26 protein-coding genes and 1 pseudogene (1 of these 27 only partly in view) are annotated in these 57,671 nt (G+C 37.5%); 23 read left to right on the top strand and 4 right to left on the bottom strand.

The features are described 5' to 3' along the window. The first annotated feature begins 62 nt into the window (after positions 1-62). On the top strand, positions 63-2,639 hold the full coding sequence (locus MLOOGBEN_RS22650) for a helicase-related protein (RefSeq protein ID WP_179160549.1): 2,577 nt from the start codon (positions 63-65) through the stop codon (positions 2,637-2,639). A gap of 105 nt (positions 2,640-2,744) precedes the next feature. Here MLOOGBEN_RS22650 and MLOOGBEN_RS22645 read toward each other — a convergent pair whose 3' ends face one another. Continuing rightward, the gene (locus MLOOGBEN_RS22645; RefSeq protein WP_179160548.1) at positions 2,745-3,230 is read right to left on the bottom strand and encodes a hypothetical protein; all 486 of its coding nucleotides are present in this window, start codon (positions 3,228-3,230) and stop codon (positions 2,745-2,747) included. A gap of 575 nt (positions 3,231-3,805) precedes the next feature. Here MLOOGBEN_RS22645 and MLOOGBEN_RS22640 point away from each other — a divergent pair. The 11 genes from MLOOGBEN_RS22640 (at position 3,806) to MLOOGBEN_RS22590 (ending at position 18,345) form a co-directional block, all read left to right on the top strand. Next, on the top strand, positions 3,806-4,744 hold the full coding sequence (locus MLOOGBEN_RS22640; RefSeq protein WP_179160547.1) for an N-acetylglucosamine kinase: 939 nt from the start codon (positions 3,806-3,808) through the stop codon (positions 4,742-4,744). 18 nt (positions 4,745-4,762) lie between these two features. Continuing rightward, positions 4,763-5,890 carry a MupG family TIM beta-alpha barrel fold protein gene (locus MLOOGBEN_RS22635; RefSeq protein ID WP_179160546.1) on the top strand — a complete coding sequence of 376 codons (1,128 nt, stop codon included), beginning with the start codon at positions 4,763-4,765 and terminating at the stop codon, positions 5,888-5,890. Positions 5,891-5,959: 69 nt separating this feature from the next. Continuing rightward, positions 5,960-7,351: a nucleotidyltransferase family protein gene (locus tag MLOOGBEN_RS22630; RefSeq protein WP_218781293.1), complete on the top strand. Its 1,392-nt coding sequence runs from the start codon at positions 5,960-5,962 to the stop codon at positions 7,349-7,351. A gap of 69 nt (positions 7,352-7,420) precedes the next feature. Beyond that, positions 7,421-8,137, top strand: a complete 717-nt coding sequence (locus MLOOGBEN_RS22625; RefSeq protein ID WP_179160544.1) for an SIS domain-containing protein — start codon at positions 7,421-7,423, stop codon at positions 8,135-8,137. A 373-nt stretch (positions 8,138-8,510) separates the two neighbouring features. Then, a complete protein-coding gene (locus MLOOGBEN_RS22620) occupies positions 8,511-10,442 on the top strand; it encodes a BglG family transcription antiterminator (RefSeq protein WP_179160543.1) in 1,932 nt (643 codons plus the stop codon). 126 nt (positions 10,443-10,568) lie between these two features. Next, positions 10,569-14,201 carry a hypothetical protein gene (locus MLOOGBEN_RS22615; protein ID WP_179160542.1) on the top strand — a complete coding sequence of 1,211 codons (3,633 nt, stop codon included), beginning with the start codon at positions 10,569-10,571 and terminating at the stop codon, positions 14,199-14,201. A 75-nt stretch (positions 14,202-14,276) separates the two neighbouring features. Continuing rightward, positions 14,277-15,614 (top strand): PTS cellobiose transporter subunit IIC, encoded by a 1,338-nt coding sequence (celB, locus tag MLOOGBEN_RS22610; RefSeq protein ID WP_179160541.1) that lies wholly within the window; start codon positions 14,277-14,279, stop codon positions 15,612-15,614. A gap of 18 nt (positions 15,615-15,632) precedes the next feature. Further along, a complete protein-coding gene (locus MLOOGBEN_RS22605; protein WP_179160540.1) occupies positions 15,633-16,163 on the top strand; it encodes an RDD family protein in 531 nt (176 codons plus the stop codon). Between the two features lie 14 nt (positions 16,164-16,177). Further along, positions 16,178-16,486, top strand: a complete 309-nt coding sequence (locus tag MLOOGBEN_RS22600) for a PTS sugar transporter subunit IIB (protein ID WP_179160539.1) — start codon at positions 16,178-16,180, stop codon at positions 16,484-16,486. A 234-nt stretch (positions 16,487-16,720) separates the two neighbouring features. Continuing rightward, complete coding sequence (locus MLOOGBEN_RS22595) at positions 16,721-17,032, top strand: PTS lactose/cellobiose transporter subunit IIA (protein WP_179160538.1); 312 nt, start codon at positions 16,721-16,723, stop codon at positions 17,030-17,032. After that, positions 17,032-18,345 carry a 6-phospho-beta-glucosidase gene (locus MLOOGBEN_RS22590; protein ID WP_179160537.1) on the top strand — a complete coding sequence of 438 codons (1,314 nt, stop codon included), beginning with the start codon at positions 17,032-17,034 and terminating at the stop codon, positions 18,343-18,345. Before MLOOGBEN_RS22595 ends, MLOOGBEN_RS22590 begins: the two co-directional genes overlap by 1 nt. A 300-nt stretch (positions 18,346-18,645) precedes the next feature. On the opposite strand, the gene MLOOGBEN_RS22585 is transcribed toward MLOOGBEN_RS22590, so the two are convergent. Beyond that, complete coding sequence (locus MLOOGBEN_RS22585; protein WP_179160536.1) at positions 18,646-19,431, bottom strand: SDR family NAD(P)-dependent oxidoreductase; 786 nt, start codon at positions 19,429-19,431, stop codon at positions 18,646-18,648. Positions 19,432-19,691: 260 nt separating this feature from the next. Here MLOOGBEN_RS22585 and MLOOGBEN_RS22580 point away from each other — a divergent pair, with 260 nt between their 5' ends. The 4 genes from MLOOGBEN_RS22580 to MLOOGBEN_RS22565 all read left to right on the top strand — a co-directional run bounded on the left by MLOOGBEN_RS22580 (position 19,692) and on the right by MLOOGBEN_RS22565 (position 25,294). Then, a complete protein-coding gene (locus MLOOGBEN_RS22580; protein ID WP_179160535.1) occupies positions 19,692-20,462 on the top strand; it encodes a M15 family metallopeptidase in 771 nt (256 codons plus the stop codon). Positions 20,463-20,846: 384 nt separating this feature from the next. After that, positions 20,847-21,053 (top strand): phosphoheptose isomerase family protein, encoded by a 207-nt coding sequence (locus MLOOGBEN_RS22575; RefSeq protein WP_218781292.1) that lies wholly within the window; start codon positions 20,847-20,849, stop codon positions 21,051-21,053. After that, entirely contained in the window at positions 21,026-21,289 is a 264-nt protein-coding gene (locus tag MLOOGBEN_RS29755) for a PTS lactose/cellobiose transporter subunit IIA (protein ID WP_179160599.1), read from the top strand. The genes MLOOGBEN_RS22575 and MLOOGBEN_RS29755 overlap by 28 nt, the downstream gene beginning before the upstream one ends. Before the next feature lie 492 nt (positions 21,290-21,781). Further along, positions 21,782-25,294, top strand: a complete 3,513-nt coding sequence (locus tag MLOOGBEN_RS22565; protein WP_179160533.1) for a S8 family serine peptidase — start codon at positions 21,782-21,784, stop codon at positions 25,292-25,294. A gap of 633 nt (positions 25,295-25,927) precedes the next feature. On the opposite strand, the pseudogene MLOOGBEN_RS22560 reads toward MLOOGBEN_RS22565, so the two are convergent. Further along, positions 25,928-30,208: pseudogene (locus tag MLOOGBEN_RS22560) on the bottom strand (S8 family serine peptidase); the annotation flags it as partial. An 834-nt stretch (positions 30,209-31,042) separates the two neighbouring features. Between MLOOGBEN_RS22560 and MLOOGBEN_RS29625 the strand changes: the two are divergent. The 3 genes from MLOOGBEN_RS29625 (at position 31,043) to MLOOGBEN_RS22545 (ending at position 51,842) form a co-directional block, all read left to right on the top strand. Further along, positions 31,043-34,597, top strand: a complete 3,555-nt coding sequence (locus tag MLOOGBEN_RS29625; RefSeq protein ID WP_179160531.1) for a S8 family serine peptidase — start codon at positions 31,043-31,045, stop codon at positions 34,595-34,597. Between the two features lie 427 nt (positions 34,598-35,024). Beyond that, complete coding sequence (locus MLOOGBEN_RS22550; RefSeq protein ID WP_179160530.1) at positions 35,025-43,217, top strand: S8 family serine peptidase; 8,193 nt, start codon at positions 35,025-35,027, stop codon at positions 43,215-43,217. A 471-nt stretch (positions 43,218-43,688) separates the two neighbouring features. Next, on the top strand, positions 43,689-51,842 hold the full coding sequence (locus MLOOGBEN_RS22545) for a S8 family serine peptidase (RefSeq protein ID WP_179160529.1): 8,154 nt from the start codon (positions 43,689-43,691) through the stop codon (positions 51,840-51,842). Between the two features lie 101 nt (positions 51,843-51,943). Here MLOOGBEN_RS22545 and MLOOGBEN_RS22540 read toward each other — a convergent pair whose 3' ends face one another. Continuing rightward, positions 51,944-53,164, bottom strand: coding sequence for a helix-turn-helix domain-containing protein (locus tag MLOOGBEN_RS22540; RefSeq protein ID WP_179160528.1), 1,221 nt, complete (start codon positions 53,162-53,164; stop codon positions 51,944-51,946). Between the two features lie 255 nt (positions 53,165-53,419). Between MLOOGBEN_RS22540 and MLOOGBEN_RS22535 the strand changes: the two genes are divergently transcribed. The 4 genes from MLOOGBEN_RS22535 to MLOOGBEN_RS22520 form a co-directional block, all read left to right on the top strand. Further along, a complete protein-coding gene (locus MLOOGBEN_RS22535; protein ID WP_179160527.1) occupies positions 53,420-54,859 on the top strand; it encodes a spore germination protein in 1,440 nt (479 codons plus the stop codon). Continuing rightward, on the top strand, positions 54,856-55,956 hold the full coding sequence (locus MLOOGBEN_RS22530) for a GerAB/ArcD/ProY family transporter (RefSeq protein ID WP_179160526.1): 1,101 nt from the start codon (positions 54,856-54,858) through the stop codon (positions 55,954-55,956). Before MLOOGBEN_RS22535 ends, MLOOGBEN_RS22530 begins: the two co-directional genes overlap by 4 nt. Next, positions 55,953-57,062: a Ger(x)C family spore germination protein gene (locus tag MLOOGBEN_RS22525; protein ID WP_179160525.1), complete on the top strand. Its 1,110-nt coding sequence runs from the start codon at positions 55,953-55,955 to the stop codon at positions 57,060-57,062. Before MLOOGBEN_RS22530 ends, MLOOGBEN_RS22525 begins: the two co-directional genes overlap by 4 nt. A 176-nt stretch (positions 57,063-57,238) precedes the next feature. Next, positions 57,239-57,671: the 5' end (the start) of a LysR family transcriptional regulator gene (locus MLOOGBEN_RS22520; RefSeq protein ID WP_179160524.1), read on the top strand. It continues 482 nt past the right edge of the window; only the first 433 of its 915 coding nucleotides appear in the window; it begins with the start codon at positions 57,239-57,241; its stop codon lies off the right edge, out of view.

Genomic DNA, 57,671 nt, shown 5'->3' with positions numbered 1-57,671 from the left:
TCGTTCGGTTTCTTGTTTTTTGATATACTAGAATTACCAAAAATATGAAAGGGGGGTAAAATTTGAGTAAATTAACCGCTATTTACCCTCAAGCGATTGAACATACGAAGAATAAAGTAATGGAAGATATGAACTATTACTTAGAGACAAAAGAGAGTCTGCCTTCTTTTAGCCAATATTTAACCGATCGTGGGCATTATCTGGAGCAAATTTGGGTCAATGTCTGGTTGAATAAGGTCACCAATGATGTCCCAAAGAATGAGAAAAAAGAGTTTTTGCGGGAAAAAGGGTTTGAGGTACAGGGAGTGGACCGCAAGCTGATTAATAAACTTTTTCGGGATGAAATGAGAGATTATCAGCCTTTTCATGTATTGAAATGGACCAAGGAAACCTTTGCAGATAAAGAAGAGGAATGGGAACAACGATATCAGCAGGCAAAAGCTGATTTTATAAAAAGACAAGAAGTCACCCGTCTTGAGGAAGTGCGACATCGTATTCGAGCAATGATAGAAGAGACTGCGGGTGATATGCTTGAGAAGGATTATGCTCAAGTTTATCTATATGTTCGGCATTTTACGGCCAAGCAATTAGCTGCAGACATCAAGAACAATGTGAAATTTAAAAATGTTGATACCTTTGCGCTGGAAGAGAAATTGGAGGACGAAGGTCATTTTAACCCCGAATCATACACAACGGTCGCAAAGTTTTTTGAGGAACTGACAGGGGATATTCATAAAACTGTAAATTGGGGAAGAAGTTTATATGAATATCAAACCTACTTTTTTGTTTACGAAAGCTTAATTTCAGATTATCTGTCAGAACTGATTCCGGAAAGGGTTCTAGAGAATCTTCCAGATGGAATAAAGGAACAGTTCCAAGAAACATTTGGTGAAAAACTTACTCCCTCTTTCATTAAGGGTAGTTTGACACAGCTTCTTTATGAGGTTGAAGACTATTTTATTGAAGATATTCAAGACGAATACCTTTCTGACCTCTTGAAAATTCCTGATATACCATTTGACCTTTCACTTCATCAGCAAATTTTTGAAAAGGACTTTGCTGAAAGAGAACGTAAGAAGGCGGAGGAAGAGGCAGAATTACAACGAAAAAGACAAGAAGAAGAACGAATGATGGAGGATATCTTCGGCAAGGAATACAATCCATCGTTTGGAAAACGGGTTCGATATGTCCTTCATATTGGGGAAACAAATACCGGGAAAACACACCATGCCCTCGAGCGAATGAAAGAAGCACACAGTGGTTTATATCTAGCTCCACTTAGGCTATTAGCGCTGGAGGTTTATGATAAGTTAAATGCTGAAGGAACACCCTGCTCGTTAAAAACAGGCGAAGAAGAAAAAATCGTTCCTGGCGCGAACCATTTTTCATGTACGGTGGAGATGTTTCATGAAAAAGAAAACTATGATGTCGTCGTCATTGATGAAGCACAAATGATTACAGACAAGGATCGTGGTTTTTCGTGGTATAAGGCGATAACCAAAGCAAATGCAAGAGAAGTACATATTATCGGGAGCAGGAACTCGAAACCGATGCTTTTGCAGCTGTTAGGAGAATCGGATATTGTCATCCACGAATATAGCCGTGATATTCCTCTTGAAGTGGAATCAAAGGAATTCCATATTAAACATGTAAAAAAAGGGGATGCGCTGATTTGTTTTTCAAGAAGACGGGTGCTTGAAACAGCTTCTCGTCTCCAAAGTGACGGGCATACTGTCAGTATGATTTACGGCAGCATGCCACCTGAAACTAGGAAAAAACAAATTGAGCAATTTAACAGCGGCAAAACAAAGGTAATTGTTGCAACGGATGCAATTGGAATGGGCTTAAATTTACCGATTCGCCGGATTGTGTTTTTGGAAAATGAGAAATTTGATGGTACGAGAAGACGGCTGTTAACCTCCCAGGAGGTAAAGCAAATTGCCGGTCGTGCCGGCCGTAAAGGGATTTATGATGTTGGGAAGGTTGCTTTCACAAAAGACATTAGGATGATGAAGAAATTGCTTATTCAAGAGGATGAGCCTGTTCATACCTTTGCGATTGCACCAACTAACTCGGTGTTTGAGCGGTTCCAGCGATATTACCGGGATTTAGGAACATTCTTTGAGCTCTGGGGGAAATTCAACAGCCCGCCAGGAACGAAGAAAGCTTCATTAGCTGAGGAACGGTCACTTTACAACCTGATTGCCGGGACAGAAATTGAAGCACGCTTACCTTTGATGGACTTATATGGGTTTTTACATCTTCCTTTTTCGAAAAATGAACAGGCTTTAACAAGACAATGGGAAGATACGATGTATGCAATTATTCAAGGTACTCCTCTTCCGGAACCGCCATATAAGGAACGAAGCTTGGAGGATCTCGAGTTAGCGTATAAAGCGCTTGGTTTGCATCTGCTCTTTCTGTATCGGTTAGGAGAACGGACGGAGGCTATTTATTGGGAACGGCTTCGTGAGGAAATGAGCGACAAAGTTCAAGATAAATTAAAAACAGATATCAAAAATTTTGTAAAAAAATGCAAAAACTGTGGAAAAAACCTTGCTTGGGATCACTCGTTTCCAAACTGTGACGCCTGCCATAGTGCTAAATATAGAAGAACTCGATATGGTGATGATTTTTAACGATATGATTTTTCAATCATATCGTTTTTTACGCCTTAAATACCAAAATCTCCAAAGTTGGCGGTTTCATTTTTTTATTAGAAACATTTTTGTATTTCATTTTCTTTAAATATGTTTCCACTTTTTACAAAGTACTATATCGGAAACAGTAGGTCGTTTAATATTGTATTTTTCTGCTAATTCATACTGAGTTGCTGTTTTTTGCCTTCCTTGCTTTATAGCTTCTTCATACTCATTTCTTATGGCCATCACTGTTTGGTCGGTTAATTTTGCTCGTTTATTACCTTCGCCGCGATTTTTCAGCGAAATTTGTTTTTTCCATTCCTCTTTAAAACCACGAACTCTAATTTTGTTACGCAAATGATCTAATTGGATAGGGGTAAGTTTGGGATTACCGTATTTTTTCATTCTTAATTTTGCTGCTTCTTTAGGGTTTCGACTACCGTCTAAATTTTGGTTCAAAATTTTTAATGTCATCGTTTGTCCTATATTTAATCTTTGAGCGACTTCTTTGATACTTAACTTCTTGTCATAATAAAAGTAACCAACTTCTTTTATTAATTCAGGAGTTCTTTTTGTGCTTCTAGTCATAGGAGCCTCCTTGTTCTAATTTAAAATTTCCTTATATAAAAACAACTTGCATGCGAATTAGTAACTCCCATTAAAAAAAACAACTATAATCTGAACTGCCCGCTTGACAGTGAAAATTTTAACATGGTCTGGTACAGTAATTAAATTCCAGATATCTTAATAGGTTCTTAAGTATTCCTTAAAGCAATCAAATTTTGCATTGTATCATCAATTCGGTAAACAATCAGCATACCTAGACCGGTCCCTTTGGTATCTTTCGACGAAAAGTAAGGCTCTTTGAGCCGATTTTTCTGTTTTTCGGTCGTGTCGATCCCTTTCCCTTAAACTACTGGGTATATGACTAATAATATTTCAAAATAAGTTGGAAAAAATCCAACTGTTTAATGTATTGGGTGGTAAGTATACTTAAATAAACTAGAGTAGTATCTAGGTTTATTAGATGATTAACATAGTTGTGTTTTTTGATGTTCTAACTTTTTCAATTTTTTTGTTTAAATCTGACTATAACCATCAAGGCGCAAGATCTTGCTTTTAGAAAGAAATAAATTATTAATGAAAGGATGAATGGACAGGTAATGAGTAATAGATTGATTATTGGAATGGACGGCGGAGGGACAAAAACGAGAGTCATGGTCAAAGAACGACCAGATGGAGAAACGCTATTTGACCAAAATTTCGGGATGTCAAATTATAATAACATCGGCGTAGACGGACTTAGACCAGTATTTCACGAAATTTATGAAGCTTTATTCTCTTGTTTTCAAGAGCAACTGCATGATGCGATTCTCGTATTAGGTTCTGCAGGTGTAGATAGACCGAAGGATGTCGAAATCTATCTGACTGCATTAAAAGAAAGCGGATTCACTTGCCGACTAGAAGTAGTGAATGATGCAGAAATTGCACTTGTTGGTGGCAATGGAGATCGAAAAGATGCTTTGATGATTGCAGGAACAGGTTCCATTGTTGTGGGAATTGACTCAAAAGGAAAAATCGTACGCTCTGGTGGATGGGGCGGATTGATAAGTGATGAAGGAAGTGGTTTCCAAATTGGTCGACATGCGATTGCAGCCGTAATGCAAGAGTACGACAAAGTTATTGCACCTACATCCTTTACGGAAAAGTTGCTTGCTCATTTTCAGTTGAATTCTCCAGAAGATTTTATGGATTTATTATATTTGGAAGATACGCTGCCAGTTGACAAGGTAGCTTCAAGTACGCCAATTATTCTAGAAGCATGGGCAAATGGAGACGAAGCTGCTCGTACGATTGTTGAAGCAGAGCTAGAGAAATTAGTTCGTTTAGTCGTTGGAATCAGTCGACAAATGGGGTCAGAAAACTTCCGTCTCTCTGTTGCAGGCAGTTTGTTGACGAAATCAACAGATTATTTCGGCACGTTAAAAGAGAAGTTACATGTGGTTTTACCACAAGTAGAGATTTCTACACCACTTTATGATCCAGTATTCGGTGCCATCATTATTGGTGCGCAGGTACAAGTAAATACAAATATAGAATAGTAAGGAATGTGACGTAACATGCGAGAAATAGGAATTAGTGTGTATCCTAACTTTTATCCTTTAGATCAAATCAAAAATTATTTAGAAAAGGCCCATTCGTTTGGTTTTAAAAAAGTATTTGTTTCACTGATTTTAAATAATCATGGTTTTGAAGGTGCCGAGGATGTAAATGCGAACACTTGGAATAACATATTGAATTACTGTAAAGAACTTGGTATGACTGTATCAGCTGATATGAATGATGAAGTTTTCAATGAGTTGGGTTGTACATTGACCGATCTTACAGCGTTACAAAAGATGGGCATCACAAAACTCCGTATTGATGGAGGTTTTACGGGCGAAGAAATTGCACTTCTTTCAAAAAATCAGCAGGGGATTCAAATAGAAGTAAATGCTTCGATGTCTTCTTCTGATAATCAGAATGGAAACGCTTTGCGTGAATGTCGTGAATTTTTAGAAACGGTAGAAAAAGAAGGAAATATTGATCAACTAACGGCCTGTCACAATTTTTTCCCGCTCCCCGATACAGCATTGTCTCTTGAGAACATTCGTCCAATTAACAACTTGTTTGCATCATTCGGTGTGCCGGTCGGAGGGTTTGTTGCATCGCAACTTTCGCCAAAAGATTTGCACCACTTAGGTCATGGGGTTTGTACGATTGAAAAACACCGCTTTTTGCCTTGTCATATTGCAATGTCAGAGTTATTTGCAAATGGTTTTGATGATGTGCTAATTGGTGACTCGTTTGCGGATCTTTCAGAGCTTGCCGAAATGGCAAGATGTTACAAGCAAGATTATATAGAGATTCCAGTTGTATTTAATCCGTTTGTTCCTCAAAATACAAAAATGAAAATTCAAGAGTCCATCCTAATTTCAAGAGTTGATCAGCCTGCCAATCTCATTCGGGCGACGGATACGAGAGGAATGGAAGTGCCTCCTTGCTTTTGTGCACCAAGAGGAAAGTTTACAATCTCTGTATTAAATTATAGAAGTGCTCAATATGAAGGAGAATTACAAATCTCATTGAAAGATTTAGGACAATCTGTTGAACACAATGTGATTGGATTTGTTCATCCCTTTGCAAAAGATTTATTGCCTTATCTTTTAGCAGGCAGAAATAAATTTCGATTAGTAGAATATAAGTGAAAATATTTTATAGTAGATGAATGATTTTAGACTGTTATTTGATGTGTTTAAAAAACAAAGTTATAAAACGTGAATGAAACTAGAGGTGGTGGAATGGTGAAAAGCGCCATTATTCTTGCGGCAGGCAAAGGTACTAAAATGTTTCCTTTCAATGCGGTTCGCTCCAAAACGACAATAAAAATCGCAGGGAAGTCATTAATCCGCTATAACATTGAATCCATTGTGGCGATGGGAATAGAAGAAATTATTGTTGTTGTTAATGAGGAACATCAAAGAGAAATAGAAAATCTTTTATCAGATATAGAAAACGTTAAATTTGTGACTGATCAGACAAATTTAGGAAGTGCAGAAAGTCTGGTAAAAGGGGCTGAGAAACTCTCTGATACGAAGGACTTTATTGTTCTCTATGGGGATACCATCGTTGAAGAAAAGGATTTAGAGAGCTTAGTGAATTCTATAAAACCTGCTGTGTTGTTGAAGAATTTGGAGGAATCCTCAAGAAACTGGATTGGTGCGAGTATTGAAAATGGGTTTATTCAGTCGATTGGTGCCCACTATCGTGGGAACAGCATTACCCATCATTTTGCCGGCTTTCACTTTGATGATACACTTCTAGATTATGTGAAAAGAACTCCAAATTATTTTCCAGATGTAAAAGTAGGTGTAGGGGTACCAAAAGAGAGATATATTGAAGCGGGACTTCTGAAATCGCTTGATAAAGTAAAATTGAATGCGATCGAATGTAGTGGATTTTTCTTTGATATTGATAAGCCTTGGCATATGTTAGAAGCGAACCAATTTATGGTATATCATTTTTGTCATGCACTAGAAGAGAACCAACTAGCAGAAGGTGCGACGATTTCAGCAAATGCAACCATTCATGGCCATGTAAAACTTGGTAAGAACTCCTCAATTGGTGATCGAGTTGTCATTCACGGTAACCTGATTGTGGGTGACAATACAAACATTGATAATGGAGCCATTTTTAATGGCAATGCTGTGATTGGTGATCATACAAAAATTAGTAATTACTGCATCATTTACGATGGAGTATCGATAGGTTCGAATTGTATATTCGACCATTGTGCAGAGTTCCTTGGTGGAATGGTGATGGATAAGGTATATCTTTACCACTATGGCGAGTTTTATGGTGCAATTGGCAGTTATACGGATATCGGAGCAGCAACCGTATGCGGAACATTACGCTTTGATGACGGAGAAACGGAGCACGTTGTGAATGGACGAAAAGAAGTACCGTTGCATTTTTCAAATGCAGCTTTTCTTGGCGACTATTGCAGAACGGGCGTAAATACGATTATTATGCCTGGTTGTAAAATAGGTGCTTATAGTGTTCTCGGAGCTGGTGCAATCATCGATAAAGATATCGAAAAAAATAGTCTTGTTTTCGTGAAACAAGATCTAATTATAAAAAAATGGAGCGAAAGTAAGTACGGGTGGTAATAGATAGTTTAGAAGTTCCCGAAACCTATGACATGGGAATTCAAATCAATAAAAGAAGGAATAGTGATAATGGAGAATTATTATCAATATGTGACAGCAAATCTCGAAAAACTGCATACGACACAGAATGAAAAAATCGATGAAGCTGCCACATGCATATTTGAAGCACTTCAAAATGGAGGTCGCTTCCTAGTTACAGGTTCAGGTCACTCCCATATGTTTGCGGAAGAATTTTACGTAAGAGCGGGTGGATTTGCACAAGTCTCGCCTATTTTGCCAAATGAATTTTTATTACACGATCATCCTTTAAAAAGTACTGTGATTGAACGCTTAGAAGCCTATGCAAAAGTTATCTTTGATTTATATAAAATCAACTCAAAGGATGTACTTGTCATTGCTTCCAATTCTGGAAGAAATGGAATGACTGTGGAACTTGCAAAAATGGCACAGGAATGTGGTACAAAGGTCATTGCATTTACAAATCCGAATCATCCTACAGGTTCAAAATCAAGACACAGCAGCGGAAAATATCTATTTGACTTCAGTGATGTTGTTATTGATAGTTGTACTGGACCTGGGGATGCTCACTTTTATGTAGAAGAAGCAAACACTGGTATGGGGGCAACTTCTACTATGGCGGGAGCTTTTGTTGCTCAAACCATTTCTATTTTGTTAGCAAAAAAATACCAACAAGCTGGAATGAAACCGCCAGTGTTTAAGAGCTCTAATGTTGATGGCGGAGATGAATGGAATAAAGAACTTTTTGCGAAGTATTATGGTGTTTAATCAAGCCCTGATAAGTAACTAGTAAAGTGAATATGAGCTCAATGAGAAAAGCGTTTCCAAGACATGGGAACGCTTATTTGGCTTATATAAAATTTGCCATGTACTGGACATGGAGGAAAATTCAAGGGATATATAAGTTTTACTTAACATGTATGAAGTAATTCTAAATTTTTAAATGTGTAGATCTATGTTAAGATTCGTTCAGATTATTTTTTAAGTTGTAGATAGTGCTATTTAGCATCAAATTTATAAGCTAGACTATTAATTTGTTTCAAATTGCTAGGTATATTGGAAAAAATCAAACTGTTAAATGGATTTGGCGGGAAGTAAACTTAAACCAACTAGAAGAGTTTCTAGAGTGATGAGGTAATGTATGCGAAGAGATTTAATTTTACAATATTTGTATCAAAAAGGCAAAACACTTACATCCTATGAACTTGAATCAGAATTCGCCATTTCAAATCGGACATTACGAAATGAATTGAAGGAATTAAACGTTATTGGAGAAAAATCTGGATTTGTTATTCAGAAAAAACGTGGTGAAGGATATTTACTTCATGTAGAAAATCAAGAAATGGTTCAATCGTATTTAGAAGAAATTAAGGGTGCTTTAGCCCCGGATTTACCTCGTGTTCGTGTAATCAATATTATTATGCTATTGCTACAAACGACAGAGTTTCAAACCATTGATATGTTTGCTGATAGCCTATTGATCAGCAGATCGACCGTTCTTAGCGATATGGTTGATGTTGAAAGGCAAGTTAGGCTTTTTGATTTAAAAGTAGAAGCAAAATCACGTTACGGTGTTCGTTTACTAGGTGACGAAACAAATTTCAGAAGGGCGTTTTCCTATTTCTTAAGTCAAAAGGAAACAGGATTGTTAAAAAAATCTAATTATCTAAATTTTGAGAAAGCGTTTCCATTCGAAGAAATTAGAGCTGTTTTGAGTGAAGAGGTACAAATCAATCATTTGAAAGTAAGTTATTTTGCCCTTGAGAACATTTTAGTGCATATTCAAATACTCTCATTTCGAGTCACTCAACACAATTTTATATTGCCTAATCAAGAAAAGAAGTTAGATGTTTCCCTGATTAAGCCATCTTATATGAATATAGCCAAGAGAATTTGTGAAGTACTTTCTGAACTATATCATGTTGTACTTCCAGAGAGTGAAATGATCTATCTTGCTGCACATATAAGTGGTAAATCTAGTGTGGATGATATTGAGGAACAAGAAAAGAATGATTTGGAACAAAAACTAAAGAATTGTTTTAAAAAATTAGATCAAACTTTCTTGACACAGTTTACAGGTGATCAGCAACTTTTGGATATGCTTTTGATGCATATGTATCCGTTGTTAAGAAGAATCTATTTCAACCTAAAGCTTACAAATCCATTGATAGATGATGTATACAGTAGATATTCCGACGTCTTTATGATTGCATTAAAATTTTCTGAAATGATAAAGGAAATATGGGGATTCGAACTTTCTAGCGATGAAATGGGATACATTACCATGCATTTTGCAGCTCATATGGAAAGAGAGAAGCAAAAACAATTAAGTTCCTATAAGAAGATTCTACTATCGTACGGATCAGGAGCAGGATCGGCTGATTTACTTAAAATGAAACTCGAAACACTTTTTCAAGGTGCAACGATTAACGTCGTTCTATACAGTGAACTTCAATCGGGTCGTCTAGAAGAATATGATTTATTAGTTTCATCCCATCCGATTCGTTTTGACAATATTTCAATTCCATATATTCAAGTACCACCAATACTAACTGAGACGGATATCCAGAGAATTTGTCGTACGCTTACTAGGTATCCGGCAAGTAGAGTTAAGGAAAATGCACCAACACTCTTATCTCTGTTTCATTCAGAAATGTTTTATATAGAAGATACTAGAGAGGCTTTTGACTACAAAGCTTACATTAAAGAAAAAGCGAAAAGAGTTGTTGAATTGGGTTTTGCAACACTTGACTTTCCTGATTTGGTTGCCGAACGGGAAGAAAAAATATCGACGATTCTCCAAAATGGGATAGCAGTGCCACATGCATTAAAAATGGTTGCGATTCAAGATTCGATAAGTGTTGTGATATTTAAGAATCCAATAACTTATGATGGAAAGGTTGTACAAATACTTTTTTTAATTAATCTGCGGGCGGGAGACTTGTTTCTACACAAGGAGTTAAGTCGATTAGTTTTACATTTAATGGAGCATCCCGAAGCGAAACAGAGAATTCTGAAGTCAACTAACTTCAATGATTTTCAATACGAGGTTTCTAAAATATTATTCTGCTAGACTAACAAGATTTTTGCCAATTATATGAAAGGGGTTGATAGTAGTAGGGGAATGAAGGGTTTAGAATGTATGGTTAAATCTCTGAGTTGGAAAATGGATTCGAATATATTATTTAGGAGGAACATAATGAAAAGAAATAAATTGCGTTTTGGTAAACCTGTTACGGCGGCTGTTTTAGCAGCTACAATAGCTGCAGGTAATTATAGTGGTGTAGTTGTTAAAGCTGCTACTACAATTTCAGCCCATTCTTTTACGGTAGCTCCTGTTTCAACTGGCACAAGTATTTACATGAACACTACACATATCACTCATGCAAAACCTACTGGTTTAGATACAACAAAGCCAGTAAAATGGACAACTTCTGATCCATATGTTGCATATGTAGATATGGTTGGCAACGAAAAAGGTGATTTCAGCGGAAAGATTTTAGGCGTAACTGGTGGTACGGCAAAAATCACTGGTACTGGAGTGGATACAACTGGTGCTGCTAAAACTGTAGAGATTACTGTTACTGTAGTAGAAGCACAAGCTACTAATCTTGAAAAATTAGTTTACTACTATAATGCTGGGGATGATAGGATACCAGCTGCCCTTTCAACATCGACTTGGAAAACAACTAATATTCCTTCTGCTCCAGCAGGAAAGAAATTCCCATCAAAGAGCTATGTGGGATATGTTGAAGGAGAAGACGGTGTAAAATGGTTAATTTCAAAAGACACTTTAATCAAGTCAAATGATAAAATCATCCTGGGTGATGAGAGAGCGCATGGAGTAATTACTGGTATCGTATCTGATGCAATTACACTTTACGATCCTAACTTATCTTCGGCTGATCAAATTCAATATTTGCAGGGTGGAAGATATATTCCACAAACTGGTGGTTCTTCAGGTTCTGGTACTAATAATGCTGGTAATACTGCAACATTTAACGCAAAAGAAGTGATTACCAACATCATGCCTGATGGTAATAATGGACTTTGGATTCTTGGCGAAAAAGGAAACGCAACTCACATTGTGAGAAAGCAAATGTCATTACAAAGTAAAGCATTACTTCAAACAGAAATTTCAAGAAATTTTACAGACAGATACGGATTCCAATCTGGTAATATGAGATTCACTACTCAAGAGGACATGATGAAAGCGCTTATGACAGCTGATAAAGATGCTGCTAGAGGAAACTATGATACAGACAATGACGGTCTTTGGACAACAATGTATGCTTCTGGTGAAATCTGGAGATACAACTACATGAAAAATACATTTGGTCCCAATGATGAAAGAACAAAAGATGCAAAAGCATCTGCTATTCGTGCAGTTGAATCAATCGTAACGCTTGGTTATGTATCTGGTACGCAATTAAAAGTTACTTCTCAATACAATGTAAACGACTATATGTACGTTGTTAACTCTTATGGTGGAAACGTAAAAACGATCGCTGAAGCAAAAGCATGGCTTACTGCTAACGAAGGAAAGCCAGTATTCGTTGATGAAAAGGGTAAATATACATTGACTGACACTGGAAATCCTGCATCAGCTGGTTTCTTTGCTCGTACGTACAAAGTAGACACAAGTAACAATGGCGCTACAATTCCAGAAGCTAGAACATGGGATAATGCATGGATTCAAAAGAAGGCAGGACAAGCTGAAGATATTAATGGAAATACAGTTTGGTATAATGTCCCTGGCTCTTTCAAAAATGGAACACAAACTGATCTTAAAGCATATGACACAGTTGCAGTACCTCCACGTTTAACAGAAATATTTGCAAACCAAAACGAAGGTTTTGATGCGGATTCAATGGATTTAGACTCAAATAAAGTTTATTACAAAGCAACAACATCAACAGATGAATTAGTAGGTCATTATTTTACATTAGACCTGGCATATAAGGCATTCAAAGAAGATGATCCAGAACTAGCAGCGCTTATCAAAAATGATATGATTAACCACACAAATGCACTAGTTCTAAATAACTATTTCCAATTGACTGTTAATGGTGAGAACCCTGCTGAATCTCGTTTTGCTAGTGGTTCTGTTCCTGGAAATGGATTAAACGGCCCGAATGCTCCAACTAGATGGGCAAATATGAACCCTGAATACCTTGATGGTAATAAGGATGCATGGGGAAGAGACGCAGACTATGAAGACGGTCCATTAAATGCGCAATTACAGTTACAAGCACTTGTAGTTGCAAGAGATTTGGGTACGTATACTCCTGAAGAAAAAGCAATCCTTGAAGATCAAGGCATTGATGTAATTGAACCACTTGATTTTGCAAACGAATACAAAGTAATGAATGGCGTAAAAGCCTCAGAAAAAGCTAATGAACACAATGATTTTGAAGTAAGATATCCAAAAACATATAACTCAAAATCGATGCTTGATATGACATTACAATATCTTGCAAGATACTTTGGTATTGCTGCTCATAACGGTGATGATATCGGTGTAAGTGGTGTAACTCACGAATCATACATGAACTATTCTGATGAAGAAGAAGAAGCACTAGCATACTACACATTATCTCACCATGCTGATAAGTTTAACGGTGACGAAATCTTAGAAGGCATGAATCAATGGTGGACAAACGAAAAGAGAGAGAAAAACCCATTCATGACAACTTTCTACGCGGCTTCTCTAGGTGCTTTGAAAGCTAAAGGTATTGATATCGGAAATGCACAAGTTGACCTTGCAGGTTCAGATTGGTATATGACTCGTATACCTAACAATTTCATGAACTTTGATGTATTATCAGCAAACAGAAATGACATAACACACGTAGCACCAAATCTTATGGTTGACCAATTAATTCCTCGTGATGAAGTTATGATGTCCAAGTACAACACAAACATTTTCGGAACGATGGATAGAAGAACGATTGACTCTGGTAACAGTTTAACAATGGAATCTTCAACTGTGATTTCAATGCCTTACTGGATCACTCAAAACCCTGAAGATGCTGCTTATGTAGAAGATTTAGGATCAGAAGTTACTGAACCAGTTAATAGTGGTACAGAAAGCCTTGCATACCCAACTAATTTAGCATCTATGAATCCTCATGCTAAATATAATGCAGACACACATACATTTACAATTAACGTAGGTGACTCTGTAAAGCTTGATGCTAAAACAACGGGATATATTAAAAATGTGTCATGGGCAACGAATGCTTGGGATCAAGCAGGATATATCAATGGATTACCTACACAAATCAATGCTGAAGTAGATGTATCTAAAGTCATTGACCTAAGAAATATAGCAACGTACGGTGATGAAGGAAACGTAAGACCAACGGATTTAAGTGTAAACGGCGAGTACTATGGTGCTTATGCAACTGGTTTAAAACCAGGAACAGCTACCGTTACGGCGTATGTTATTGATGGATTCTTTAGAACCCCTGCTAAAATAACATACACAATCGAAGTTGTTGATCCTAAGAAATCAGCGAAACCAATTGCTCCTACTGTACTTGACAAGAATTCTTTTGCCTATCCAACATGGTTGAAAACTGCAATGGCTGATTCAAAATTAAATACAGATGGAAACAAATATGTAGAAGTTAGTTACGAATCATCTTCACCAGACGATGTAGCTGTTGATAGTGAAACTGGAGAAGTTACGTATAAAACAGATAAGCAAGCTTTCATCATTGCTACTGTTCTATACTCTGCAATGACAATTGATGGAGAGCCTAGATTTGAAAACGATAGCCACGTGATGACTTTTGTAAGACCTGTTTCTAAGAATTCGAATCGTTAATATTTTAAAAGGATCTTGGTATAAGGGGAATTTCTGATTTACCAAGATCCTAATCCTTTTAGGAGTGATAATTCAATGAAAACTAATTTTTTTGAAGAGAAATTTTTACCAATTGCTTCGAAAATAGGTAATCAAAGGCATTTGCTTGCCTTACGTGACGGTATTATGTTTGCAATGCCTCTTATGATAATTGGTTCGTTTTTCATTATCGTGGCTTGGTTAGAAGCAGAATGGTATCAAAACTTCATGGCAAAAACCTTTGGGGACAATTGGAATGCTTTTGGAGACATCGTTTATAACGGTACAATGGGTATCATCGCATTAATTGCTGTATTTGGTGTAGCATACTCACTAGCAGGCAGTTATAAAGTTGATGGAAAGAATATTGATGGTGTTCCAGCTGGTGTTTTAGCATTAGCAGGATATTTAATTGTTAACATTATGAGCACTTTCACGGTTGATGAAGAAAGCGTATCCGCTTGGTCACCTGATATCTTTAGTGCACAGTATTTGTTTGTTGGATTAATTGTTGCTATTATTACCGCTGAAATTTATCGTTTCTTCTTACAAAAGAAGATGGTCATTACATTACCAGATACTGTACCACCAACCGTTTCACGTTCCTTTACAGCCCTTATTCCTGGTTTGGTTATTATTATTTTCTTCTTATTTATTAGATTTATATTTGCGCAAACTAGTTGGGAAACTTTCGCAACTTTTATACAGGTCGTTGTCACACAACCATTTACGATCTTAGGTTCAACCTACATTGGTACGCTTATCGCAAGTTTAATGGAACATCTCTTATGGAGTTTTGGAATCCATGGTTCATCCATCATCACTTCTGTTATGGAACCTATTTGGATTACAAATGCAGATGCAAACTTAGCAGCAGTAAAAGAGGGTGCAAAGACTCTGCCGCATATCATTACGTATACATTCTATGAGAATGGTATCTGGATGGGTGGATCAGGTGCTACGTTACCAGTTGCTATCTATATGATGTTTTTAGCAAAATCAAACCTTCTTAAGAAAGTTGGACGTTTGGCGATCGGACCTTCCATTTTTAATGTCAACGAACCAATTATGTTTGGAGTTCCGGTTGTCTTAAACCCATTCTTAATGATTCCTTTCATGCTGGCACCAGTAGCAGTATTAACCGTTACTTATTTTGGTACGTCAATGGGAATTTTCCCACAAACGACAGGTACGATTATTCCATGGACAACACCATATTTCATCAGTGGTTATCTTATGACTGGCGGTAAAATTATGGGTGTAGTCATGCAATTGGTTGCTTTTGCAGTTGCCTCTACAATTTGGTTCCCATTCATTAAGATGTGGGACAAGAAAAACTTAGAAATGGAGAAAGCTAATAATATTATAGATTCCAAAGGAAATCTTAATTTTTAGCGAAAGCTTACTATGGACATGAAAAAGAAAATATTTACTCAGATTCGAATAAAAAGAATAGCTGCTTTTGCCATAGATGCGGTGATTGTCTCAATCCTACTTTCAATTGTTTATCGAATAACAGGTTTTGCAAACTTTCCTGGAGTCTTAACAAAGATGATTGAAATTCAAAAAACAATGAGTGAAGCAGCTAGTCAAGATGCTACTGTACAGGTAATGGCTCTTTTTAATGAAGCCTTTCTCCAATCGCTTCTTATCTGGTTTTGTTATGATGTCCTAACAACCTTATTATTAAGAGGTTCTACAATTGGGAAGATGATTTTTCGATTGAAACTAACACACATCAATAACAAAAAAGGTAAGCTTGCTTATGGATTATTAGTGATTGTTAGAAGTTTCTTTAAATTTTTATCGATGTTTCTTTTTCAGGGCCTTCCATTTTTGATATCCGTTATAAGCATATTTGCTAATCCAAACTCATTAGCTGCACACGATCGATTAGCTCGATTAGTCGTAGTCAATAAGAACGACGTTACTAGCTTAGAATAGAAGGGGAAAAAATAATGAATATTTTACTTTGTTGTGCTGCCGGCATGTCTACAAGTCTAATCGTTACAAAAATGGAAAAAGCCGCTGCTTCAAAAGGGATTTCAGCACATATTTGGGCAGTGTCTGAATCAGTTGTTCGCTCAGAAGTCGAAGAGGCGGATGTGTTATTGTTAGGACCACAAGTACGTTTTCTTTTGAACGAAATGAAAAACATCTGTGGGGAGAAAAATATTCCAGTTGAAGTTATTGATATGATGAACTATGGCATGTGTGATGGTGAAGCTATTCTCGAGCAAGCAATAAAACTAATAGAAAATAAGTAGTATACCAATTGAAAGAAGTGACTCTTCTTATATAATGCCTTATGAAAGCAAATGACTTTGAGTTCAAAAGGCATTATGAAGGACATGAAAAAAACATTATAATATAAAAAATTTTAAGTTTGAAAATTTTATAGAATACAAGAATACCCAAAGGGGTTTTTAACATAGAAAATTTGTGGCCATAAGCTTACAGAGTTTCAAAATTTCTCTTGAAAGAGGAAGGAGGTCAGTTTTATGGTAAAACATGAAACAGAAATTTTTACATTGATTTTACATGGTGGAAATGGTCGAAGTGCAGCAATGGAAGCCATTCATGCCGCAAAAGAACGGAATATGGATTTAGCACGCGAGAAATTAAAAGAAGCAAGTGATGCTTTAAATGAGGCACATCATATTCAAACATCGCTCATTCAATCTGAGATAGGTGGAAATCCAACAGAAATTTCACTTTTAATGATTCATGCCCAAGATCACTTGATGAATGCAATGACCGTAAAAGACTTGGCAAAAGAGTTCGTTGACATGTATGAAAGGGGCCTTAAGTAATGTCAAAGAAATTTAAAGTTGTGACAATTGGTGGGGGCTCTAGTTATACGCCGGAACTAGTTGAAGGCATTATTAAGCGTTATGAAAAAATACCAGTTACAGAACTTTGGCTTGTTGATATCGAAGCAGGTCGCGAGAAATTAGAAACAGTTGGTGCGCTAGCAAAGCGTATGGTCAAAAAAGCTGGGGTTCCAATTGAGATTCACCTTTCATATAATCGTCGTGAGGCTTTGAAAGATGCTGATTTCGTTACGACACAACTTCGTGTTGGGCAATTGGCTGCACGTGCACTTGATGAAAGAATTCCATTAAAACATGGTGTTATCGGGCAAGAAACCAATGGTGCAGGTGGTTTGTTTAAAGCGCTCCGTACGATTCCAGTAATTTTAGATATTTGTAAGGAAGTTGAAGAGCTTTGTCCAAATGCGTGGGTACTTAACTTTACAAACCCTGCAGGTATGGTGACAGAGGCAGCATTAAGATATTCAAATATTAAGAAGTTTATTGGCCTTTGTAATATTCCGATTGGAATGGAAATGGGTATTGCAAATCTATTAAATGTGGATCACTCTCGTGTTCGTATTGATTTTGCAGGTCTTAATCATATGGTTTTTGGATTAGAGGTTTATCTAGATGGAGTGAGTGTAAAAGATAAAGTTCTTGAAATGATCATGGATCCTGCCAATGCAAGTTTTGTGAAAAATATTGACGCAGAGGAGTGGGCACCTGAATTCCTAAAAGGTATCAATGTCATCCCATGCTCATACCATCACTACTACTACAAAACATCTGAGATGTTGGCAAGAGAATTGAAAGAATTCGAGTCTAATGAAACACGTGCAGAGGTCGTACAACGGATTGAAGCATCTCTATTTGAAAAATATAAAGATGAAACGCTAGATGTAAAACCACCTGAGTTAGAAAAACGTGGTGGAGCATATTACTCCGATGCAGCTTGTCGTTTGATCTCATCGATTTACAATGATACGCGAGATATTCAACCATTGAATACAATGAACAAAGGGGCAATTTCAGGCCTGCCATATAACAGTGCTGTTGAAGTTAGCTGTGTCATTACGAAGGATGGACCAGTACCATTAACGATGGGAGAAATGCCAGTTCCAGTTCGAGGATTGATACAAACGATTAAATCTTTTGAACAGATGGCAATTGAGGCTGCGGTAGAAGGAAGTCGTGAAAAAGCAATCGTTGCATTGACGATCAATCCGCTTGTTGCAAACGATAAAATGGCTATAGCGATTGTAGACGAAATGCTAGAGGCACACAAAGCATATTTACCAAGGTTTTTTTAATAATAGCAGATCCGATTGTCAGGATATTTTTTCTGATTTATTGATAAAAAAAGTCTTATTTATATCAAACAACCTAGTGAGTTTTAATATGTGACTTACAAATCTTTGAAGAGAACCAGTTGTCCAAAAAAATCAAAATAAAAAACAGAGGAGTTAGGAAGCCTCTGTTTTTTGTGCTAAATATTGTTTTATTTTTGCTAGGAAATATAAGATTAATTCACTTGTAATTAACATTCTTAACTTGCAATCAAGTAAAATAATATTTTTATCAAATTTTGAAACTAATGTTGGGTATTAATATTACTTAGCCCCAAGTCCGCCATCAATACCCAATATATTTCCATTACAATAATCAGAAGATGTCGAAGCAAAGTAAATAACAGCTCCAGCTATATCATTATCTCCGCCTAACCTTCTTGAAGGAGTCTTAGTACCTTCCCCGCCCAATTTATTTGCAAGTGTACCTTCTACTTGCGGATCATTCATTCCAGTAGTCATGATTCCAGGTGCAATAGCATTCACAGTCAGTCCATGACGAGCCCACTTGACTGCAAGGTCCTTTGTTAACGTGTTAACGGCACCTTTACTTGCTGCATATCCTACGGAGTCTACTACTTCTGGATCCGTACCCCTAGTTGCAACTGTTGAAGAAACGTTGATGATTTTTCCGTATTTGTTTTCAATCATATGTCTTCCAACAGCCTGACACATTAAGAATGTACCTGTCAAATTTGTATCGATCATAATTTGCCATTCTTTAAAAGGCATCTCCGTCGCTGGGATTTCATAAGCTACTCCGCTAGCGTTGACTAAAATCTCGATCTTGCCAAATTGAGAAATTACTTTCTCTACAGCTTGTCCAACAGATTCAGGATTTGTTACATCCAATGCCAGGGCAAATGCTTGTCCTCCGGACGTTTCAATTTCATTTACAACGTTCTCGCAAACTTCTAAACGACGTGAACCTACTACAACGGTAGCACCAGCTTTTGCAAGTGCAATTGCCATTTGACGGCCTAACCCGCTGCCTCCTCCAGTAACAATTGCTATCTTTCCAGTTAAATCAAAAAATTGGTTCAATGACATGCTGCTTTCCTCCTGTATTGGGAATATTCAAAGATTTTAAAATCTTTAATATATTAATTATACTCATAAATAATATTTAAATAAAATTAACGATTTTAATGTGTAAGTAAGTATTACTAATATTAAAAAAGCGGTAAAGCTATTTACATTGAACAATAAATCTTTAGTTTTAAGCTTTACTTCATAACATATTAAGTTTTCTGGAGTTCAGTACACAATGACACCATGATAAAATTTAAACTGTCAATTAACATTAGTTTATGTATACAGTTTTTATTATGGATGTGCTCAAATTGGATAGATTATTAATCAGGGACTGCATCATTATATTTGCAGTGTTATTAACTATATTTACAGATATTAATCGAGATACAAAAATCAAACCTGTATCCACAACGTCCACGTCCGTTCATGCAAAACAGCATGATGAAAGTATCCATGTTGACACTAACCCTGAGAGCATTTCTGTTCTTGTAAATAACTTACATAAACTGCCAGAAAGTTATTCCCCATCAGAGCTTATTTTTGCGGATATTCCATTTGTTTTCCAAGAGAAAACTGAAAAACGAAAAATGCGTGCAGTGGCCGCCGGAGCGATTAAAGAACTATTCACTGATGCAGAAGCAGAAGGTATTACATTTTTAGGTGTTTCGGCTTATCGGTCACATGCAACTCAAACAGCATTATTTCACTCTTATGTAAGTAAGGATGGGTATGAGAAAGCAATAACGTACAGTGCATTGCCTGGCACAAGTGAACATGAAACCGGTCTTGCAATCGATGTTACCGGAGGAGATGGCGAGTGTGCTGCAGAAGACTGCTTCGGCGGAACAAAAGAGGCCCTTTGGCTAGAGGAGAATGCAGCGGATTACGGCTTTATTATTCGATATCCGAAAGGTAAAACAGCCATTACTGGTTATCAATATGAGCCTTGGCACCTACGATATGTTGGTAAATCGATCGCTCTTAAAATTATGAACAAAGGAATTACACTGGAAGAATATTTTCATGCAGAACCAGTTAATAAGTAACAAAAAGCGTCAATTTCCTTTTGGAGCTTGACGCTTTTTGACGTTCCGTTGGAGGTGCATCTAGTGCAAACCCCTCATAGTGCATTATTACTGATCCTTGCTAAACGAATTGTTATCAAGGTTTTTTTATTTAACTGGATAATCAACAGATAGACTTTTTTCCTATTTGATCAAATAATTATTAATGAATTTTTAAAAAATTACGAGATATTACATATTTCCCCCGAATATTAAATCTTACCCTGTTAATTAACTGAAAGTTTAGATAATATTTACAGGCAGAAAGGAGGGCGTCATTATGCTAGATGAGTTTTATCAATATGTAACTGAAAATCTAGATAAGTTATATAAAACTCAATTTAATAAAATTAAAGAAATATCTAAATGAATTTTCCGACATCGTTATTGACAGGATGTTGTATGGGTGCAACATCAACGATTTCAGCAGCCTTCGTTACACAAACATTGTCCATTTTATTAGCTAAGAAATTCTATCAAAATGGGTTAAATCCGCCAATTTTCAAAAGTTCAAACATTGAAGGTGGAGATGAATGGAATAGAAAATTGATAACCAAATTTTATGGTGTTTAATATTTAGCTATAGAAGCGGACAATTTGATAAGGCTGAACAAAAACTCAATGAAGCAAAACAGGAGTTAAATAAAGCACATCGTTTTCAAACAGAATTAATTAAAAAAGAATCAGGTGGAGACACGTATGACATTCGCATCATACTTGTCCATGCACAAGATCATCTCATGAATGCAATGACGTTAAAAGATATGGCAGTTGAGATAATAGATTTGAGAAGAGAAATAAAAAAATAATATCCCTGCTACTAGGGCTTGAATTCGGTATTGTACTGGACTCAGGCCCTTTAATTTTATCACCTTGTACTCACTGTGTTTTTCGGCTAAATGGACATTTAGTTCTTTGTACCTATTTTAATCGACTTATTTTTTAATAAATCATAAAATTCGATTAATTTTGTTTATTTCCCCCAATTTTAAAGAAAAAGCACTCCTCTAATAATATTAAATCGACAAAATTAATAAATATTCTTCCTGATAATAGTTTAATTTTTTATCTTAAATTTATATAAATGACAATTTTTTTGTTGAACTTTAAAATATAAGTCTATCGGACTATGCTTAATTCCCCCAATTTACTGTGCTTAATGGTGAATGTACAATTTGATTTAATCAATAGAGTTAGAGATAAACGTAAAGGTATTCGTTTTACTTTAAAAGTCTCTAATCACTTAATTGTAGAGAAATAAATATAAACCGCCAAGATCAAATAATAGAGGAGAGACGTAAATGAAAAAGAGTAAATTGAAGGCGTTTAAAGTGATGACAACTGCAGCTGTAACATCCTTACTTCTTTCATCATTCACAGCTTTTGCCGAAACCAATGAAACTTCAACCGAGTCTCAAATATTGGGAGAAACAGTTGAGCAAGGAAGCAGTGATCTTTATAGTAAAGAAGTTACTAAAGAAGGTTTAACTAAAACGTATAGCCCAAATGAAATGGTCCGCCTAATCGTTGAAGTGGAACAACCAACTGATGTGGAGAAAACATCCAAAAATAAAAAAACATTAATGAAGCAAAAGCAAGACAAAGTCATCGACCAAATCGCTAAAACGAAAACTTCTAAATCAAATTCACATACGAAAGTGAAACACCGTTATTTTGAAGGTTTTAACGGATTCAGCGTAGAAACAGAGTTTCAGAATATGAAAGAAATCAAGTCTATTCCAGGGGTTATGAATGTACATATTGCTAGAACATTCCAGGAATCAATGGGAGCAAGTAAAGATTTAGTACAAGCACAAAAAGTATGGGAGCGATATGGTTATAAAGGTGAAGGATTACTAGTAGCGATCGTAGATTCTGGGATAGATCATACACACAAAGATATGAAACTATCAGATACAGCCAAAGCGCAAGAAAAGTGGACTCAAGATAAAATCAATCAAAAATTTGAAGAGACAGACGTAAACGATATTTGGTATAGCGATAAAGTCCCAACAGGCTATGATTGGGCAGATAATGATACCGATGTCATTCCTGGAGCAAATGGCAGTCCGCATGGTACACACGTTGCTGGGACAGTTGGAGCAGGCGGGGACGAAGCGAATGACGGTGTCGAGGGTATAGCACCAGGTGTGCAGCTATTAGCGGAGAAGGTATTTTCAGATAATGGTGGCGGAGCCTACGAGGATGATATTATCGCAGGAATTGAGCATGCCATTACAATGGATGCAGATGTGATAAACATGAGTCTAGGTGTTGATGCAGGCTTTATAGGTGAAGAATACGACCCTGTACAAAAAGCAATCCGAGTTGCGACAGAACAAGGTACCCTTGTTGTAGTGTCGGCCGGTAATTCCGCTCATAGTACTAAACACAATTTATTACTTGAATCTGCTTCAAAGCCATATGCAGAAAATCCTGATATTGGAACAGTTGGTGCACCATCTGTAAGTCCATATGCTTTATCGGTTGCTTCCTATGAAAATACAAAAATGCATTTAAATACATTAGCAGAAGCAAATGGTTTCAAGCTTCCTTTCCAAGATCAAACGATGTTTCCTACAAAATATAACTTTAAACTTTCAAGATTTTTAAATCCGAATCAAGATTATGAAATGGTATATGTTGGCGAAGGTACGAAAAATTCTGATTATACTGGTAAAAACGTAGAAGGAAAAATTATCGTAGCAAAATTATTAAATCAATATACTTCTTATTCTCCAATTCAATTTAAAGCTGCACAATTTAAAGCAAAAGCAGTTATTTTAATCCCGGCTGATAGCATGGCTGATTATTCTTATCTAAGATTTAGTGAGTTTTCAATTCCAGCTGCTACTACGGGGAAGGCTTCAGGGCAAGAACTAATAAATAAACTAACAAGCGGTCAAATTGTTAAGATGAAATTATCTGGGGGGATTTGGGTCGATAATGCCGCAAATAACACGATGTCCCATTTTACATCCATTGGTTCCCCAAGTACTTTAGATTTTAAACCAGAGATTTCTGCGCCTGGAGGGAAAATTTATTCAACTGTACCAGGAAATGATTATGAAGTTATGAGCGGTACATCCATGGCAGCTCCTCACGTTGCAGGCGGTTCAGCATTGTTATTACAGGCACTTTATGAAAAAGGATTGTCACATTCAAAAGAAACGGTACTAAAAGCAAAACTTGCATTAATGAATACATCTAGTATTGGTATGGATCCAAGAACAAATGGAGAAATTCCATATTCACCACGGGTACAAGGATCGGGTTTAATGCAAATTCAAAATGCCATTAATACACCTGTCATTGTGACAAGTCGAAACACTCCATTAGAACAAGCTGGAGCGGTTGCTTTAAAGGAAATTGGCCAAACTACAAGCTTTAAATTAAACGTGGAAGCATTCGAAACTCCTAAGGATAAAAATAATAGTGAGGAGATCGAATACCAAGTTTTTGTAGATGTTTTAAAGGATCAAACTGAAATGAAAGAATATGATTTAGACAATGATGGTGACTTGGATTCCAAGGAGTATCTAACATTAAAAAGTGAACGAATCAATGGAGCAACTGTCACTGTCAATGATAATAAAGTAACAGAAACAGAAGGTGCACTTCTTAAAATTAAACCTGGTCAAACAAAACTGCTTACTGTTAATGTAAATTTACCAGATTCCTTAAAGAAAAATAGTTTTGTTGAAGGATTTGTTCGTCTAGTTCCTATTGCCAAAGACCAAGATAAAGCCGTACCTTTATCTGTACCATATATGGGCTACTATGGAAATTGGGATGAACCACAAAATATCGATCCTCCTGCATGGGAAAAAGATGCATTTTTAGGCTATACAGCACTTTGGGATGGCTCATCAGAACGGTATCCAAAGGGATATGATTCTAGTACTGGAACGTTTGATCTTAACAAAATTGCCATCTCGCCAAACTTCCATTTAAATGGAATCTATTCTTCTTTTACAGCTTTACGTAATTTACAAAAAACAGAAATGTATATAGAAGATCAATCAGGAAATAACATTAGATATTTAGGTGACTTCAGTGAATTTACCGGGACACCATGGAAGTTCAGAAAGAATGTCATGTCATTTGGGGACACTTCCTACAATGAGCTCTATGCTTGGGATATGAAGGATGAGTCTGGACAATTTGTAGCAGATGGAAATTATCAATATGTGATTAAAACGACATTAGACTATCCAGGTGCAAAGCCACAGTTAGTTAAAATGCCAGTGAAAGTGGATTCCGTACTTCCTAAAGTTTCAGACATTACTGTAACTCCAAAGGATGGAAAATACGAAATTTCCTGGGTAGGCACAGATAATGAAAATGGAAGTGGATATGTTGTTGCAATGGTTTGGGTGAACGGAAATTATTATACACCAGGAAAAGAGACAAAATTACTCGTAAACTTCGAACCGAAAAGTATTGTGGTTAAAGGTGCTGATAACGCATTTAATCACTCGTACACTGTTTGGGGAGATCAAGATCCAAAATATATGAGTGAATGGATTGTTCTTACAAATTCTGGTGTATATCCAACCAAAAATTTAAACAAAAATACTCCAACAGAAATTGATTACTTTGCTTCAAACAGAGTAGACTGGACGTTTTATGTGAAAGATGCAAATGGAAATATAATCGATACGTTTGAAGTTAAAAATGAAAAAGAAGCTCACAAAAAATGGGCACCTAAACCAGAGTTGCCAAATGGAAATTACTTTATCTCTGCTGATGTGGTTTCAAAAGATGGATTTAAAGTGTCAACAACGCCAGTAAAAGTAACGATTCTTCAATAAACTAATAATAAAAAAGAAAGCTAATCTTAATATATGGTTAGCTTTCTTTTTTATGTTCTCGTATTGGGATCGAACAAGAAAATAGATCGTATACATTCAGTCTTTGAATTTATTTTTCTAGATAAATAAAAGTGCTACTCTTTCATGTCATATAGACAAAAGAGCAGCACTTTTCATTACCTTAGATTATTCACTTTTTGTCCGCCGGTGTTGATTGCGGTTTTAATTGTTGTTCTCTTTAGCAGGTAATAATGGATCTGCAGTTATTACCGTAACAACGTTAGATTTACCCTCGTTCAAGCCGCCTACTACTTTTACTCTAAACTTGTAGGAAGTATTAGCTGACAGTCCTGTCACTACTGCACTGTTTGAGCCGGCTGTAACCGTTTTTTCTGTTGTCGCAGCACTCCATGTAACGCCATTATCGCTCGATTGCTCAATTTTTACATCAGTTGCATTGACTGCTGCAATCCAGCTAAGAGCGGCTGTATTTTTAGATATAGCAGTATTTTTCAACGTGTTAACGGTTGATGCAATTCCTAATTCATTGAAGTAATTTGTACTGTACTTACCGGCAACTTGTTCTTTCGGCGTAACTGTTGCATCTGGGTTTGATTTGTACAAATTCTTTACAAGAAAATTCATATCAGTTGTATTGACAATGCCGTCTTGGTTCAAATCTTCTATTTTGAACGTCTCTGTATCTTGCATACCAATTTTATTAGCTACTTTCTTAACGTCTAGAACATCAATAACGCCATCTCCGTTTACATCACCTGCAGCAGAGACTGGCTGCTTAGATGCAGCGAATAAATACTGACCAATTTCCTCGCCCCAAGTCGTTTTTGCACCTAGAGTCACTTTTTGTATACTCTTCAAATGTCCAGGAGCTTCCACTACAATATTATATGGATCCTTTGAAAGAGGAATATCATACACTTCGACATAACCGTATGAATTAACTGTTCCTGGGAATTTATCTCCGTTAGAACTTTGCGCGTATACTGTTGCTCCAACTTTCGATAAATCTTTACTCCATTGATCGTTTAATCCTTGAAGACGCATATATGAAACTACATACGAATGCTTCGGAATAATTTTATAGCTGTCAATTTGGTTGAACAGAGTCATTTTCGTTGGTTCAGACTCTCCAAACTTCGTGTAGCTGAAGTCTTTCGTATTTTCTTCTCCGTCCATTGTATCTGCAAGAATATAGAAATGATCGTCTACTAGCTTAAAGGTTACATCAAGGAATGGGCTGTCCCCGCTAAATCCTTGGAATCCATTTCCGCTAATATGAGCTCCTACGTTAACCATTTTTTTAGACGAGATGTAAGTAGGGTGGTCCTTTACGACTGGTTCGTCTACAGTTACAGTCAAGCCGTTATCTTGTGCATATTGTTGGAACTCTTTATTTACTTTTACATCTAAAAATTCAAAGTTCTTATAAAAACCAAGATCGTACGTACCTGACAAAAGCTTCTCAACATTGTTCAAACTTAAAGTCATTGTTAACGTATCGTTTTTATACACTTTTTCTTTATCGTAGGTAGGCACTACATAAGGGGTACCTTCCTTAACAAACGCATAAGGGTAGAATTCATTTAATAAATGTGCGTTTGTTGCCTTATCCATTGGAAATAAAATAACGGTTGCCGGCCCATTCTCAATGTCATTCTTCTCAATACCAAATTTCACATCGCCGTTCGCTTCAACAGGAAAATCTCCATCAGGGAATACTTTCTGATTTAGATAATACCAAAGTGTGTTCGAAGACTGTGTAAGACCAAGTGGTGCTAATTGTTTTGTACCTTCATCGTAAAGATTTGCATGAACCCAAAATGCGTTATGAGCTTCACCGTTAAGAGTTTCATGTGTAAAGTCTGAATCTTTTAACTCGTATACTTTACCAGGAGCTTTATCTTTAAAGGTAAGCTTAGGTAATGTATTGTCCACAACAAACAAATGAGATTCCTCGTATGATTTACCGTCTGCATCTACTGCTCTAAGCTTCAGTGTATATTGACCTTCTGATAATACTGATTGTGGCAGGTTAATATCAGTTATCTCATCTTTTGGATCTCCAATAAACGGATAGTAAGAAGCACCAAAGCTTAAAAATAAATCTTGGTCTATCGGTGCTGTTGCAGCATTGATAGTTCTTGGACTTGTACTTCCAAGTGCACGACCGTCTTTGTCATAGTAAATTGCTCGAACATTTACCATCGGGCTATTTAATTTGAATTTTACCAAATACATAGGACCATTCATAAATGGATGTGCAGGATCCCATTTCACGGTACTGATGGCTGGATTACTCACTTCAATACTATTAATCCCTTTATCAACTGCACGAACAGCGAATGGCACACGATAGCTTTCTTGTGGATTCGCATGATTGACAATATTCACATACCCTTCGTATCTGCCCGTTTTTGCTGTTCCTGGAACACGAAGCGTCGCTGTTAAATCAGCCGATTGTCCCGGTTCAACAGTAATAGACTGTGCTGATGTCGTCATTTCTACCTTATTGGACACTGCGTCAAGAACGCCACTCTTAGCCTTCGAATATTCATAACTGATATCAAAAGTTTTTTGCCCGGTTCCTTTATTTTTAATAACCATTTTACGACTGTCTTCATTCGTATCGTTTTCTTTTCTATAAATCGTACCATATGCAATTGATCCTGTTTCTTCGTCAATCGTGACAAGGCTGCCGTTTTGATCTTTATTTTGAGTCTTGTCCATAACTTTAACAGATACATCTGCATGAACGGCTTCTTTTACATCGACTAATCCTGCGCCTACTTCATATACAGAATAATCGCCAGATAATTTATCTGATGTATTCATTAACGCCGCTTTCACATCAAACGGAGTATAGTCTGGATGTGCTTGTAAAATAAGAGCAGCAATTCCGGCTACATGAGGCGATGCCATCGACGTTCCAGAAATACGTGCGTATGCTGACGAATAGTCGATTCCGTCTTCTGGACTATGAATGTATTCCGGATAAGTAGAATGGACAGATACACCAGGTGCTACTACATCAGGTTTAATGTCATAGTTCTTTGTAGCAGGTCCTCTTGAGCTGAAGCCCGCCAGATGATTTCCTTCTGTCACAACTGAACCTACACTAGTAAAAGTAATTCCAGAACTTGCTGTTGCTTTTAAACGCTCACCATCTGCTTTCGTTAAACGGAAAGCAGGGATGAAATTGGTTTCATTAGCAAGATAACTGTCGATTTCGCCATCGACATTGTTATACATAATCACAGCGGCTGATCCCGCTTTTTTAGCATTGACCACCTTATCGACTAACGCGTACGATCCACGCTGAATTAATGCTACTTTTCCTGTTAAGTCAATTGGTTGACCATTAGCATCTTTAAAATCGTTCTCCCCACCTAAACCAACATAGACGATAGGATACGATTGGTTTACTAACGTTTCTAAATGATCATTAAAACCTTTACCTAACAGCTTCATGTTGTTGAACGTTTCACTGCCAACAGTTGCCGATGCTGTAGGAATGCCCATCGGGAAGTCACTTGCTCCAACAGTAATAGCAAACGCTGCTGTTCCAGGAGAACCAAGTGTTTTCTCACCTGGACCTGCGTTACCTGCTGATACTGTACATGTCACACCAGCAAGTGTAGCATTATTAATGGCAACGGATTCTGCAATTAACGGGTCGTTTACAGCAACACCCAATGACAAGTTAATAACGTCCATTCCATCTTTTACTGCCTTATCGATACCAGCAATAATGTCGCTTGAATATCCGCTGCCCCATGGACCTAAAACACGGTAACTATATAAATCAACATCAGGCGCTATACCTAAAGACGGATTATCAACACTATTTTCCCCTTGACCTGCAATCGTTCCTGCTACGTGGGTACCGTGATACGTATAATATGAATGACCAGGATACTCCGGCTTTCCTTCATTTACCCATTCTTGATACGTCGTTTCCATTGGATCAGCATCATTACCGACAAAATCCCAACCTTTTACAGTTGTCGGATCAATAGTCTTTGCATCTTCTCCATCTTTTTTTCGATATCCATTATATGCGTTTGTTAAATCTGGATGGTTGTAATCAATCCCTGTATCGAGAACTCCGACCTTAATTCCCTTTCCAGTAACACTATCATTATGCAAATCTTCAATACCTGGAAGAGGAATATAATTCTCTTTCAACGTATTTGTAGAAGTATTTTGCTCGGAAACACTTTGCTGCTGGATTGAGGTTGTAGCAGATTTTACTTGCTGGTTTCGAGCTGACAAATTATCTGTATAGGAACCATTTAATTCTTTTGGATCAAGCTTCACAACTCGATCTTCATAAATACTGCTGACTAAGCCTGATTCTAAAAGTTTTTCCACATCTGTTCCTGGGAGTGTCATCGCTACTCCGTTAAACGAGTGCTGGTATTCTCTAGTAATCTTAATTTCTGGTTGTGAAGCAGGAGTAGATGGGGTGATGACACTACTTTCTTCTTTTTGTTTCCCCAATCCTTGAACATAATCTTTAAACTTTTTATGAGAATCTTTAACCTTTTTAGCAGCGTCTGTCAATGACATCTCGTTACCTGCTAATTGCTGCTGAAGTACCGCTACTTTTGCTGGAGCTTGTTTAAATTCAACAATGACTCGAACTGGATCAGTACTGTGAATGTTGATATTTGGTGAAATTTTCACTTCACTCTCTGTGCTAATTTTGTTCATTGCTTCTAGCTGCTCTGGGGTTAGCGTATATGTCCCCGTATGAGCTTTACTAGGAATCGTACCTTGAATGATGTTTTGGACTGGGTCTACAGCTAAAACATTAAAAGGTATGACTGAAGACATCAATATACAACTCATTGATGTCGTTGCAAAAATCTTTTTAAACTTATTTTTCCCCAATGCACTTCTCCCCCTGTATAATTAATAATTGAAATTTTCCGACAAATTTCTTCGTCTGACTTGATTATACTTCACAATTTTTAGTCGGGTAAATTGGGGGATTTTAATGAAAAACATAAAAAAACAGGGGATTTTGCTGCTTAAATATATATATATAAATGCATCTCTTTATTTAAATACTTGGGTTTTGGCGGAAATAGAATTTGGGGGAAATAGACGAATTTAACATGATCTCCTAATCTATGTTTATACCAAATTTAATTTAGTTGAAAGGAAGTCGGCCTTAAAAATGGGGTTGACTTCTTTTTTTATGAGTTTGGGTCGTAGTGAGAGGGCTGAAGCTAAGGTGCAAACTTGGATTGATCTTACACACATACGAGTATCTGTATTTTTATTTATATTATTTTATATTAATTTATATCCAAGGTGCCATATCCTTATATGCTTCTTTATACCTATTTTAATCAATTTATTTTTTTGCAAATCATAAAATTCTATTATTTGCAATTATTTCCCCCAAGTTTAAAAGAATGTACTCCATTAAGAAAATTAATTTCGACAAAATCTAGAAGGATCTTTTCCGAGATTAACTTGAAAACTTATTTAAAATGAGAATATGTTAAATAAAATTATTAACATTTGAGTCTATCGAACTATGCTTAATCCCCCAATTTACTGACCTTTATGGTGTATATAAAATTAAAATATATTTATTTACTCAAAAGGGTTTGAGATAAGTTTAAAGTAACGATTCATTAACTTTATTAAATTATTAACCTATAAATGAAGTGAATTAAATATAAAGACTATCTTTAAATAAAAGGAGAGACATCAATGAATAAGAGTAAATTAAAGGCATTTAAAGTTATGACGACTGCAGCTGTGACATCTTTAATTCTTTCATCATTCACTGTTTTTGCAGAAACGAATGACGCTTCAACTGATTCTAAATCGATTGAAGATATAGTGGAACAAGGAAGTAGTTTATTTTTTGATTTGGATAAGGTAGAGACTGGAAATGATAATCTCTATAATTATGAAGGTGAAGGTTCTAAAGTAGGTTTAACTAAAGCCTTTAGTCCAAATGAAATGGTTCGTTTAATTGTAGAAGTTGAACAACCATCCGATGAGGAAAGTACAACAAAAAATAAAAGATCATTAATGAAGCAAAAGCAAAACAAAGTCATCGAGCAAATTGCTAACTCCAAAGATTCAAAATCAAATTCGACAGCTAATGTCAAGCACCGTTATTTTGAAGGCTTTAACGGATTCAGTTTAGAAACAGAGTTTCAAAATATGAAAGAAATTGAGTCCATTCCAGGAGTTATAAATGTTCGCATTGCTAGAACATTCCAAGAAACAATGTCAACAAGTAAGTCATTAGTTCAAGCTCAAAAAGTATGGAGCGATTATGGATATGAAGGCGACGGATTACTTGTAGCGATTGTCGATTCCGGGATTGATTATACTCACAAGGATATGACACTTACTGAAAAGGGAAAAGCAAAACAGAAGTGGACTTCAGAAAATATCCAATCTAAATTCGAAGAGACAGAAGTTAATGAAACTTGGTATAGCGATAAAGTTCCAACTGGATATGATTGGGCAGACGAAGATACCGATGTTATCCCTGCCGTCACTGGTAATCCGCATGGTACACATGTTGCCGGTACAGTTGGAGCAAATGGAGACGAAACGAAAAATGGTGTACAAGGAATTGCCCCTGGAGTTCAACTTTTATCTGAAAAAGTATTTTCAGATAAGGGTGGCGGAGCTAAAGAGGATGATCTTCTTGCAGGTATTGAACATGCTATTACAATGGGTGCCGATGTCATCAATATGAGCTTAGGTACAGATGCTGGCTATGTTGGGGAAGAAGATGATTTAGTTCAGAAAGCGATTCGTGTAGCAACAGAACAGGGTACACTTGTTGTCGTTGCAGCAGGTAATGCATCCTATAGTACAAAAAATACTTCAATTGTTTCTTCATTAAAACCATATGCGGATAATCCTGATATCGGTGTAGTTGGTCAACCAGGTGTTAGTCCATATGCCATCTCTGTTGCTTCCTATGAAAATCCTAAATTGCATTTAAATAATTTAGAAGATGGAAATGGGTTATCAGTGTCATTCAAGGATCATACGCAATTCCCTGCATCTTATAATTTTAAAGTTTCAAAGAATCTAGTGCCAGGTACTAGCTATGATATGGTATACGTAGGCGAAGGAAAGAAAGCTTCGGATTATCCTGCGGGCAAAACTGGCTACATTGCTGTAGTTAAACTTTTAAGTTCATATAGCACTGTTTCGTCCATTCAATTTGCTGCAAAGAATGCAGGAGTAAAAGCTGTGATTATGATACCACCTGCAGTTTGGCCAGATTATTATTCTCTACCAGTAACGCCAACGGCAGCACCGACAGCGACAACGAGTAGATCTGAAGGTGAAGCATTGCTAGCTAAAATGAGTAGTCTACCAAGTGGACAATATTTGAGTATGAAGGTTGGAAACGGTACATTAATAGATAATCCTGCGAAGGACACAATGTCTCATTTTTCATCCATCGGTGCCCCGCATACATTAGATTTTAAGCCAGAGATTTCGGCACCGGGTGGAAATATCTATTCAACAATGCCAGGTAATGATTATCAAATCATGAGTGGAACATCGATGGCAACTCCTCATGTTGCAGGCGGTTCTGCATTATTATTACAGTCTCTTTATGGAAAAGGCTTATCACATACCAAAGACACAGTGTTAAAATCAAAAATTGCTTTAATGAACACTGCTAATGTTGTGATGGATCCACGAACAAATAGTGAAGTTCCATATTCCCCACGTGTACAAGGATCTGGTTTAATGCAAATTGAAAATGCGATTAAGACGCCTGTCATTGTAACCGATAGGAGTACTTCTTTAGAAAAAGCTGGAGCAGTTGCTTTAAAGGACATGGGTCAAAATACAAGCTTTAAATTAAACGTTGAAGCCTTCGATGCTCCCAAGGGTAGCAATAATAGTGAAGAGATTGAATATAAGGTTTATGTAGACGTTCTAAAGGATAAGACTGAAATGAATGCATTTGATTTAGATAGAGATGGAACATTGGACCAAAAAGAGTATTTAACTTTATCAAGTGAACGTATTAATGGTGCCACTGTAACTGTAAATGATGTTAAAGTAACTGAAGCAGAAGGTTCTTTAATTAAAATCAAACCAGGTCAAACTAAAATGCTGACCGTTAATGTATCTTTACCGGATTCCTTGAAGAAAAATAGTTTTGTCGAAGGATTTGTTCGTCTCGTCCCTGTATCCAAAGATCAAAATAAAGCCGTACCTTTAACGGTTCCGTATATGGGCTTCTACGGAAAATGGGATGAACCACGAAATATAGACGCTCCAGCTTGGACTACGGATAGATTTTTAGGATGGACAGCACTTTGGGATGAAAATTCTGAAAGATATCCACTAGGATTCGACCCATATACTCAAAGGTTTTTCCTTAACCGTATTGCTTTCTCGCCTAACTTTATGACTGATGGAATTTTATCTTCATTTACTGGTTTACGTAATTTAGAAAAAGTGGAAATGTATATTGAAGATTCATCAGGAAATATCATTGAAAATTTAGGCGATTTCAGTGAATACACTGGAACTCCATGGAAATTCAGAAAAAATATTATGGCTTATAGTGACCAGAAATATGGTGGGTATAAATGGGATATGAAGGACGAATCAGGACAATTCGTACCTGATGGTGTATACCAATATGTGATTAAATCAACATTAGATTATGAGAATGCAAGGCCGCAGGTGGTTAAAATGCCAATTACGGTAGATTCCATCGCTCCAACTGTTTCAGATATTACAGTTACGCCAAAGAATGGTAAATATGAAATATCCTTCAATGCGAAAGACAATGCATCTGACTTTAATTCAGCTGTAGTTTATGTGAATGGACAATATTATTCGCCGCAAGTTGGACAAACATCTCTACTTGTCAATACTGAACCAAAAGGTATGGTTATTTTAGCTGTTGATTATGCAGGAAATATTTCTTGGAATACGTGGGGAGATCAAAGCTATAATAAACAAAGCATGGTTCTTCAAACGATGAATATATCACCGACAACTGATATTAACCAAAACAAACCTGCAAAAATATCTGCTTGGGCTCATAACAGAGTAGACTGGACAATTAATGTGAAAGATGCTAATGGAAGTATCGTTGATTCGTTAGAAGTGAAAAATGAGCATTCGCTTAAAACACAATGGGCTCCAGATAAGGATCTTCCAAATGGTACGTATTCGATTACACTTGATGTCGTTACAAAAGACGGATTTAAAGTAACAACACTTCCAAAACAAGTAACGGTTCTTCAACAACCATAAATAATTTACTTGGATCAATTAAAAAGCTATCTTTCCTATTATTTTAGGAATTTGATAGCTTTTTTCTTTTTTTATCAGTATTGCTTTCGACAATTTTCTCGTAAATTTCTAATATTCCCCCAAATATAAACAAAAATCTATTTCATTTAATTAACAAATTTTCCTTTTATTAATAGACTTTATCTGTGAATTATCTAAAAATCTATCATTTATTAGCAAAATCCCCAATGATTTGTCTTTTTTGGGAAGAAAAACATCGATTCGAAGAGGCAATTTTCCCCCAATGTACGATTTATATGAATCCTATTAATATTAAATTACATCTAAGTATTGAGAAAATTTTTAATACTTAAATGGTGCGCAATAGAATGGGCAAGTAGATAATCTATTAGATTGCTCATATTTTTGATATTTTAGGAGGGTAAAAATGAATATGAGAATGAGACGAACAAAGAGAATGTTATCTGTCTCTATGTTGATTGCGATGCTTTTAAACATTGCGCTCCCTCAGAGTTTAACACTCGTACATGCTGCTACTAACCCAAGTCAGCAAAGTCCGTCAAGTGGAACTTTTGATGCTAAAGAAGTAAATCGTATTCTAGACGGTCTTACTCCAGAGCAAAAAGCAAACATTAATAAGCTGACTGGAGCAGAAAATTCGCAAAAAATCCATGTGGATCAAAAAGATTTTCGTAGCTCAAAAGTGATTAATGTTATCGTCCAGTTTAAAGAAGATCCAGCTAAGATTCAAATCATTAAACAAGCATTGGCTAACGATGGTGCAGCTTTAAATAGCCAAGCTTTTGCTGATAAATATTCAGCAGCACAAAAAAAGGTTACAGATTCTCACGCTAATTTCAAAAACTTTGTGAAATCACAGCCGAAAACGCAAATGATCGGTGGAACACCTGTCGATACAGGTGTGAAAATTACGAGAGAATTCACAGAAGCTTTCAATGGAGTAGCGATGACTTTACCGGCAAACCTCCTAACCAGTATTGCAGAAAATGCAGAAGTGGCATCGGTTTGGTCGAATGAAACCTTTGAAGTTCCAGAGCAAAACATGGCAAATGCGGCAGAGACAACCGGTTTTGTAGGGAAAGCGACGTCAGGTCTTAAATTATTGGGGCTAGACAAACTTCAAGCAGAAGGCCACACAGGGTTCATTAAGTCAGGTCCGAATGCAGGAAAAAGAGTGAAGGTCGGTGTATTAGACACTGGTATTGACTACAATCACCCTGATTTATACAAAGCGACACACGATGCAAACGGAGTACGCTATGGCGGACATGACTTTGTTAATTCCGTGGTCAATTCAGATGGTAGTGTAACATTCATCGATGACAATGACCCAATGGAAACGATCTATTCAGACTGGTTGGATGCCAAAGCTAATCCAACTAAGGTGCTAAATGAGGCGACACAAAATTACAAAGATTATATTACAGCACATGGAACGCACGTTTCAGGAACCATTGCTGCCAATACAACAAACAATAATTCAACCTATTCCGCTAATGGCGTTGCACCAGATGTAGAACTACATGGTTATCGTGTTCTTGGTCCAGGTGGACGTGGTTTAGGAGACGGCATTTTAAAAGGGATTGATCAAGCTGTGAAAGACGGCATGCAGGTCATCAATCTTTCACTAGGCTCAAAGACTAATGACCCATTAAGCCCAAACAGTATCGCCATTAACAATGCGACGTTAGTTGGTGTTACCTGTGTGGTATCAGCAGGTAATGCAGGTCCAGGTGCGGCCACGGTAGGATCTCCAGGAACGTCACCACTAGCCATAACGATTGGTGCAAGCACGATTCCAGTAGAGATTCCCGTCTTAACGATGAAAAATGGAACCATTCCTTACCAAGCTCGTTTATTCGCTAAAAGTTTTAAAGACAGTGACAATGAATTAGCAGGACAAACACTTCAAATTGTAGATGTTGGTTTAGGTGGTCCATCGGATTACGAAGGAAAGAATTTGTCTGGGAAACTTGCTCTCGTGAAACGCGGATCGAGCTTGTTGACAGCCAAAATGGCGAATGCCAAAGCGTCAGGCGCCAAAGGGATGATCATTTGGAATAATATCGCAGATGAAAACAGCCAAGGGTATATGACGAGTTCCCTGGGAGCAAGTATGGATAATATTTATTCCGTTTCCTTAACACAATCACAAGGTCAAACTCTTGTCGATGCGATTCGCAATGATCCAACGAAGGCAACCATGACATTCCCATCCACCCTTGATGAATCCGTATGGAAGAAAGGGGATGAACTAGCAGGCTTTAGTTCAACCGGTCCGGTGAAGAACTATGATATAAAGCCAGACGTCATTTCACCAGGTGTTGACATTATTTCCACTGTTCCTTTTGATACTTGGGAGCCTCAGGAAGGCCAAACACATGATTATACGTATAGTTACGAATCGATGCAAGGTACATCCATGGCAGCACCTCATACGGCAGGGATTGCTGCGTTGGTTTTAGCTGCTCACCCGGATTATAAACCGGCAGATATAAAAGCCGCTTTAATGAATACGGCGAAGGATGTGAACACAGAATCAACGACTTACAGTGTGTACCAAGTCGGTGCTGGACGTGTCGATCCTGAACGTGCCATCAAATCGGATGTCAAATTCCAGGTTATAGACAAAGCCAATTCCTATGATGATTCAGCCTATATCTATGATCCAACCTCTATTATGAAACAAATCGATGACATTAGAGGGAGTATTTTCTTCGGATTTAAAGGTAGAGGAGAAGGCGCGGAAGATGGTTCGGATGATGTGATATCAACGAAAGACTTTAACATCATCAATCAAGGAACAAGCAGTAAGACATTCAAGGTAAGTACAGACTTTATTTCCACAAAATTTGCTGCGTCGAATCCAGTAGGTTCTGGAACAGGAAACGATGTGAAGCTGGATGTTTCCGCTAATAATGCTAATACGACTTGCTTAACGGTTGGCGGAGCAAGCACAGTGAAAGCAACGGCCAAAATAACGGTTCCATCCAACTCAGAAGAAGGTACGTACGAAGGATATCTGAATTTAATCAATGCTTCCGATTCCACAGATTCGTACCGTATTCCTTTCACCATTACGGTAGCGGAAAAAGGGATTGATTTCAGAGCCCAATTAAAGGCAACAACCCTTACAGAGAGATATACAGGCAACTATAATCCAAATGGAGGAGCGCCAGGGCTACTCTATAGTTACACCATCAACAGTGAAATGGAAAGTATGTATCTGTTGTTAAAGGACAAAGACGGGAACTATTTAGGAGTCGTACAAAATGTATCTGGGATCAGTACGAAGGCTCCAGGTGTCAATTACTCGCTCCTTCCCATGCTTATAAACGGATTATATCTTCCATTTACGAAGACATTTAATGGCACAATTGACCAAACGGGAATTGCCACAACGGTAGCTGCTGCAAAAGAAGGGGCATATTCCGTCGAGATGATTGCCACCGACCGTAGTGGAAGACAGTACAAAGATGAAGACACGGTCTATGTTGACTATACAGCACCAACCCTTACCATGGATGAGTATTCACAGCCTGGTATTTATGAAATCGACCCGACGGGCTACCTACCTGGTCAGGAAGTGAAAAGAATCAGTGGTAAGGTGTATGATTCGAATGTCGACGTCATGAAAAATAATGGTGAAACATCGGTGCCGAGTCCAGAAAATCCAGCGAACCTAGCACCTGTAGACCAAAAATTGAACACAATATGGGCCTACCAAGACCAAAATTACCCAACGACGATATTCAAAAGTGACGCGAGCGGAAATTTCCATTTTGGCCTTTCCCCTGAGGACATTCGTCCAGAAGGTAGCGAGGTTCGTATTTATCCAACCGATTATGCGGGTGCCGGTCACTTCTTAACCAAACTGCGCTATTACTTTATCAAAAAAGGTTCACCATATGTCACGTTGACCTCATCTGGTGGAGTAGATTCAGGTCTTGAAAACAAAGGTAAGGTCGTCATTGAACCGAATAAACCATTCAAAGCAACACTCGCAACGAAAAATGGGGTGGGGATGACAGGTGGTCAATTCACGATCAATAATGCGAAATATTACCAATTTAGTAATATCAGACTTTCAGATGCGTATAAGCAATATTTAGATAGCAAAGGTATTACACCTACTTTAACCGTAAGTGAGCCATATCAATCTCCAGAAATAAGTGGTGATAACATCGATATTACGATATCTGGAATAGATGCTGCTGGTGCATTGGATCAGGATATGAACATCTTAGAAGCAGATGTGTCTTATACCAACCCTGAACCTTTAATTGGACCAAATGAATTCTATGTCACCAAATCAAGTTTTACGTTACCAGGTCAAGACACGAAGGTTCCTACCTTCCTTGCCAATTGGCCATATTTGAAAACGCCAACTTCCATGATGACCGGTGCTACGTTTGCCGAAAGCTTCCTTGAGAATAACATTAGCACTTCTTTCGGAAAAATTACCGTCAATTCAGGTGCAAAAGTAACGGTAACGGATGGCAATCAAAAGATATATAAAACGGATGAACCTACAACGAGCACAAATACGATTTCCTATACTGGGACTGTAACCTATGCGGTGAGCATGGATGCAAGCGACAAGCCATACAACGTTGAAATTTCCATGCCAGGACATTTCAAAGACTATACAACGACACCTGTGATCGGTTCCAACCGATATGGCTATCCAACAGGAAGTTACTATGACCGCGCGTCTCATGATACACCATTGATGTTAGCTGGAGACATGAATGGGGACAACGTGATTGATATGAAGGACCTTCTGGCGGAAATAGAGGCTTATAAAAACTATACAGCCCTCACCGTAACAGCAGATAAAAAGGCATTCCTAACGAATTCTGCCAACAGAAAGTATGATATTCGTTGGATTCCAACAACCAGTGTTGGTTATGGAATTGATTATTATGATTTCTACTACATTTTCAAAAACTTTAACCAAGTGAATCAAAGTGCCATCCAAGCAGGAATGAACGTGCCAACTCCACAACTGACATTAACAGAAGACACGTTGGTTAATGGGGTGCAATTAAAAGCTGGTGATGGTTTGGATAAAGTATGGGCGGCTCTCAATTTTGCTGGTCCAATACTAAAAACTTCAGCTACAAATATTCCAACCTTTGAAGAATTGAAAAATGGTTCTTCGATAAGATTAATGCCAACAAATACAGTTTTTATAGATGATATGCTTTGGAGAAAGGCGATTACGAATATTCTGATTGACTCAACAGACGTAACCAATCAATTGATTCCAAATACGTCCAATAAAGCCGTTACGATTTCGGAAGGTTACTCTTATGGTATCCCAAGAAGTTATGTCCCTATGGAGATTTCTTTACATGGCTCTTTATTTGGCAGTACGGGAATGAAAACAGTTACGATCAAGGCAAAAGGATATCAAGACGTTACATTAGCCTTTACGGTTTCGGCCCTACCGATACCGACGCCTACGATTTCATTAATCACCGACCCACAAAGAGCCCATATTGGTCAAGATTTAACCTACACTTTCACCGATGATGAGAAATGGCGAAATGGGATTAAGAAAATCGTGGTGAAGAAAAATGGAGTGGCAGCTGGTCTAGATATTACAGATTTAAAAGATAGCAGTGGAAACAAATATTATGATATCAGCCAACCAGGTCAAATTACGTTCAAAGCGGATTTATTTAAGACAGACGCAACACTGAATACTAGTGATGCGACAACCTTTAGTAAAGCAACGATCAATCCAAGTGGAGCCAACTATCTGCCTGCATTATACAAATTTGAAATCAATTCTGAATCGGGTGACACGGTATACCCGCTTGTCATCATTGGGACGAATAAAAATGACACAGGTTTGAATCCTGCTCAAGCGATTGGTTATGGCATTACGTTTAATTCTCAGGGAGGTTCTGCGATTAACACGACAGCGGTGGGTTACAGACCTAGTCTGAGTAAGTATGGAACAAATAGCTCTGATCCAGCGATAGGATTTAGTAGTCCAGCACCGACGAAGCCTGGATATGTCTTCTTGGGATGGTATAACGAGCCTGCCGCTACGACTACATTTAATCCAGGTACTGTATTGACGGCTGACAAAACGGTTTATGCAAAATGGGATATGAATACTACCCAAAACTATTCACCGGTTGATTTAAACAAACCGGATGGAATGAAGTTCGAAAGTGGTTCGGGTGCTTCGGGTATAGGTTGGGTACTTGGGGAAGGGAATTTGAAAATCAACATTCCGGATTATCAAACAAACCTGACGTGGCTAACCGATAAAAATAGCATTGCCAGTATTCAGGCAACATACTACAAGCTAAAAAGTGATGGATTAGGCGAAGCGACACCAACGACTTATACGCTGGACTCAAGCACGTATACGTTTAAAGCTAATTCGGATGGAAGTGCAACGCTTTCCTTTACAACAGCAACAGAAAACTATGCAACGGCCCATCCAGATGAAAAATTTGCCTTTAGTGGGGCACCAGCCATAAAAGCTCCTTATAATGGATATCAGTTAACGGTGACATCCACTAGTGGTCAAACGTCTCAAATTAATAACGTGAGACTGGGTTACAGACGTCACGTTGATTTAAATGGCGGAACGTTAAAAGTATTGTCTACTGGAAATACCTATTTCAATGATAGTCTGGTGAATGGTAAAGGAACCCCACCGGATATGAATAATGCTAAAATTTATATTGAAAATGGTGGTCTATCCATTAGCAATACCCTTTATTTTGACCGTGAAGGGACAAGCAACAAGGCGCTCGATTTATCAAAAATGACAAGTTTAACCGATAATACCACCTACTATGTATGCTGGATTAAAACTCCGCCAACCGTTTCGAAGGATGTGGTTGAAAATACAGTGGGTAACGATATTACGTTAACATTCACAGACAATGGGGCGTGGAAAACGAATATCAAGCACGTTTTAATTGGCTCAAAGGAATTGGTTCAGAATATCGACTACACGTTGACAAATGATTCGATTACGTTGAATAAAGCCTTATTCACAGCTGGACAAAAGTTCAATGTGGTCATTCAATCAGAAGGGTACGCGGATGTTACCGTGACAGACCAAGTCGTTGGTTATAAGGTGAACTTTGAATCAAACGGCGGAAATGCGATTAACTCTCAAATCGTCGATACACGTGTCTCTCTTCCGGAAGAACCAACGAAATCGGGTTATAAGTTTGCTGGATGGTATGCGGATCAAAACTTAGAAACACCATTTGATTTTACAAGCATTGTGACAAAACCGATCACTCTATATGCGAAATATGCTTTAGCTACATCCATTGTTACACCGGATACAAAAGACAACGCTCTTGGTAACGATATGACACTTGAATTCATTGATGCGGACTGGGCAAAAGCGATTTCCGGCATTACTGTGAACGGGTATTCTATCGATAATGCGAAATACAAAGTGGATGCTACTTTGGGTACAATTACGTTAGATAAGAGTCTTTTCAACAAAATAGGGTCTTTCACGATCATCATAAGTGCAACGGAGTATGCAGATGTAACCGTTAGCCAGAAAGTTGTGAACGGAATCCATGTTCATTTTGTTCTTGAAAATGCTCCATTTGAAGTCAACGATCAAATTGTGGTACGCAGAATAACAGAACCAGTCGTTTATGGCTATGATATAAACTGGTTCACAGATGCGGATGCGACGAATCCATGGAATTTCACTAACTCCATCTATTCTGAAAAAACGCTTTTTGGAAAATGGTCACTACACAAGTTTTCATTTGTTTTTGATAAACAAGATGGTAGCTTAGTAGATAGCCAAACTGGAGAATTTGGCAAGACGATTACAGCTCCAACAGCACCAACAAGACCAGGTTACGCATTCCTTGGTTGGTATAAAGATCCTGCTGGAAAAACGGCATGGAATTTTGATACTGATAAAGTTGAAGAGGATACAATCCTTTATGCAAAATGGGTAGCTGGTGTAGAAAACAATGGGCATTACAACAAAGATGTAACCATTACATTTAATGAAGCAACAGCTACATTAGATGGAAAAGATTTCACAAGCGGAACGACAGTTACTAACGAGGGCAACCACACTTTAGTGGTAACGGACGCATCCGGAAACGAAACAACTGTGAAATTTACAATTGATAAAACACCTCCAGTCGTAACGGGTGTAAGAAACAATGGACTTTACAACAAAGATGTGTTCATTACCTTTAATGAAGGAACAGCTAAATTAGATGGGAATGATTTTAAAAGCGGAACGAAAGTTACTAGCGAAGGAAGTCACACATTAGAGGTAACGGACGCAGCTGGAAACGTAACAACCCTAAACTTTACGATTGACAAAACAGCTCCAATAGCGCCTGCAGTTGATACAGTCACTTCTAAGACAACAGAAGTAACAGGTACAGCTGAAGCAAACTCTACGATTGTTATAAAAGAAGGTAAAGATACAATTGGAATTGGAAAAACTGATCAAGATGGAAAGTTCACTATTTCCATTAAAAAACAAAAAAAAGGCACAAACCTTTACGTAACAGCGAAAGACAAAGCTGGCAACGTAAGTACAGCAACAAAAGTAACGGTTAGCAAATAAGAAACAAAAAATATCCCTGATAATTTTCAGGGATATTATTTTGTTGGAAGATTATTTGGTATCTAGTATCCAATTTCAAAATTGGTACGAAATTCGTCCTAATTAATCGGTTGTAAATAATGGTACGAGCAAAGCATAAAAAATATATTCTCCTAGATTCTTTAAAATTCCCCCAAATTTTAATCGTTTTCAATTTCTAATTTAATTAAAATCCCCCTTAATTTATTTGATGTCTCTTTAAAAAAGTTTCGATTTTAAATGAAAAGTCTTGGGATATAGCGGAAATTGTCAAATTAATAGACCTATTTCCCCCAATGTACGAATTTTGTAATCTCAATTACTATTAAAATATATTTAAGTATTGAGAAAATTATCACTACTTAAATATATAAATAATGTTGAGCACCTAGTAAAAATGATCGACCCTAGGAGTCAAAACAACTATTTTTATATTTTAAAAGGAGGGTAAAAATGAGTAACAGAATCAGACGAAAAAATAGATTGTTATCGATCTCTGTGTTGATTGCAATGCTATTAAACTTTGCACTGCCACAGAGTTTAACACTCGTACATGCTGCTGGTAACTCAAGTCAGCAAAGTCCATCCAGTGAAACCTTTAGTGCGAAAGAAGTAAACCGTATTCTTGACGGTCTTACTCCTGAACAAAAGGCAAACATAAATAAACTCACTGGAGCAGATCACGCTCAAAAAATCCGCGTGGATCAAAAAGACTTGAAAAGTCAAAAAAATATCAATGTAATTGTTCAATTTAAACAAGATCCAGCGAAGATACAAATCATTAAGCAATCGTTGGTTAAAGGTGGAGCAACAGTAAATAGTCAAGCTTTTGCAAGTTCATATTCAGACGCACAAAAAAAGGTTAAGGATTCTCATACTAAATTTAAAAGCTTTTTGAATGAGCAGCCTAAAACGCAATTAATAGGTGGGAAATCTGTTAAAACTGGTATTAGTATTACGCGTGAATATTCAGATGCATTTAATGGAGTAGCTTTAACACTACCTGCAAAAATGGTTGAAAAAATTGCAGAAAATCCAGAAGTTGCTTCTATTTGGTCTCAAGTAGAATATACGGTTGCTGAAGGATCTACTTCAAAAGCTTCAGTGACAAGTGCATCTATAGGCAAGCCTACAACAGGGCTTTCATTATTAGGTTTAGACAAACTTCAAGCTGAAGGCCATACAGGTATTATTAAATCAGGTCCTCGTGCAGGCCAAAAAGTTAAGGTTGGTGTATTAGATACTGGTATTGACTACAACCACCCTGATTTGAAGACAGTATATAAAGGTGGACATGACTTAGTCAGCAATGTAGGTTTCGATGCAAATGGAAATATCAAATATGTAGATGACCTTGACCCAATGGAAACTACTTATGATGATTGGGTAAATGCGAAGGCGAATCCAGATGCATATGGACCACCTCCTGCAGACTATAAGCAGTATATTACTTCTCATGGAAGTCACGTTTCAGGTACAATTGCTGCAAATACGACAAATAATAATGACGTATATTCAGCAAACGGTGTAGCGCCAGATGTAGACCTTTATGGTTATCGTGTATTAGGACCAGGTGGACGAGGTACATCAGACTCTGTATTAAATGGTATTGATCAAGCAGTTAAGGATGATATGGATGTTATCAATCTTTCACTTGGTGCAACGATTAATGATCCGCTTTACCCAACAAGTATCGCGATTAACAATGCTACTTTAACTGGTGTTGTGTGTAATGTTGCAGCAGGTAATGCTGGTCCAGGTGCAGCGACGGTAGGCTCACCAGGAACATCTGCATTAGCGATAACGGTTGGTGCAAGTACTATTCCTGGAGATATTCCAGTCATGACACTAAAGAACGGCTCAGATTCCTATCAAGCCCGTTTATTTGGTAAAAACTTCGTACAAGCAGACGATGCATTTAAAGGACAAACATTTCCAATTGTTGATGTCGGTTTAGGTAGTGCGGCAGATTACGATGGATTAGATTTGTCGGGTAAAATAGCTCTTGTAAAACGTGGCGGAGAGTATTTATCGACAAAAATGGCAAATGCACATAAAGCCGGCGTGGCAGGTATGATTATCTGGAATAATAATGCCGAAGCAGATAACCAAGGATATATAACTAACGGTTTAGGCGTTAGCATGGATAATGTTTATTCTGTTTCATTGACCCAAGCACAGGGGCAAGCTCTTTCTGATGCCATTTACAAGGATCCGAAATCAGCAACGATTACGTTCCCAGATTTACTTGATGCACCACTCACAAAGAAAGGCGACGAGTTGGCAAACTTTAGCTCAACTGGACCGGTAAAAGATTGGTCAATCAAGCCAGATGTTGTAGCGCCTGGTGTTGATATTTCGTCCACCGTTCCATATGACGTTTGGGAGCCACAAGCAGGTGTAAGTGTTGAAAATAGAGATTATAAGTATGCTTATGAATTAATGTCTGGGACTTCCATGGCAACGCCTCACGTTGCAGGTATTTCAGCATTGATTTTAGCTGCAAATCCAGAATATACTCCGGCAGATGTCAAGTCGGCATTAATGAATACAGCTAAGGATATTAACACAGATTCAAAGACTTATAGTGTTTACCAAGTAGGTGCTGGACGTGTTGATCCTGAACGTGCAATTAAAGAGGATGTAAAAATCCAAATTATAGAAAAAACATATGCCGTTGATTCAGATGCAAATACGTTGCGTGAAGTTGATAGCCTTACAGGAAGCATGTACTTTGGCTTTAAAGGTAGAGGAGAAGGCGCAACGAACGGCTCTGATGATGTAATTTCAACTAAAGATTTTAACGTAACAAACGAAGGAACTAGCAGTAAAACTTTTAAAGTAAGTACTCAATTTATTTCATCGAAATTCGCTGGATCCAATAAAGTAGGACCTGGCACAGGAAATGATGTCAAAATCGATTTTTCTACCGGTGGTACAAATGTGACATCAATTAATGTTGAGGGTGGCAGTACTGTTAAAGCAACAGCAAAAATTACTGTCCCGTCAAACTCATTAGAAGGTATTTACGAGGGGTATATTAATCTTGAAAATACGGCAGACTCATCGGAGTCTTATCGAATCCCGTTCACTATAATCGTGGCAGAAAAAGGTATTGACACTTTTAAAGTGGGTATCAAGGCAATGCAAATGCCAAATGGAGTATCTGCCTATAACTTCTCGGTTAATAATACAATGGAAAGCATGTATATTGTATTAAAAGATAAGGACGGAAAATATTTAGGAGTATCAAACACTTTAGTTAATGCTAGTAGTATTAATCCAGGTGTCCAATACGGTCCTAATTTAATGCTTTTGTGGGGGTTATATCTTCCATTTACAAAGCCATATGAGGGCTCATACGATCAATCTGGAATATCAAATAAGCCCGAATATATTAAAGAAGGTTCATATTCTGTTGAGATGATTATGACTGATGCTTCTGGAAAAAGCTACACAGCAGAAGATACACTCTATGTTGACAGTACACCACCAACAATCAGTATGGACAGCGATTCAAAGCCAGGGATCTATGAAATCGACCCTTCAGGCTATCAATCTGGTCAAGAAATTAAAGGATTTTATGGTACGGTCTACGATTCTAACGTTGACGTTATGAAAAATAATGGTGAAACATCGGTGCCAAGTCCAAAAGATGGTAGAACACCAGTGCCTGTAGATCAAGCATTGAACAGTGTTATTGGCTATCAAGATAGTATGTTCCCAACTGTATTCTTTGATACAAATGAGAAAGGTCGTTTCCATTTTGGAGTTACTCCTGAGGACTTATCTTCTAAATTTGGTAGCTATTTTTGGCTCTATCCAGCTGATTATTCTGGGTTAGGTGATCCGGATACAACAAAACAGGAATATTATTTTATTAAAAAAGGTAATCCTTATGTGACAATTACCAATTCTGGAGGTGTAGATGCAGGACAAGGTAATGAAGATAAGGTTGTAGTCGATGCAAATAAACCATTCAAAACTACGATTGCTACAAAGTATGGCGTGGGTATGACAGGCGCAAAAATTACTCTGAATAGTAATAATGTTTACACATTTAGCAATATCAGATTGACAGATGAGTATAAAAACTATCTAATCAGTAAAGGGATAGACCCTTCAACTGTACTAACTGTAAGTGAGCCGTATAAACATGATACCTGGAAAATAGGTGAAAACACGGATATTACGATATCAGGAATTGGTACAAATGGTGCACTTGACCATGATATGAATATTTTAGAAGCAGATGTGACCTATACAAGCATCGATCCGGTTGTTGGACCATTTGAGTTTATGTTTTTACAAGCACCAACTTTAACCTTGTCTGGTAATGATACGAAAGTGGCATGGTTCCCAACAAATGTACCTTATGTGCGACAGTCATCATCTATGCTTAGAGGTCGTGTGGCAGCAGAAGCTTTCGCTAGAAACACCATTAACAATCAGTATCCTCAATTTACAGTGGATTCAGGAGCGAAGGTAACGGTTAAAGACGGGAAGGGGAAAAGTTTTTCAACTGATAACCCTACAACCCCAAATAATACAATGGCTTATCAGTTTATCAACCCGTATTATTCCGTAACCATGGATGTAAGTGATTCGCCTTATTCCGTCGAAGCGAGTGTACCAGGACATTTTAAGGGATATGCACAAACACCAGTTATTGGTGAAAATAAATTTGGATATCAATCAGGAACTATAAAAGATCTTCCAGGTCTTTTCCCAATTCTTTCAGCTGGAGATGTGAATGGCGACAACGTCATCGACATGAAGGACTTGAAAGATGAAATCAATATTTATTATCAATATAAGAACCTTAGTAATTTTAATAATCCAGCGAATACTGTAGCCAACAAAACGGCATTCTTGAACACGAATAGAAATGCAGATATTTATTGGATTAAGCCTACAGCGTTTGGTTATGGAATTGACTATAATGACTTCTATTTCATCATCAAAAACTTTGGTAAACAAAATCAAAGTGCGATCGATGCAGGAATCGAGGTTCCAACTGCTCAGCTTACGGTGGATCAAGATATGACCATTACGACACAGTATGGTGGATCTATCACGTTAAATACAGGTGACACATTGCAACAAGTAATGCAAAAACTAAATTTTGCAGGTCCAAAACAAAAAACGTCTTCTACGACAATTCCAAAGTTACAAGACCTACAAAATGGTGCATCCATCACATTAATTCCAAATAGTGATGTTTTCGTAGATGATGTGATTTGGAGAAAAGCTATTACGAATGTCTTAATCGGTTCAACCGATGTAACAAGTGCAGTAAATATCAAAGACGCATATATGTATCGAGACATAAATGGCCAAACACTGACTATGCCTTCTCAAATTATCTTGCCAGGTTCTTTATTCCCGGCGGCAGGTAATTTCACAGCTACCGTTAAGGCTACTGGCTATCAAGATGTAACTACTAGCTTTACGGTTTCAGCGGTTCCAATTCCGACGCCTGAGATTCCATTAGTAAACGACCCAGAAAAAGCGCATGTAGGAAAGGATTTAACTTTTACCTTTACAGATGATGCGAATTGGCGTCAAGGAATTAATAATATCAAGGTGAAGACAGCAAACTCAACAGTTCTTGATATTACGGATTTGAAAGATGGCAGTGGGAATAAATATTACGACATCAGTGTTCCAGGGCAAATTACCTTTAAGGCAGATTTATTCAAGACGAATGCATCACCTGGTGGTCCTACATCGGCAATTAATCCAGGTGGAACAAATTGGTTGCCACAATTGTACAAGTTTGATATAAGCTCAACGGGTACTGACGGTACGATTTACCCGGTTAAAACGATAGGAATTGATTCAAATGGTAGTACTCAACAAGCAGTTGGGTATGGCATTACTTTCGATAGTCAAGGTGGTGCTCCAGTTAATCCGATAGCGGTTGGATACAGAGCAGATAGAACCAAAATTGGAGTGGATTTTATTTACAACAATATTGGTAATTTTGTAAATCCTAGTACAACAAGACCTGGATATAAATTTATCGGTTGGTTCAATGAACCAGAAGGCACAAGTCAGTGGATCCCAAGCGATACGGTAAATACAGATAAAACCGTCTATGCTAAATGGCAAATGAGTTACTCACAAAACTATTCACCTGTTGACATAACGAAACCAAATGGGATCAAGTTCGACGGAACAAGTGGTACTAGCGGAATTGGTTGGGTGCTTGGTGAAGGAGATCTTAATATCAACATTCCAGACTATGCAGCTAATATTCCTTGGTTAACAGGTAAGGATAAAATTGCTAAAATTGATGCAACTTATTATAAACTCAAGAGTGATGGAACAACTGAGGCTACACCTACAGCCTATACGTTAGACCCAAGCACATATGAAATGTCAACTAACGATAGAATTGGAACGCTTTCCTTTACAACTGCAACGGAAAGCTATGCAACGGCACATCCAAATGAAAAGTTTGCCTTTAGTGCAGCACCAAGCTTGACGAAAGGAAGCCCATATAGAGGGTATAAGTTAACAGTGACAGCAACAACTGGTGAAACGATGGAGATTCCGGATGTTAAGCTAGGTTACAGACGTCACATTGACTTAAACGGTGGAACGTTAAAGAATTCAAATAACTTATACTTTGCCGATACACTTGTAAATGGTAAAGCTACCGCACCAAATATGCAAACAGCTTTATCATATGTAACAAATGGAACTCTTTCACTAAGTGAAAAATTATATCTGGACAGTGCAAATTCAAGTAACATGGTTTCGGATATTTCACAAAATAACGGCATTTTCCTAACAGATAATGCAACTTACTATTTATGTTGGATTAAAACTCCACCAACTGTTTTGAAGGATATAGTTGGAAACATTGTAGGTAGCGAAATTACGTTAAACTTCACAGATGATGGAACATGGAAAAATAATATTAAACAAGTAAAAATTGGTTCAAAAGAATTAGTTTCCGATAAGGATTATACGATTACGAATAGCTCCATTACACTAAACCATGATCTATTCACTGCAGGACAGAAGGTCAATGTGGTGATTGTTTCAGAAGGTTATGCGGATGCAGTCGTTACAGATCAAGTTGTTGGTTATAAAGTAACATTTGAATCAAATGGCGGTGATCCTGTTCCGGCTCAAATCGTTGATCGAAGTGCAACGAAGCCAATCGATCCAACAAAGGTCGGCTTTAAGTTCTACGGTTGGTATACGGATCAAAATTTAACAACGCCATATGATTTTGCAAGCATTGTAACAAAACCAATTACACTTTATGCAAAATATGCATTAGTTGGTTCTCTTGTTTTAACAGATACTACAGATAACGCACTTGGAAACGATATCACACTTGAATTCATTGAGGCTGAATGGGCAAATGCTATTTCGAGAATTAAGGTTGGTGCAGTTACTTTAGATGGATCGAAATACAAGGTAGATAAGGCTGCACGTACGATTACATTGGATAAGAGTGTCTTCACGAAAGTTGGAGAATTCTCTATCAATATCAGTGCAACTGATTATGCAGATGTAATCGTTATTCAAAAAGTGGTTAATGGATATAATGTGCATTTTGTCTTACCAAGTGATGCGCCAGATGAAGTGAAAAATGGAGTTAAAGATCAAATTGTAGCACGTAGAATAACAGCTCCAACTGTTTATGGTTATAATTTAGCTTGGTTCGCAGATGAAGCATGTACAATTCCATGGGATTTCACAAGCTCGATCTATTCAGCAAAAACCCTTTATGGAAAATGGTCACTTCATAAATTCACTGTTATGTTTGATAAACAAGATGGTGGCTTAGTAGATAGTAAAACTGGAGAGTTCAGCAAGACGATTACAGCTCCAACAGCACCAACAAGACCAGGTTACGCATTCCTTGGTTGGTATAAAGATCCTGCTGGAAAAACAGCATGGAATTTTGATACTGATAAAGTTGAAGAGGATACAATCCTTTATGCAAAATGGGTAGCTGGTGTAGAAAACAATGGGCATTACAACAAGGATGTCATCATTACGTTTAATGAAGCTACAGCTAAATTAGATGGCAAAGGTTTTACAAGCGGAACGAAAGTTACTAACGAGGGCAACCACACATTAGTGGTAACGGACGCATCCGGAAACGAAACTATTGTGAAATTTACAATTGATAAAACACCTCCAGTCGTAACTGGTGTAAGAAACAATGAACTTTACAACAAAGATTTGATCATTACCTTTAATGAAGGAACAGCTAAATTAGATGGGAATGATTTTACAAGCGGAACGAAAGTTACTAGCGAAGGAAGTCACACATTAGAGGTAACGGACGCAGCCGCAAACGTAACAACCCTAAACTTTACGATTGACAAAACAGCTCCAATAGCACCTACAGTTGATACAGTCACTTCTAAGACAAAAGAAGTAACAGGTACAGCTGAAGCAAACTCTACGATTGTTATAAAAGAAGGTAAAGATACAATTGGAATTGGAAAAACTGATCAAGATGGAAAGTTCACTATTTCCATTGAAAAACAAAAAAAAGGCACAAACCTTTACGTAACAGCGAAAGACAAAGCTGGCAACGTAAGTACTGCTACAAAAGTCACTGTTAGCAAATAAGAAACAAAAAAACAAAAATATCCCTGAAAATTTTCAGGGATATTTTTTGTTCAAATGAAAAAGAAGGAAGAATGATCCCTCCTTCAGACAGTAGACATGTTTTAAGCGTTGATTAATAAGTTTGCCATTTCCAATGCTTCATCCAGTAAATTATTATTAGAATAATAATGAAATAATTCCTTTTTAGAACGCTTTATCAAATAATTATAACCAGAATTACTAAACATAGGTAATGCTTTATTGGATAAATATTGATGATATTCTTTTTCTTTATAATTTAATAAATAGAGTAGAAGTTTAAATAGATGGATATATAATAAATCCTTAATCCTAGTTGCAATTGTTAATCCATGTTCTGCGAGTTGTATTAGTTGATCATTGTTAATTAGATTCCCATCAAATGAACTGCGAATAAAACCTTCTAAAGAAAGTAAGTAGACAGGAGATCCTTGATCCTTAAGAGACATGGATTCTTTATAAAACCTGCTTGCTTGCTCATAGTTTTTTCTTCGGAAGTATTCAGCCGCTAAGTTATGCAACACTTTTGCCTTTCGCTCAGGGGCATTAAGTAAATCGCAGCTTTTAATTAATTTTTTAAACCGTTGTAGTATTTCCTCTTTACCATCATCATCTTCAACCTGAATGATCATAAGCATTTCTGCATCAATAACTCTAAGATAGTTATTCATATCCTGAAAGAATTGATGGGATTTTTCAGCATAATAATAAGCCAAAACGGGTGATTGTATAGTGTGGTAGGCTATTGCCAGATGATAATAATATTCTGGATTAATATAATCCTCATTTTGTATGGTTTTTAATGTTTCTATTGCTTTTAAGTATTCTTGTTTTGTAATGTAGTAGATACCCAAAACATGTTTTAATAAATTGGTTTCGTAGGGTGTTAATTTGTTTTCTATTTTTTGTAATTTTTTTAAAGTCTTAATTACCTCTTGGGGACAATTATTCATTAGAAAATATCTTGCTCGAAGTAACTGATACATAAATCTATATTCAGAGATTTCAATTAATACTTCTCGCTCGAGCTCACTGTTAATTTGTTTCATATCTTCAAAGGATTGCATAATTATAGCATCCTGCCAATGAAATAAGTGTTGTTTAATATTTTTAAGTTTATTAACTTCCAACTCCATATTAATTCCAAGCCGCTTGGATAATAAAGAAATGATTTCAGGTGAGTAGGTTGTTTGATTACATTCAATTTTACTAATATGTGTGATTGAACATATATCTTTCCCTAATTGTTCTTGAGTAAGTTTGTATTTTTCACGATAAAACTTGATGATTTTGCCCTCATACATAACTAATTTCCTCCTTGACCATTTATCTCTATTATTACAACATTCTACATTCTTCAAAATATTAAGTACATTTAGAAAAATGGAGTATCTTGTGAAGTAATACTTAAGAGTGACATTCAAATGAAATATGCAAAAAATAAAGGTACCACTCGATGTAGCGAAAACTTAATATTAATAGCTTTGAAACGGAATAGGAAAAAAAGTTGAGGGTAAAATATGTAAAACTTTCCGATTTAAAGAAAAGAGGTACCTTTAATGAAAGCCGACCAATCACTAGACAAAAACGAGAAGTCGCTGCAGGAAATGCTATTCCATAGCTCAGACTTCAAATCGAGCGATTTCGTGGCCGGCGACCGACATTTTCGGCTTTTTTATTTGGATACAATGATAGAACTTGCTGTGGTACAGGAGCACATTGTCCGCCCATTGCTTCGCAATACGGACGTTAGCGTACGTGAAGCTGTATCCATTCTAGATTATGGTGAGACCGATCTTATTACGGTTGCGTCGACAGCGCTCGTCGCGGGGAAGACGGTTGTTCAAATTGAAGACGAAGCGAAGTTCTATTTACTTGGAACCGAGCTTAATAAAGAACGCGCGGTAAATATAGCGGTGAACGAACGGGTACTGCGCGGTTCCAACCAAGCGTTGATCGAAAACCTGGATACGAATCTCAATCTGATACGCAAGCAAATCTCGACAACCGATCTTGTCGTAAAGTTCTATCAGCTTGGCCGCAGGTCGAATACAAAAGTTGCCGTACTTTACCTAAGTTCTCTCGCCAACGAAGAGGTCTTAAAGGAGTTTGATCGCAGGATAACAAACATCGACATCGATTATGTTGAAGCGCCCGGTTTTCTCCAAGAGTTGATCGAAGATAAGAAATTCTCATTGTTCCCGAAAATGCTCGTAACCGAAAGACCAGACCGGGTAAAATCGTACTTGATGGATGGGAAAATCGCGATTTTGACCGATGGGTCGCCAAATTCCCTGATCGTTCCAGTTTCATTTTGGGCTTTCTTCCAAACCCCCGGCGATTACCAAATGGGCTGGCTGTTCGGCAGCACCGTACGGTTTCTTCGGATCGTCTGCTTTCTTTTAGCGATCAGCCTGCCTGGCAGTTACGTGGCCCTTGTCACTTTCGATCCACGTATTGTCCCGTTCGATATTGCACTGACGCTCCAAAGCTCTATGCAATACATCTCGTTGCCACCATTACTCGAAGCGGTAACTATGCTGGTCATACTTGAAATCTTGCGAGAAGCGACCATCCGTCTCCCAAGTTCAATCTCCAATACGATCGGCGTAGTAGGAGGTATTGTCATCGGTACCGTCGTTGTTGAGTCGAATCTGATTTCCAACATGATGGTCATCGTAGTGTCGCTTACCGGCATTGCTTCATTTATTATTCCTTCCTATGAAATGAGTAACGCGGCCCGATTATTGACGTACCCGTTCATTGTCATGGCCTCGATTTTCGGGCTGATCGGCTTGGAGCTTTCATTCCTCTTGGTGGTGACGCATTTGACCCGTATAAACACGATGGGCATACCGTACTTTTACTCGGGGATTAGCGGTAATACGATCAAGGATACATGGTTCAGAGGACCTATCAGGAGCTTGAAAAAACGTCCGATGGAAAGCATGGCAAAAGACGAAATGAGATTAAGTGATCGAAGGGAGGGGACTGAATGATACACTTAGAAAAAATCTCTATCAACCAACTAATATGCCTAGTTATTCTGACCCAAATCGGTGTTAGTGTTTTATCGATCCCTTACGCACAAATCCACGACTCGGGCAACGACTCGTGGCTGTCCATATTGATTGGGGGAGTGTTGACTCAAGCGGTCATCCTGATCATCTATCAACTTGGAAAGCGATATTCCGATCGGTCTTTGCCCCAGTATATATCTGCTATTGTTGGAAAGCCGTTAGGATCGGTCTTAAACTTCTTGATTGCCGCGTACTTCGCGCAAAATTGTCTTATGGTTATTATCACTTATTCTGATGTCATCAACCGCTGGGTATTATTTGAGACTCCCTGGTTTGTGTTAATCGGAGTATCATTCACAATGGGAGCGTATATCGCTTCCTCTACCCTACGGTCAATGGCTACCATTACGCAGATGATTATGCTTATGTTTCTGATATGCTTTGTGATCGTATTGATAAGTGGAATTGGAAAAGAAAGTGACGTCCGTCATCTTCTGCCAATTGGCACTCACGGGATCGGATCACTTTTAAAGGGCGCTGTCCCTTCGTTTTGGTTGTACTCGGGTTATGAACTTCTCCTGTACGTTTTTCCATTTGTAAGATCCCGCAAGAAGAAAGATATCTTAATGGCAATTTCGGCTGCCAATGGATTTACGACCTTTTTTTACATGTTGATAGCAGTCATTGTTACGTCCAACTTCAGCGAAAATCAATTGAAGTTCATCCCGGAGCCAATGGTGTTCATTCTCCGTGTATACAATTGGCCAGTCGTTCAAAGCCTCGATATTCTATTTATGACGATTTGGCTATCTGTGGTTATGGTAACACTGTATGTTTATTTGTTCATGTCCGCCCGTTATTTTGCGTTCATCAGAGGTAAGGAAATCCGCAACCATCCTCTTTTGGTATGGATTCTAGCAATCGTTTGTATTGGACTCGGATTATGGTGTTCCGACCGGCAATTGCAGTCCCGATTATTAGACTATCATAATATTGTTACTGGTATAATGATTGCCATTGTGCCTACAATTTTGCTTCTCATTTCTTTGGCACGGGGAAAGGTGGCGAGAGGATGAAAAAAGCGGCAATTGGAATTTTGTCGTTATTGCTCTTGACCGGTTGTTGGGATCGATTACCGTTGCGTAATCTTCAATTAGTGGACATCGCTGGGTTGGATTTGGACGTGGAGAGTGGGGATGTAGAACTAGCTTTTATTGTCACCAAGCTCAAAGGTGCGGGCCAAGGAGAAGGGAATCCGAAATCGGAAATAACGGTGCTCAGAGGACCTAGTTTAGTTGAAGCGGTCGGCCAAGGAGAATTCATAGATCGAGCTCCTTTCTTAACGGTCAACACGAGAACCTATTTTTTAAGCCAGAGGTTTGCATCGCATGATCCTGTTCCAAAACTCGCATTTTTACTTAAGGCCCCCTATTCGTCGATCAACACCCCCGTAGTTGTATTTGATGGGAGCATTTCGAAGATTTTTAAAACTAAATCGGGAAATAATCAAGAGTTTACCAAAAATCTGAATGAGTTTATTATAGCTATGAATAGGAACGGCATAATGCCCACCGTTTCCATGATGCGTTTTATTCTATCCCGACATGAACCATTGGAAGATATCGCGCTACCCGTGTTGAAATCATATAATTCGGGAATGGAATTAAGCGGTGCTCAATTATTCCGTCAAGGTACCAATACAGGAGTGAATCTCAACAAAGAACAAGTCCGGATGTTGATGTTGTTATTAGGGAAGGAAAAAGGAAGGCAAAGATTTACTGGACATATGTCGGAAAACGCTGAGGGACGACAAATTGAATACGGGTTTTCCGTAAAAAAAGGGAATTCAAAGATTACAGTACATCCTAAATCAGGAGGTTTACCGAAAGTAAACATCGGAGTCCGAATGAAAATTAATGTATTCGAACTTGGCAAGTCAGTTAATATTCTTAATTCTGATTACGTTAATCAAATGGAAAAAGAACTGAGTAAACATCTGGAAGAAAAAGCTGCAGCGACGATTGAGACTTTGCAAAAAGCGAATTGCGACATTCTCGGCATTGGAAAGGAAATTAAGGCATACCATCCGAACATTTGGAAGTCTTTGGATTGGCGCAAAGACTTTCCGGAAATGACGATCGAACCGAATTTCGACGTACAGATCCTTAACTCGGAAGGATAATAGCTGGATGGGCGCTTATTCAGATGAGGGAACGCGTCATATTAATGACCAAAATTATTTATTTTATCTGAAGTTCCTTGCAGAACAACTGTGTCTGGCGGAGAATTAAAATCAAGTGTAAAATGTTTTTCATAGATCATAATGTGGATGGGATCAGCGGAGGTTGAGGGGATAGAATGAATTTTGAACAAATGGAGTATATTGTCAATGTTGCCAATGAGATGTCCATTACAAAAGCAGCGGAAAAATTATTTATTTCACCTTCAGGGATGAGTCAATCCATAACACAGCTAGAAAATGAGCTTGGAATAAAAATCTTTAACCGAGCAAAACAAGGAGTTACTCCTACTTTTGAAGGTAAAATCGTTATTTCCAAAGCAGTGGCTATACTTAAGACCATGAAAGAACTAAATAAAGAAATTTATGATTTTAAAAACAGTAATCAAACTCATTTAAAAATGATTACAGCGCCTTCCTTTTCTTATGCAATACAAGAAACAATGGTTAAGTTTAATTCAGGAAATCGTGATATTACATTCGAATTTGTAGAGCAAAATCCTACAGATATTATTCAGAATTTTAACAAAGAAAACTATGACTTCGCTTTCA

It is taken from the genome of Bacillus sp. EB106-08-02-XG196, assembly GCF_013396335.1.
GTDB lineage: Bacteria > Bacillota > Bacilli > Bacillales > Cytobacillaceae > Neobacillus.
The sequence above is the reverse complement of the archived record's forward strand: the minus strand, read 5'-3'. Positions and strand labels throughout refer to the sequence as shown.

What these genes read in the sequence shown, in the direction of transcription:
- MLOOGBEN_RS22545 (WP_179160529.1), top strand. Translation starts at nt 43,689, where the DNA reads ATGAGTAACAGAATCAGACGAAAAAATAGATTGTTATCGATCTCTGTG.
- MLOOGBEN_RS22645 (WP_179160548.1), bottom strand. Translation starts at nt 3,230, where the DNA reads ATGACTAGAAGCACAAAAAGAACTCCTGAATTAATAAAAGAAGTTGGT.
- MLOOGBEN_RS22625 (WP_179160544.1), top strand. Translation starts at nt 7,421, where the DNA reads ATGGAGAATTATTATCAATATGTGACAGCAAATCTCGAAAAACTGCAT.
- MLOOGBEN_RS22620 (WP_179160543.1), top strand. Translation starts at nt 8,511, where the DNA reads ATGCGAAGAGATTTAATTTTACAATATTTGTATCAAAAAGGCAAAACA.
- MLOOGBEN_RS22525 (WP_179160525.1), top strand. Translation starts at nt 55,953, where the DNA reads ATGAAAAAAGCGGCAATTGGAATTTTGTCGTTATTGCTCTTGACCGGT.
- MLOOGBEN_RS22605 (WP_179160540.1), top strand. Translation starts at nt 15,633, where the DNA reads ATGAAAAAGAAAATATTTACTCAGATTCGAATAAAAAGAATAGCTGCT.
- MLOOGBEN_RS22580 (WP_179160535.1), top strand. Translation starts at nt 19,692, where the DNA reads ATGTATACAGTTTTTATTATGGATGTGCTCAAATTGGATAGATTATTA.
- MLOOGBEN_RS22540 (WP_179160528.1), bottom strand. Translation starts at nt 53,164, where the DNA reads ATGTATGAGGGCAAAATCATCAAGTTTTATCGTGAAAAATACAAACTT.
- MLOOGBEN_RS22595 (WP_179160538.1), top strand. Translation starts at nt 16,721, where the DNA reads ATGGTAAAACATGAAACAGAAATTTTTACATTGATTTTACATGGTGGA.
- MLOOGBEN_RS22640 (WP_179160547.1), top strand. Translation starts at nt 3,806, where the DNA reads ATGAGTAATAGATTGATTATTGGAATGGACGGCGGAGGGACAAAAACG.
- MLOOGBEN_RS22600 (WP_179160539.1), top strand. Translation starts at nt 16,178, where the DNA reads ATGAATATTTTACTTTGTTGTGCTGCCGGCATGTCTACAAGTCTAATC.
- MLOOGBEN_RS22590 (WP_179160537.1), top strand. Translation starts at nt 17,032, where the DNA reads ATGTCAAAGAAATTTAAAGTTGTGACAATTGGTGGGGGCTCTAGTTAT.
- MLOOGBEN_RS22550 (WP_179160530.1), top strand. Translation starts at nt 35,025, where the DNA reads ATGAATATGAGAATGAGACGAACAAAGAGAATGTTATCTGTCTCTATG.
- MLOOGBEN_RS22635 (WP_179160546.1), top strand. Translation starts at nt 4,763, where the DNA reads ATGCGAGAAATAGGAATTAGTGTGTATCCTAACTTTTATCCTTTAGAT.
- MLOOGBEN_RS29625 (WP_179160531.1), top strand. Translation starts at nt 31,043, where the DNA reads ATGAATAAGAGTAAATTAAAGGCATTTAAAGTTATGACGACTGCAGCT.
- MLOOGBEN_RS22535 (WP_179160527.1), top strand. Translation starts at nt 53,420, where the DNA reads ATGAAAGCCGACCAATCACTAGACAAAAACGAGAAGTCGCTGCAGGAA.
- MLOOGBEN_RS22585 (WP_179160536.1), bottom strand. Translation starts at nt 19,431, where the DNA reads ATGTCATTGAACCAATTTTTTGATTTAACTGGAAAGATAGCAATTGTT.
- MLOOGBEN_RS22615 (WP_179160542.1), top strand. Translation starts at nt 10,569, where the DNA reads ATGAAAAGAAATAAATTGCGTTTTGGTAAACCTGTTACGGCGGCTGTT.
- MLOOGBEN_RS22575 (WP_218781292.1), top strand. Translation starts at nt 20,847, where the DNA reads ATGAATTTTCCGACATCGTTATTGACAGGATGTTGTATGGGTGCAACA.
- MLOOGBEN_RS22530 (WP_179160526.1), top strand. Translation starts at nt 54,856, where the DNA reads ATGATACACTTAGAAAAAATCTCTATCAACCAACTAATATGCCTAGTT.
- celB (WP_179160541.1), top strand. Translation starts at nt 14,277, where the DNA reads ATGAAAACTAATTTTTTTGAAGAGAAATTTTTACCAATTGCTTCGAAA.
- MLOOGBEN_RS22565 (WP_179160533.1), top strand. Translation starts at nt 21,782, where the DNA reads ATGAAAAAGAGTAAATTGAAGGCGTTTAAAGTGATGACAACTGCAGCT.